The 56,406-nt window shown below is 59.6% G+C and carries 51 protein-coding genes, 2 rRNA genes, 1 other RNA gene and 2 pseudogenes (2 of these 56 cut by a window edge); 26 read left to right on the top strand and 30 right to left on the bottom strand.

From position 1 onward, the window contains the following. Nucleotides 1–253, bottom strand: the 5' portion of a protein-coding gene (gene fur / locus J3P90_RS03655; protein WP_420765589.1) for a ferric iron uptake transcriptional regulator. Its footprint begins 152 nt before the window's first position; only the first 253 of its 405 coding nucleotides appear in the window; its start codon is at nt 251–253; its stop codon lies beyond the left edge, outside the window. A gap of 97 nt (nt 254–350) precedes the next feature. Here fur and bamE point away from each other — a divergent pair, with 97 nt between their 5' ends. Further along, nucleotides 351–878: an outer membrane protein assembly factor BamE gene (gene bamE / locus J3P90_RS03650; RefSeq protein ID WP_039592330.1), complete on the top strand. Its 528-nt coding sequence runs from the start codon at nt 351–353 to the stop codon at nt 876–878. A gap of 62 nt (nt 879–940) precedes the next feature. Here bamE and J3P90_RS03645 read toward each other — a convergent pair whose 3' ends face one another. The 3 genes from J3P90_RS03645 to J3P90_RS03635 are packed head-to-tail and all read right to left on the bottom strand — an operon-like array spanning nt 941 to nt 3,091. Next, a complete protein-coding gene (locus J3P90_RS03645) occupies nt 941–1,240 on the bottom strand; it encodes an RnfH family protein (RefSeq protein WP_434675848.1) in 300 nt (99 codons plus the stop codon). After that, nucleotides 1,237–1,680, bottom strand: coding sequence for a type II toxin-antitoxin system RatA family toxin (locus tag J3P90_RS03640; RefSeq protein WP_420765592.1), 444 nt, complete (start codon nt 1,678–1,680; stop codon nt 1,237–1,239). Before J3P90_RS03640 ends, J3P90_RS03645 begins: the two co-directional genes overlap by 4 nt. Nucleotides 1,681–1,687: 7 nt before the next feature. Beyond that, nucleotides 1,688–3,091: a sodium-dependent transporter gene (locus tag J3P90_RS03635; protein WP_434627872.1), complete on the bottom strand. Its 1,404-nt coding sequence runs from the start codon at nt 3,089–3,091 to the stop codon at nt 1,688–1,690. 118 nt (nt 3,092–3,209) lie between these two features. Between J3P90_RS03635 and smpB the strand changes: the two genes are divergently transcribed. Further along, entirely contained in the window at nt 3,210–3,692 is a 483-nt protein-coding gene (smpB, locus tag J3P90_RS03630) for an SsrA-binding protein SmpB (RefSeq protein WP_434560725.1), read from the top strand. Nucleotides 3,693–3,812: 120 nt separating this feature from the next. Here the strand turns inward: smpB and J3P90_RS03625 are convergent, their stop codons facing one another. Beyond that, nucleotides 3,813–4,580 (bottom strand): FCD domain-containing protein, encoded by a 768-nt coding sequence (locus J3P90_RS03625; protein WP_420765594.1) that lies wholly within the window; start codon nt 4,578–4,580, stop codon nt 3,813–3,815. A 264-nt stretch (nt 4,581–4,844) separates the two neighbouring features. Between J3P90_RS03625 and J3P90_RS03620 the strand changes: the two genes are divergently transcribed. From J3P90_RS03620 to J3P90_RS03585, 8 genes are all read left to right on the top strand, one after another. Next, nucleotides 4,845–6,539, top strand: coding sequence for a lactate permease LctP family transporter (locus J3P90_RS03620; RefSeq protein WP_434607855.1), 1,695 nt, complete (start codon nt 4,845–4,847; stop codon nt 6,537–6,539). A gap of 149 nt (nt 6,540–6,688) precedes the next feature. Beyond that, nucleotides 6,689–7,513 (top strand): (Fe-S)-binding protein, encoded by an 825-nt coding sequence (locus J3P90_RS03615; RefSeq protein WP_434675847.1) that lies wholly within the window; start codon nt 6,689–6,691, stop codon nt 7,511–7,513. Continuing rightward, the gene (locus J3P90_RS03610; protein WP_434675846.1) at nt 7,510–8,967 is read left to right on the top strand and encodes a LutB/LldF family L-lactate oxidation iron-sulfur protein; all 1,458 of its coding nucleotides are present in this window, start codon (nt 7,510–7,512) and stop codon (nt 8,965–8,967) included. Before J3P90_RS03615 ends, J3P90_RS03610 begins: the two co-directional genes overlap by 4 nt. Continuing rightward, a complete protein-coding gene (locus J3P90_RS03605) occupies nt 8,964–9,635 on the top strand; it encodes a LutC/YkgG family protein (protein ID WP_434675845.1) in 672 nt (223 codons plus the stop codon). The genes J3P90_RS03610 and J3P90_RS03605 overlap by 4 nt, the downstream gene beginning before the upstream one ends. Next, nucleotides 9,632–12,442 (top strand): FAD-binding and (Fe-S)-binding domain-containing protein, encoded by a 2,811-nt coding sequence (locus J3P90_RS03600; RefSeq protein WP_434675844.1) that lies wholly within the window; start codon nt 9,632–9,634, stop codon nt 12,440–12,442. Before J3P90_RS03605 ends, J3P90_RS03600 begins: the two co-directional genes overlap by 4 nt. A 128-nt stretch (nt 12,443–12,570) precedes the next feature. Next, complete coding sequence (locus tag J3P90_RS03595) at nt 12,571–12,852, top strand: hypothetical protein (RefSeq protein WP_420765600.1); 282 nt, start codon at nt 12,571–12,573, stop codon at nt 12,850–12,852. A gap of 95 nt (nt 12,853–12,947) precedes the next feature. Then, nucleotides 12,948–13,341, top strand: a transfer-messenger RNA (tmRNA) gene (gene ssrA, locus J3P90_RS03590). 171 nt (nt 13,342–13,512) lie between these two features. Continuing rightward, entirely contained in the window at nt 13,513–13,713 is a 201-nt protein-coding gene (locus tag J3P90_RS03585; RefSeq protein WP_434675843.1) for a hypothetical protein, read from the top strand. A gap of 122 nt (nt 13,714–13,835) precedes the next feature. Here J3P90_RS03585 and J3P90_RS03580 read toward each other — a convergent pair whose 3' ends face one another. The 3 genes from J3P90_RS03580 to J3P90_RS03570 all read right to left on the bottom strand — a co-directional run bounded on the left by J3P90_RS03580 (nt 13,836) and on the right by J3P90_RS03570 (nt 16,633). Beyond that, nucleotides 13,836–14,837 (bottom strand): quinone oxidoreductase family protein, encoded by a 1,002-nt coding sequence (locus tag J3P90_RS03580; protein WP_434675842.1) that lies wholly within the window; start codon nt 14,835–14,837, stop codon nt 13,836–13,838. Between the two features lie 110 nt (nt 14,838–14,947). Then, nucleotides 14,948–15,916 carry an alpha/beta fold hydrolase gene (locus J3P90_RS03575; RefSeq protein WP_434675841.1) on the bottom strand — a complete coding sequence of 323 codons (969 nt, stop codon included), beginning with the start codon at nt 15,914–15,916 and terminating at the stop codon, nt 14,948–14,950. A gap of 72 nt (nt 15,917–15,988) precedes the next feature. Beyond that, nucleotides 15,989–16,633 (bottom strand): glutathione S-transferase, encoded by a 645-nt coding sequence (locus J3P90_RS03570; protein WP_434675840.1) that lies wholly within the window; start codon nt 16,631–16,633, stop codon nt 15,989–15,991. Between the two features lie 118 nt (nt 16,634–16,751). Between J3P90_RS03570 and J3P90_RS03565 the strand changes: the two genes are divergently transcribed. After that, entirely contained in the window at nt 16,752–17,294 is a 543-nt protein-coding gene (locus tag J3P90_RS03565; RefSeq protein WP_434675839.1) for a TetR/AcrR family transcriptional regulator, read from the top strand. A 135-nt stretch (nt 17,295–17,429) separates the two neighbouring features. Here the strand turns inward: J3P90_RS03565 and J3P90_RS03560 are convergent, their stop codons facing one another. Together J3P90_RS03560 and J3P90_RS03555 are read right to left on the bottom strand one after the other, a co-directional pair. After that, nucleotides 17,430–17,978, bottom strand: a complete 549-nt coding sequence (locus tag J3P90_RS03560; protein WP_434675838.1) for a nuclear transport factor 2 family protein — start codon at nt 17,976–17,978, stop codon at nt 17,430–17,432. Between the two features lie 66 nt (nt 17,979–18,044). Beyond that, a complete protein-coding gene (locus J3P90_RS03555; protein WP_434607886.1) occupies nt 18,045–18,479 on the bottom strand; it encodes a MarR family winged helix-turn-helix transcriptional regulator in 435 nt (144 codons plus the stop codon). Between the two features lie 157 nt (nt 18,480–18,636). Here J3P90_RS03555 and J3P90_RS03550 point away from each other — a divergent pair, with 157 nt between their 5' ends. Both J3P90_RS03550 and J3P90_RS03545 read left to right on the top strand, forming a co-directional pair. Beyond that, nucleotides 18,637–19,272 (top strand): glutathione S-transferase family protein, encoded by a 636-nt coding sequence (locus tag J3P90_RS03550; protein ID WP_434675837.1) that lies wholly within the window; start codon nt 18,637–18,639, stop codon nt 19,270–19,272. A 180-nt stretch (nt 19,273–19,452) separates the two neighbouring features. After that, entirely contained in the window at nt 19,453–20,334 is an 882-nt protein-coding gene (locus tag J3P90_RS03545; protein ID WP_434675836.1) for an NmrA family NAD(P)-binding protein, read from the top strand. Nucleotides 20,335–20,465: 131 nt separating this feature from the next. On the opposite strand, the gene J3P90_RS03540 is transcribed toward J3P90_RS03545, so the two are convergent. Continuing rightward, on the bottom strand, nt 20,466–21,314 hold the full coding sequence (locus tag J3P90_RS03540) for a LysR substrate-binding domain-containing protein (RefSeq protein ID WP_434607892.1): 849 nt from the start codon (nt 21,312–21,314) through the stop codon (nt 20,466–20,468). Here J3P90_RS03540 and J3P90_RS03535 point away from each other — a divergent pair. The 8 genes and pseudogenes from J3P90_RS03535 to J3P90_RS03500 form a co-directional block, all read left to right on the top strand. Beyond that, nucleotides 21,297–21,404: pseudogene (locus J3P90_RS03535) on the top strand (phosphonoacetaldehyde hydrolase); the annotation flags it as partial. The gene J3P90_RS03540 and the pseudogene J3P90_RS03535 overlap by 18 nt on opposite strands. A 185-nt stretch (nt 21,405–21,589) precedes the next feature. After that, nucleotides 21,590–22,192 (top strand): TetR/AcrR family transcriptional regulator, encoded by a 603-nt coding sequence (locus J3P90_RS03530; protein WP_434675835.1) that lies wholly within the window; start codon nt 21,590–21,592, stop codon nt 22,190–22,192. A gap of 318 nt (nt 22,193–22,510) precedes the next feature. Next, nucleotides 22,511–23,194 carry a type 1 glutamine amidotransferase domain-containing protein gene (locus tag J3P90_RS03525; protein WP_420765626.1) on the top strand — a complete coding sequence of 228 codons (684 nt, stop codon included), beginning with the start codon at nt 22,511–22,513 and terminating at the stop codon, nt 23,192–23,194. A gap of 93 nt (nt 23,195–23,287) precedes the next feature. Continuing rightward, complete coding sequence (locus J3P90_RS03520) at nt 23,288–24,757, top strand: NAD-dependent succinate-semialdehyde dehydrogenase (RefSeq protein ID WP_434560783.1); 1,470 nt, start codon at nt 23,288–23,290, stop codon at nt 24,755–24,757. A 35-nt stretch (nt 24,758–24,792) separates the two neighbouring features. Further along, entirely contained in the window at nt 24,793–25,950 is a 1,158-nt protein-coding gene (locus tag J3P90_RS03515) for an alkene reductase (protein ID WP_434675834.1), read from the top strand. After that, complete coding sequence (locus J3P90_RS03510) at nt 25,947–26,687, top strand: SDR family oxidoreductase (RefSeq protein WP_434649019.1); 741 nt, start codon at nt 25,947–25,949, stop codon at nt 26,685–26,687. Before J3P90_RS03515 ends, J3P90_RS03510 begins: the two co-directional genes overlap by 4 nt. 338 nt (nt 26,688–27,025) lie before the next feature. Continuing rightward, a pseudogene (locus tag J3P90_RS03505) lies at nt 27,026–28,039 on the top strand (methyl-accepting chemotaxis protein); the annotation flags it as partial. 42 nt (nt 28,040–28,081) lie between these two features. Beyond that, on the top strand, nt 28,082–28,945 hold the full coding sequence (locus J3P90_RS03500; RefSeq protein ID WP_434676535.1) for a methyl-accepting chemotaxis protein: 864 nt from the start codon (nt 28,082–28,084) through the stop codon (nt 28,943–28,945). Nucleotides 28,946–28,998: 53 nt separating this feature from the next. Here the strand turns inward: J3P90_RS03500 and J3P90_RS03495 are convergent, their stop codons facing one another. From J3P90_RS03495 to J3P90_RS03470, 6 genes are all read right to left on the bottom strand, one after another. Continuing rightward, complete coding sequence (locus J3P90_RS03495) at nt 28,999–29,418, bottom strand: type II toxin-antitoxin system VapC family toxin (RefSeq protein WP_434560789.1); 420 nt, start codon at nt 29,416–29,418, stop codon at nt 28,999–29,001. Next, the gene (locus J3P90_RS03490; protein WP_434560791.1) at nt 29,415–29,660 is read right to left on the bottom strand and encodes a FitA-like ribbon-helix-helix domain-containing protein; all 246 of its coding nucleotides are present in this window, start codon (nt 29,658–29,660) and stop codon (nt 29,415–29,417) included. Before J3P90_RS03490 ends, J3P90_RS03495 begins: the two co-directional genes overlap by 4 nt. 71 nt (nt 29,661–29,731) lie before the next feature. Then, entirely contained in the window at nt 29,732–30,100 is a 369-nt protein-coding gene (locus tag J3P90_RS03485; protein ID WP_434560793.1) for a glyoxalase superfamily protein, read from the bottom strand. A 131-nt stretch (nt 30,101–30,231) separates the two neighbouring features. Next, nucleotides 30,232–31,698 (bottom strand): N-acyl-D-amino-acid deacylase family protein, encoded by a 1,467-nt coding sequence (locus tag J3P90_RS03480; RefSeq protein ID WP_434649021.1) that lies wholly within the window; start codon nt 31,696–31,698, stop codon nt 30,232–30,234. A 1-nt stretch (nt 31,699) separates the two neighbouring features. Next, nucleotides 31,700–32,560, bottom strand: a complete 861-nt coding sequence (locus J3P90_RS03475) for a MurR/RpiR family transcriptional regulator (protein WP_434675833.1) — start codon at nt 32,558–32,560, stop codon at nt 31,700–31,702. Nucleotides 32,561–32,581: 21 nt separating this feature from the next. After that, nucleotides 32,582–33,931 (bottom strand): gluconate:H+ symporter, encoded by a 1,350-nt coding sequence (locus J3P90_RS03470; protein ID WP_420765634.1) that lies wholly within the window; start codon nt 33,929–33,931, stop codon nt 32,582–32,584. 273 nt (nt 33,932–34,204) lie between these two features. On the opposite strand from J3P90_RS03470, the gene J3P90_RS03465 reads away from it, so the two are divergent. After that, complete coding sequence (locus J3P90_RS03465) at nt 34,205–35,650, top strand: SulP family inorganic anion transporter (protein WP_434675832.1); 1,446 nt, start codon at nt 34,205–34,207, stop codon at nt 35,648–35,650. Nucleotides 35,651–35,770: 120 nt separating this feature from the next. Here J3P90_RS03465 and J3P90_RS03460 read toward each other — a convergent pair whose 3' ends face one another. Next, entirely contained in the window at nt 35,771–36,697 is a 927-nt protein-coding gene (locus J3P90_RS03460; protein ID WP_434560799.1) for a LysR substrate-binding domain-containing protein, read from the bottom strand. Nucleotides 36,698–36,739: 42 nt separating this feature from the next. Beyond that, nucleotides 36,740–37,330 carry an NAD(P)H-dependent oxidoreductase gene (locus J3P90_RS03455; protein ID WP_434675831.1) on the bottom strand — a complete coding sequence of 197 codons (591 nt, stop codon included), beginning with the start codon at nt 37,328–37,330 and terminating at the stop codon, nt 36,740–36,742. A gap of 198 nt (nt 37,331–37,528) precedes the next feature. Between J3P90_RS03455 and J3P90_RS03450 the strand changes: the two genes are divergently transcribed. Further along, nucleotides 37,529–37,843: a putative quinol monooxygenase gene (locus J3P90_RS03450; protein WP_420765639.1), complete on the top strand. Its 315-nt coding sequence runs from the start codon at nt 37,529–37,531 to the stop codon at nt 37,841–37,843. On the opposite strand, the gene J3P90_RS03445 is transcribed toward J3P90_RS03450, so the two are convergent. Beyond that, the gene (locus J3P90_RS03445; protein WP_434627941.1) at nt 37,833–38,597 is read right to left on the bottom strand and encodes a sulfite exporter TauE/SafE family protein; all 765 of its coding nucleotides are present in this window, start codon (nt 38,595–38,597) and stop codon (nt 37,833–37,835) included. The two genes, J3P90_RS03450 and J3P90_RS03445, sit on opposite strands and share 11 nt — an antisense overlap. A 213-nt stretch (nt 38,598–38,810) precedes the next feature. Here J3P90_RS03445 and J3P90_RS03440 point away from each other — a divergent pair, with 213 nt between their 5' ends. Both J3P90_RS03440 and J3P90_RS03435 read left to right on the top strand, forming a co-directional pair. Then, the gene (locus J3P90_RS03440; protein ID WP_420765641.1) at nt 38,811–39,692 is read left to right on the top strand and encodes a LysR family transcriptional regulator; all 882 of its coding nucleotides are present in this window, start codon (nt 38,811–38,813) and stop codon (nt 39,690–39,692) included. A 98-nt stretch (nt 39,693–39,790) separates the two neighbouring features. Continuing rightward, on the top strand, nt 39,791–40,135 hold the full coding sequence (locus J3P90_RS03435) for a cupin domain-containing protein (RefSeq protein WP_434675830.1): 345 nt from the start codon (nt 39,791–39,793) through the stop codon (nt 40,133–40,135). 118 nt (nt 40,136–40,253) lie between these two features. Here the strand turns inward: J3P90_RS03435 and mmsB are convergent, their stop codons facing one another. Further along, nucleotides 40,254–41,141 carry a 3-hydroxyisobutyrate dehydrogenase gene (gene mmsB, locus J3P90_RS03430; protein ID WP_434607911.1) on the bottom strand — a complete coding sequence of 296 codons (888 nt, stop codon included), beginning with the start codon at nt 41,139–41,141 and terminating at the stop codon, nt 40,254–40,256. 10 nt (nt 41,142–41,151) lie between these two features. Beyond that, a complete protein-coding gene (locus J3P90_RS03425) occupies nt 41,152–42,678 on the bottom strand; it encodes a CoA-acylating methylmalonate-semialdehyde dehydrogenase (RefSeq protein WP_434675829.1) in 1,527 nt (508 codons plus the stop codon). A 141-nt stretch (nt 42,679–42,819) separates the two neighbouring features. On the opposite strand from J3P90_RS03425, the gene J3P90_RS03420 reads away from it, so the two are divergent. Then, nucleotides 42,820–43,767 (top strand): LysR family transcriptional regulator, encoded by a 948-nt coding sequence (locus J3P90_RS03420; protein WP_434564152.1) that lies wholly within the window; start codon nt 42,820–42,822, stop codon nt 43,765–43,767. On the opposite strand, the gene J3P90_RS03415 is transcribed toward J3P90_RS03420, so the two are convergent. From J3P90_RS03415 to J3P90_RS03380, 8 genes are all read right to left on the bottom strand, one after another. Then, entirely contained in the window at nt 43,764–44,267 is a 504-nt protein-coding gene (locus J3P90_RS03415; protein WP_420765644.1) for an OmpA family protein, read from the bottom strand. The genes J3P90_RS03420 and J3P90_RS03415 overlap by 4 nt on opposite strands. 4 nt (nt 44,268–44,271) lie before the next feature. Continuing rightward, entirely contained in the window at nt 44,272–45,540 is a 1,269-nt protein-coding gene (locus tag J3P90_RS03410; protein WP_420765645.1) for a diguanylate cyclase domain-containing protein, read from the bottom strand. Continuing rightward, the gene (locus tag J3P90_RS03405) at nt 45,537–46,112 is read right to left on the bottom strand and encodes a YfiR family protein (RefSeq protein WP_434560807.1); all 576 of its coding nucleotides are present in this window, start codon (nt 46,110–46,112) and stop codon (nt 45,537–45,539) included. Before J3P90_RS03405 ends, J3P90_RS03410 begins: the two co-directional genes overlap by 4 nt. A gap of 146 nt (nt 46,113–46,258) precedes the next feature. Next, nucleotides 46,259–48,346: an exodeoxyribonuclease V subunit alpha gene (gene recD / locus J3P90_RS03400; RefSeq protein ID WP_434607918.1), complete on the bottom strand. Its 2,088-nt coding sequence runs from the start codon at nt 48,344–48,346 to the stop codon at nt 46,259–46,261. After that, on the bottom strand, nt 48,343–52,032 hold the full coding sequence (gene recB / locus J3P90_RS03395; RefSeq protein WP_434675828.1) for an exodeoxyribonuclease V subunit beta: 3,690 nt from the start codon (nt 52,030–52,032) through the stop codon (nt 48,343–48,345). Before recB ends, recD begins: the two co-directional genes overlap by 4 nt. Beyond that, on the bottom strand, nt 52,029–55,481 hold the full coding sequence (gene recC, locus J3P90_RS03390; protein ID WP_434675827.1) for an exodeoxyribonuclease V subunit gamma: 3,453 nt from the start codon (nt 55,479–55,481) through the stop codon (nt 52,029–52,031). The genes recB and recC overlap by 4 nt, the downstream gene beginning before the upstream one ends. A 155-nt stretch (nt 55,482–55,636) precedes the next feature. Continuing rightward, nucleotides 55,637–55,752 (bottom strand): 5S ribosomal RNA (rrf, locus tag J3P90_RS03385). Nucleotides 55,753–55,906: 154 nt separating this feature from the next. Next, nucleotides 55,907–56,406: ribosomal RNA gene (locus tag J3P90_RS03380) — 23S ribosomal RNA — on the bottom strand; it runs 2,392 nt beyond the window's last position.

Below are 56,406 nucleotides of genomic sequence, written 5' to 3'. Positions count from 1 at the left end.
CCCCGTCAGCCAATTCAAAGACAGCATGACCGCCATCGAAGTTATGACGAGCGACCAGCCCGGCAGCTTCGAATTGAGTCAAGACACGGTAGACCGTGGCCAGACCGACATCCTCGCCAGCTTCCATGAGCGCCTTATAGACGTCTTCGGCACTCATGTGGCGCTGCTCGGCAGAGTCGAGCATTTGCAGAATCTTGACCCTTGGCAGGGTCACTTTGAGGCCGGCTTTGCGTAGTTCGCTATTTTCAACCATGGTCAGCTTTCTCGCGATGCTGCTTCGCAGCTTCTCTTAATGCGGGTATGATCGGTGTTTACGTTGTCCCAGCCAAGATAGTGGAAGTCGCCCACCGATGCAAAACACCAAGCTCTTGCTAACCAGTTTCACCTTCGTGGGACTGCTCGCACTCGCCGGTTGTTCATTCCCCGGGGTTTACAAAATCGACATCCAGCAGGGCAATGTCGTCACGCAGGACATGATAGACCAGTTACGCCCGGGAATGACCCGCCGGCAAGTACGGTTTATCATGGGCAACCCTCTGTTGACCGACACGTTTCATGCCGATCGCTGGGATTACCTGTACAGCTTGCAGCCAGGCGGCGGCGAGCGGCAGCAGGAACGCATCAGCGTTATTTTCAATGCCAATGATCAACTCGTCAGCTTGTCGGGAGATTTCATGCCCGGCGTGAGCCGCGACGAGGCCATCATGGGCAAGGATAGCGGCACCACGGTCACCGACCCGACCCAGAACACCGAACAGCCGAAACCGGAAAAACCGGCCAAGCCAGGTTCGCTGCTGGATCAGATCCAGAAGGACGTGGACAACGTCGAGACCGTACCTGTCCCGACGCCAGAACCTCTGGACACCTCGCCGCAATAAATCGCGACAATAAAAAACCCGGCATGCCGGGTTTTTTATTGCCTGCAATACAAGCCAGTTTTTTACTCAGTTCGACGAGCCTGGGCTGCCTTGGCCGCCCGCAGGCGACGAATTTCCTTGGGATCAGCCAACAATGGCCGGTAAATCTCAAGCCGGTCGGCTGGCTGCACCAGCTGCCGGTCCGGATCAGCAACCACCCGACCAAAAATCCCGATCGGACTCGTCGTCAAATCCAGCTCCGGAAAATCCGCAGCGATACCCGACGCCATCAGGGCAGCACGAACGGACGTCCCTTCCTTGACGGCGAATCGTCGCAATACCTGACGATCGACACCGGCATACACCACTTCTATCTCAATCAACGCTTGAGCTCGGCATTCTGCTTGGCACGCTGGCAAAAAGCGTCGACCAGGGTGTTGGCCGCCTGATTGAACAACGGGCCTAACGTCGCCCGCACCAGCGGCCCGGCGTAATCGAACGACAGGTCCAGGCTGATCTTGCAGGCTTTCTCACCCAGCGCCTTGAACACCCAGACGCCATGGAGCTGATTGAAAGGCCCTTCCTCAAGGTTCATCTCGATGGACTGGCCCGGCACCAAGGTGTTACGAGTGACAAAGTGCTGGCTCAACCCGCCCTTGGCGACATTGAGGCTCGCGCGCATATGGGTTTCGGAGCTTTCGAGCACCTCGGCGGACGAGCACCAGGGCAGGAATTGCGGGTAACTCGCCACGTCGTTGACCAAGTCGTACAGCGCCTGGGCCGGATAGGGCAGGAGGGCCGAGCGTTGAATATGTGTCGTCATGTAAGCGTCACTTCCACAGCTGGGTGGCAAACACTACAAGAATGCCAATGGGCGCCACATAGCGCATCAAGAACAGACTCAAGGCGAACAATACAGGACTGCGTAGCGACAGCTCATCGCGCACGGCTTCACGCCCCATGATCCACCCTGCAAACACCACGAAACACAAACCGCCCAAGGGCAACATGATCCGCGACGTGAAAAAATCAATCACACCGAAGAAATCCAACCCTCCGGTTGCTCCCCACTGATAGAGGTGGAACAGGTCGCCTTCGTTCACGAAAAACTTTGCCTGCTTCCATATATTGAAGGAAAAAACCGTACCCAGCCCCACGAACCAGCAAGTGAAAGCCAGCCAGAAAGTCACCCAGGCACGACTGAGGCGAGTCCGCTCAACCAGATAAGCCACCATCGGCTCTAGCAAGGAAATGGCCGAACTCCAGGCGGCAATCGCCACCAGGACAAAAAACACCACGCCCATCACTTGGCCGAACGCCATGCTGCCGAAGGCAAATGGCAGGCTGACGAACATCAGCCCCGGCCCCTCGCTAGGGTTCAGGCCAGCAGCGAACACAATGGGAAACAATGCCACCCCAGCCAACAACGACACGAAGGTGTCCAGCAGCGCAACGCCGACGACTGTCTTGGTGAGAGAGGCGCTCTTGGGCATGTAGGCGCCGTAGATCATGATCGAACCGACCCCCACGCTCAGAGAGAAAAAAGCGTGCCCCATGGCCGGCAACAGTCCATCCATGACTTTTTCTGGCTGGAAATCGAACATGAAATGCACGCCCTCCATGAAGTGCCCCGTGGTCATGCTGTAGCCCAGCAGCACCAGGATCATCACGAACAGCAGCGGCATCATGATTCGCAGGCTGCGCTCAAGGCCCGCGACGACACCACGGGCAATCACGACGGCGGAAAGCACCATGAACAGCGTGTGCCAGAGCGTCAGCCTCCAGGGATCGGCAATCACGCTCCCAAAGTAGGCGCCAACCTGATCGGGCGTTGCGTTCTGGAAGTCGCCGCGCCCCATGTCGATGATGTAGTCCAGCGACCAGCCACCGACCACGCTATAGAACGACAGGATCAGCAGCGCCGTGATCATCCCGGCGAATGCGCCCCAGGACCACTTCGACGAATGCCCCGCCTCCACCGCCAGCACTTTCAGGGCATTGGCCGGACTTTGCCGGGCGCGACGACCGATAAGCGTCTCAGCCAACATCACCGGCGCACCGATCAGCGCGATGCACGCCAGGAACATCAGCACGAAGGCGCCGCCGCCATAGACACCGACCATGTACGGAAACTTCCAGATACTACCCAGCCCGACGGCCGAACCGGTCGCGGCGAATATGAAGACCCAGCGGCTAGCCCAACTGCCGTGGACAGAAACCTTGTCTGTCGACATCGTGATCACGCCCAAGCGTTCAAAAAAGAGGCCGCATTGTCCGGGATTCATGCAACCTGCTCAAGCACACAGGTTCACCGTAGCCGACACGCACGCAACTGCCTATAATGCCGCCCCTATGGCTAAACAGAAGAAACACCCCACAGGGACCATCGCGCAAAACAAAAAGGCGCGACACGATTACTTCATCGAACAACGTTTCGAGGCTGGCATGGTCCTGGCCGGTTGGGAAGTAAAGAGCTTGCGTGCCGGCAAGGCGCAACTGGTCGACAGTTATGTCTTGCTCAAGGACGGCGAAGCATGGCTGCTGGGCAGTCATATCACGCCGCTGACCACCGCCAGCACCCACGTCATCGCCGACCCTGTGCGCTCGCGCAAGCTGCTGCTCAACAAGCGCGAGCTGGAGAAGCTCTTCGCTTCCGTGCAGCAGAAGGGTTATGCCTGCGTCTGTACATCGCTGTACTGGAGCAAGCACTTGATCAAGTGCGAGATCGCGCTGGGCAAGGGCAAGAAGGAATACGACAAGCGTGATACCGAACGCGAGCGCGATGCCGGTCGCGAATTGCAACGTGCGGTGCGCAACAAGGGCAAGGAAGAGTAGCCAGCCCGGAGCGACCGTGGGTGCGTGCTTGATTGCGATAGCGTCGTCACATCGACTGTAGATGTGTCGAATAGGCCGCCATCGCGAGCAAGCTCGCTCCCAAAAGGTTCGCAAGCTCGATCAGATGCCCTTGCGCCGCTCCGCTCGCGCCACCCGCTGCACTTCCTGACGCACCTCTTCCAAGACTTCCTGCACGTACAAGATGTGTCGGCTGGACACTTCCCGCGCCAACTCGGCGTGCCCGTCCATGATGGCTTGATAAAGCTCCCGATGCTGGCTGATCAGCATGTCGCGCGTCTCGCTGCGCTGCTTGTACATGCCGCCGATATTGGTCACCACATTGCGCTTGAGCAGGTCGAACAATCCTCGGATCGTATGCAGTAAGACAGCGTTATGGCTGGCCTCGGCGATCGCCAGGTGAAAACGCGCATCTGCCGCGCCCTCCTCTGCCCGGCTCACGTCCTCGTGGCGCGAATAACAATCCTGCAACGCTTCAAAGGCTGTCGTCAGCCGCTCCCGATCGACCTCCGTGGCCCGAAGTGCTGCGTAATAAGCGCAGGACGCTTCCAGGGTATGCCGGAACTCAAGGAGGTCGCGCTGCGCTTCGGGGTTGCTTTCCAAGAGGTGCAGCAGCGGATCACTGAACGTCGAGCCCAGCGACTCCACAACATAGTTGCCGCCGCCCTGGCGACTGATCAGCAAGCCCTTGGCCGTCAGTTTCTGGATCGCTTCACGCAACGAAGGACGTGACACGCCGAACTGCTCGGCCAGGGTCCGCTCGGCCGGCAACCGCTCGCCGGATTTCAACGTGCCCTCAAGGATCATGCCTTCAAGCCGCTCGACAATATCGTCAGACAAACGGCGCTGACGAATCTGATCAAACCCCATAACTCGACTCTCCACGGACCCGACAGCTCGCCGGGCTCTCTATTCTGGCCCATCCGAGCCCCTTCCACACCTATCAAAAACCACGGATGCCGACGGGGCGGATGCCATCGGCTGGGTGTTATGCGACGAAAGTTTCCGGGCGACAAATTGACACATGACAACCAAGGCTTTTACCCTAGCCGACAGCGCTTGTAAATTGGTATTACCAATTATCCAAAGCCGCTGACCAGTGCCTGACCAAAAACAATTAGGGGCTCACCCAATATGCAAACCTGGCAACAGCTTTACAGTCCGCTCGGCAGCCTAGGCCTGTCCGCACTCGCGGCCGTCATTCCAATCGTATTTTTCTTCCTTGCCCTGGCGGTGTTTCGCCTCAAGGGGCACGTGGCCGGCAGCATCACCCTGGCGCTGGCGATCGCGGTCGCGATTTTTGCATTCCAGATGCCGGCGGACATGGCGTTCGCGGCGGCGGGTTATGGTTTTGCGTATGGGTTGTGGCCTATCGCCTGGATCATCGTTGCCGCGGTATTTCTCTACAAGCTGACCGTCAAGAGCGGCCAGTTCGAAGTGATCCGCAGCTCGGTGCTGTCGATCACCGACGACCAGCGCCTTCAGGTGCTGCTGATCGGCTTCTGCTTTGGCGCCTTCCTGGAAGGTGCCGCCGGCTTCGGCGCGCCCGTCGCGATTACCGCCGCATTGCTGGTGGGCCTGGGCTTCAATCCCCTCTATGCCGCGGGCCTGTGCCTGATCGCCAATACCGCCCCGGTGGCATTCGGCGCGCTGGGCATCCCGATAATCGTGGCAGGCCAAGTCACCGGCATCGATGCGTTCAAGATCGGCGCCATGACCGGCCGACAGCTGCCATTGCTGTCGCTGTTCGTGCCGTTCTGGCTGGTATTCATGATGGATGGCCTGCGCGGCGTGCGAGAAACCTGGCCGGCGGCACTGGTGGCAGGCTTGAGTTTCGCCATCACTCAGTACCTCACCTCGAACTTCATCGGGCCGGAACTGCCAGACATCACCTCGGCCCTGGCCAGCCTGGTCTCGCTGACGTTGTTCCTGAAAATCTGGCAGCCCAAGCGCACCGCAGGCGCCCAGATCGCCGGCGCAACGTCCAGCGCAGCCATCACCGCCAGCGCCGGTGGTTTCGGCCAGCCTCGCAGCACCGTGGCGTCGCCCTACAGCCTGGGAGAAATCATCAAGGCGTGGTCGCCTTTTCTGATCCTCACCGTGCTGGTGACGATCTGGACGCTGAAGCCATTCAAGGCAATGTTCGCCCCTGGCGGCTCGATGTACGGTTGGGTGTTCAACTTCGCGATCCCGCACCTGGACCAGTTGGTGATTAAGTCCGCGCCAATCGTGGTCAACCCGACCGCCATCCCGGCGGTATTCAAGCTCGATCCGATTTCGGCGACCGGCACAGCGATTTTCTTTTCCGCGTTGATCTCGATGCTGGTGTTGAAAATCGATTTCAGAACTGGTCTTACCACTTTTAAAGAGACGCTTTTTGAGTTGCGCTGGCCGATCCTGTCCATCGGCATGGTGCTGGCCTTCGCCTTCGTCACCAATTTCTCGGGGATGTCGTCGACCATGGCCCTGGTATTGGCTGGCACTGGCGCAGCGTTCCCGTTCTTCTCGCCGTTCCTCGGTTGGCTGGGCGTGTTCCTGACCGGCTCCGATACCTCGTCCAACGCGCTGTTCGGTTCGCTGCAAGCGACCACCGCGCACCAGATCGGCGTCAACGACACCTTGCTGGTGGCGGCCAATACCAGCGGCGGCGTGACCGGCAAGATGATTTCGCCACAATCGATCGCCGTGGCGTGCGCAGCGACCGGGCTGGTTGGCAAAGAATCCGATCTGTTCCGTTTCACCCTGAAACACAGCCTATTCTTTGCAACGATCGTTGGCCTGATCACGCTGGCTCAGGCCTACTGGTTCACCGGCATGCTGGTTCACTGAGTACTACACGAAGCACTGAAAAAACCGACGCCGAACCGTAATCGTCGTCCGCTATTCACAACCGGGTCTGCAAGGCTGCTGAAAGATTTCCCCTCTATATTCAGCAGCCTCAGCAGACGGATAACCGGGACCACCCGGAGACACGCCTGATGAGCGAGCTTTTTTATAACGCCGTGCCGAACGCGACCCGTGTCGCCCCGCCATTGCCCGAGCCCCGGCAGTACCCCAGCGAGAAACCTGCTCGGGTCTTCCTCTTCGGGACATGCGTGGTCGACCTGTTCTACCCCGAAGCCGGGATGGATGCGATTCATCTCCTCGAGCGCGAAGGAATCCGGGTGGACTACCCACAGGGCCAGACCTGTTGTGGGCAACCGGCCTACACGTCGGGTTACACGGAACAGGCGCGGACAGTGGCGCGGGCGCAATTGGCGTCATTCGCCGAGGATTACCCGGTGGTCGTGCCGTCGGGCTCATGTGCCGGCATGCTGCGCGAGCATTATGCCGACCTGTTCAAGGACGAGCCGCAAATGCTCAAGCAGGTCCAGGCGCTGGCCGCCAGGACCTATGAATTGGCGGAGTTTCTGCTGTTCGTTTGCAAGGTGCAATTGAACGACAGTGGCACGCCAGTGAAGGTCGCGCTGCATACGTCCTGCTCGGCACGACGGGAAATGAACACCCACCTGCACGGCCGTGCGTTGTTGGCCCAGCTGCGCAATGTGGAGCGAGTCGACCACAGCCATGAGAGTGAATGCTGTGGTTTTGGTGGGACGTTCAGCGTTCGCATGCCGGATATTTCCGGCGCGATGGTGGCCGACAAGACCCGAGCGCTGAAGGAATCCGGCGCGCACCAGGTCGTCAGCGCCGACTGCGGGTGCTTGATGAACATCAACGGCGCCTTGGAAAAACAGCAGGAAGCGTTGCGCGGCCAACACTTGGCAAGCTTCCTCTGGCAGCGAACCGGAGGTGCCGCATGAGCACGCCGACGCTGATTCCGACCGTTGAGGTGCAGGAAGATTTTCGCGCCCGCGCCCACAAGGCTCTGGACGACACGCAACTGCGAAACAACTTTCGCAGCGCGATGGATTCACTGATGACAAAACGGGCAACGTCTTTCAGCGATGCCCACGAAAGAGAACATTTGCGAGTGCTCGGCAACGCTGTCCGGGCCCGCGCGTTATCCAAGCTGCCCGACCTGCTCGAGCAACTTGAAAGCAACCTGACCCGCAACGGTGTGAAAGTGCACTGGGCGGAAACGGTGGACGAAGCCAACGGCATCGTTCTTTCGATCATCCGCGCTCACGAGGCGCGGCAAGTGATCAAGGGCAAATCGATGGTCAGCGAAGAGATGGAGATGAACCATTTCCTCGAGGCTCGGGACATTGAGTGTCTCGAATCCGACATGGGGGAATACATCGTCCAGCTCGACCATGAGAAGCCTTCCCACATCATTATGCCGGCGATCCACAAGAATGCCGGTCAGGTCGCGTCCTTGTTCCACGACAAACTTGGCGTGGAGTACACCAAGGACGTTGACCAACTCATTCAGATCGGTCGCAAGGTCTTGCGGCAGAAATTTTTCGAAGCCGACATCGGCGTTTCGGGCGTCAATTTTGCCGTCGCCGAAACCGGCACGCTGCTGCTGGTGGAAAACGAAGGCAACGGGCGGATGTCCACTACGGTGCCGCCGGTGCACATTGCCGTGACCGGCATCGAAAAAGTCGTGGAAAACCTGCGGGACGTCGTTCCGCTGCTTTCGCTGCTGACCCGCTCGGCCCTGGGTCAGCCGATCACCACCTACGTCAACATGATCTCCGGGCCACGCAAGGCCGATGAGTTGGACGGGCCTCAGGAAGTCCACCTGGTCCTGCTGGATAACGGTCGCAGCCAGGCGTTTGCCGACAGCGAACTGCGCCAGACCCTGAATTGCATCCGCTGCGGCGCCTGTATGAATCATTGCCCGGTCTACACCCGAATTGGCGGGCATGCCTACGGTGAGGTCTACCCGGGGCCTATCGGAAAAATCATCACGCCGCACATGGTCGGATTGGCGAAGGTGCCGGATCACCCAAGCGCCTCCTCGTTGTGCGGCGCCTGTGGCGAAGTGTGTCCGGTGAAGATTCCGATCCCGGCCCTGTTGCGGCGGCTGCGAGAGGAAAACGTCAAGGCACCGGATAGCCCTAACCCGGTGATGCGCGGCCAGGGCAGCAAATACTCGGCCAAGGAACGGTTCATCTGGAATGCCTGGGCCCGGCTCAACAGCTCGCCACGGTTGTACCGGTTGTTCGCGTTCTTCGCCACGCGCCTGCGCGCCCTGACACCGCAGAACGTCGGGCCTTGGACCCAGAACCACAGCGCCCCGAAACCCGCCGCCCGCTCGCTGCATGACCTGGCCCGCGACCACCTGAACCCGCAGGAAGACCGCCGATGAGCGCCAAGGAAAATATCCTCGCCAAACTGCGTAAAAGCCTCACAGGCACAACTCCGGTTGCCGACAACTATGACGTCGAATTGGTGACGCAGACCTACCGCTACGCACCCGAAGAACGCATCCCGCAATTGCGCAAGCTGATGGAGGCGGTACACACCGAGATCCACCTGACCTCCGGTGAGAACTGGCCGGCGCTGCTGGCGCAACTGCTGCGGGACCGCCAACTGCCGAGCCTGCTGATCGCCCCGACGACGCCTCACGGGCAAAAAATCGCACAGTTCTGGGCGAACAATCCGGACCTGCCTGCTCTCAAGTTCTACGATCGGCCTGTGGAAGAATGGAAAGCCGAACTGTTCAACGAAACCCCCGCCAGCCTGACCGGCACCCTGGGTGCCATCGCCGCGACCGGCAGCCTGATTTTGTGGCCGACGCGGGAAGAACCGCGACTGATGAGCCTCGTCCCACCGGTGCATTTCGCCTTGCTCAAGGCCAGCGAGATCCGCGACAACTTCTATGAAGTGCAACAGGAATTCGAGTGGGCCCAGGGCATGCCCACCAACGCCCTGCTGGTATCGGGTCCGTCGAAAACCGCCGACATCGAGCAAGTCCTGGCCTATGGCGCCCATGGCCCGAAGGATCTGGTGGTGCTGATTCTGGAGGACCAATGACACTTCCGGCCCCTTTCCTGCGCGATGTCCTACAGCTGATCCCGCAGCAGCGACGTTTCGACGACCCGCTATCGACCTTGGCGTTCGGCACCGACGCCAGTTTCTATCGGCTGGTTCCGAAACTGGTGGTACGCGTCGAATCCGAAGACGAGGTGATTGCTATGCTGAAACTGGCCCAGCGTGATCGCGTTCCCGTCACGTTCCGCGCGGCCGGCACCAGCCTGTCCGGCCAGGCCATCAGCGACTCGGTGCTGATTGTGTTGGGGGATAACTGGAACGGTCGCGAGATTCGCCAGCAGGGCACGCAGATTCGTTTGCAACCCGGCGTGATCGGCGCCCAGGCCAACGCCTGGCTCGCCCCGTTCGGGCGCAAGATCGGCCCGGACCCAGCGTCGATCAATGCCTGCAAGATTGGTGGTATCGTCGCCAACAACGCCAGCGGCATGTGCTGCGGCACCGCACAGAATACCTATCACACCCTGGCCGGCATCCGCCTGGTCCTGGCCGACGGCACGCGCCTGGACACCGAAGACGCCGCCAGCGTGGCGGCCTTCCGGACGAGCCACGGTGAACTGTTGGAACGACTGGCGACCCTCGGCCGCGAGACCCGCGCCAACACGGAACTAGCCGCCCGAATTCGCCACAAATACCGTCTGAAAAATACCACCGGCCTGTCGCTCAACGCCTTGGTGGATTTCGACGAGCCTGTGGATATCTTGAGCCACCTGCTGGTGGGCTCCGAAGGCACCCTCGGCTTCATCAGCGCGGTGACCTACAACACCGTCATCGATCACCCGAACAAAGCGTCAGCGCTGATCGTATTCCCGGACGTGGAAACCTGCTGCAACGCCGTCACCGTGTTGAAAAGCCAGCCGGTTTCCGCCGTCGAGCTCCTGGACCGCCGCAGCCTGCGCTCGGTACAGGACAAACCCGGCATGCCGGATTTCGTACAGCATTTGTCGAACAATGCCTGCGCCCTGCTGATCGAATCCCGCGCGGCTTCGTCATCATTGCTGCAAGAACAGCTGGCACGGATCATGGCCTCATTGGCCGGCTTCCCGGTGGAAAAGCAGGTCGACTTCACCGAAGACCCACGGGAAAACGCTCGCCTCTGGGCGATCCGCAAGGACACCTTCCCCGCCGTGGGCGCGGTTCGCAAGACCGGGACCACTGTGATCATTGAAGACGTGACCTTCCCGGTCGAACAACTGGCTATCGGCGTGAATCGCCTGATCGCGCTGTTCGACAAACATCACTACGACGAAGCGATCCTTTTCGGACACGCGCTGGAGGGCAATCTGCACTTCGTCTTCACCCAGGGCTTCAACAATACCGAAGAAGTCGCACGGTACCAGGCGTTCATGGATGACGTGGCGCACCTGGTGGCGGTGGAGTTTGGCGGCTCACTGAAAGCCGAGCACGGCACCGGCCGCAACATGGCGCCGTTCGTCGAGCTGGAATGGGGCAGCGACGCCTATCAACTGATGTGGCAACTCAAACGCCTGCTCGACCCCAACGGCATTCTCAACCCGGATGTGGTGCTCAGCGAAGACCCACAGATTCATCTCAAGCACCTCAAACCCTTGCCAGCCGCCGATGAGATTGTGGACAAGTGCATCGAATGCGGCTTCTGCGAGCCGGTGTGTCCGTCCAAGGACCTGACCCTGAGCCCGCGCCAGCGCATCGTGATCTGGCGGGACATACAGGCGAAAAAACGCGATGGCATGGACACTTCGCAGCTCGAAGCGGCCTATCAATACCAGGGCATCGACACCTGCGCCGCCACCGGGCTGTGCGCCCAACGCTGCCCTGTAGGCATCAATACCGGCGAACTGGTTAAAAAGCTCCGCGGACGCGACGCGACGCGTACGAAAACCGCCGACTGGCTTGCGAGTAATTTCACAACCGCATTGCAAGGGGCGCGCTTTACCCTGCATGTTGCCAATGGTGCGCGGATGCTCTTGGGGGCGCCGAGGCTGGCGCGTTTGTCCGCAGGACTGACACGCTTGTCCAAAGGCCAGGTCCCACAGTGGACCCACGCCATGCCGCAGCCGGAAAGGGCCATTCGATTCAGTCCCGCCGTGTCGGACGAACGACCCAGAGTGGTTTATCTGGCGGCCTGCGTGTCGCGAGTCATGGGGCCTGCGGCAGGGGACAAGGAACAAATGTCGCTGCATGACAAGACTCGTGGCCTGTTGGAAAAGGCCGGCTATCAAGTTGTCATCCCGGACAATGTGGACAGCCTTTGCTGCGGCCAGCCCTTTGCGTCCAAAGGTTACGCCGACCAAGCCGAGCAGAAACGCCAGGAACTGATCGGCGCGTTGCTGCAGGCCAGCCGGGGCGGGCTCGACCCGATCTACTGCGACACCAGCCCCTGCACCCTGCGCCTGGTCCAGGACTTGGGCGACGTACGTCTGGATCTCTACGACCCGGTGCGCTTCATTCGCACGCACTTGATGGATCGCCTCGACTTCATGCCACAGGAGGCGCCTATCGCAGTGCATGTCACGTGTAGCACCCAACACCTCGGTGAAAGCCAGGCGTTGATTGACTTGGCGCGCAGGTGCAGCAAAAACGTGGTCATACCTGAAGGCATCCATTGCTGCGGTTTTGCCGGTGACAAAGGTTTCACCACGCCGGAACTGAACGCCCACTCATTACGCACCTTGAAGGATGCGGTACAACATTGCAGCGAGGGAATTTCCACCAGCCGGACCTGTGAGATCGGTCTTACGCAGCATGGCGCAATCGACTACCACGGCCTCGTCTACCTGGTTGATCGAGTGACCCGTGCCAGGGTGACGTGAAGAAAAATAGAACCCTTGAGCGAGACGGTAGTCCACAGAACAAGCCCCGAAGATCGGGGCTTTCCCTCCATTCGGTCATCCGTCCTGACGGCCAGCCAAGTCTGGATCCTCAGTTCAAGGAGATAGATATGAAGCGTTCTGCACTGTTAGGTCTGTTCGTTACCGCCTCAATGTTGGCAACCGGTTCGTTCGCAGCAAGTAAGCCGGACAGCCAGTGTGACACCAATATCCAAACCATCGAGAACGCCAAGACGCAGTATCAGTCTTCACCCGACTTACAGGGCCGTGTGGAAACCAGCGTGGCGAAGGCAAAGGCGCTCAAGGCTGAAGGGAAAGTTGACGATTGTGTCGCCGAAACCGATCGGACCATCCTGGAAATCAGAAAAACCTCTGACGGCACCAACAAGTGATCGATGAGCAGGCCAACCTTCGGGTTGGCCTGCTCGCTCGATTGGCGTACACTACGCAGGCCTGTCGCTCCAGAGATTCACGGAGTGCCAGGTTCGGGGCCGTTTAGGATTCGACGCCGGTTGCGAAACTTTAGGTGCATGCCGAGTTGGTAACAGAACTCGTAAATCCACTGTTGCAACTTCCTATAGTTGCCAATGACGAAACCTACGGGGAATACGCTCTCGCTGCGTAAGCAGCCTTAGCCCTTCCCTTCTGGTACCTTCGGGTCCAGCAATCACCAGGGGATGTCCGTAAACCCAAAGTGATTGTCATATAGAACGGAATCGCCGTGCAGTACGTTGTGGACGAAGCGGCTAAAACTTACACAACTCGCCCAAAGCACCCTGCCCGTCGGGTCGCTGCGGGTTAACTCAATAGACACGGCTAAGCATGTAGTACCGACAGCGGAGTACTGGCGGACGGGGGTTCAAATCCCCCCGGCTCCACCATTTTGTCTTCCCAGGAAGACCCAGAAAAGCCGTAAAGCCTATAGAAATCAAAGCTTTACGGCTTTCTTCTTGCCCGCGTTTTCCCACCTGGTCCCAGGACATCCCACGGTTGACGGGGCATCTATGGGGCATAAAACGCTCATCAGCTCGCTCGGAGAGGATGTGCCCCCAATGCCCCTGAAAGACACCAACTGCCGCAACGCAAAGCCTCAGGACAAGCCCTATCGCCTGTACGACGAACAAGGTTTGATACAGAGCGAGGACGGTTCTGTTGCGCGAGCGTTCTTAGGCCGCGAAACACGTGCAAAGACGGCGCAAAACCATGAAGTAGCAGAGTGGTTGGTTTATGAGGAACGCCGGCCCTCCCGATAAAACATTCCTTGCCAGCGACAGTGATGAATCGATAGTAAATATCAGCTGACGTAACATGGCCGCCCCGGACGTTCTCGCGACACCAGCCCACAGGAAAATTCGGGGGAATCGACGTTCCAATATTAGAGGTTCGGGTCCAGCACAATGACGCCTTGAACTTCCCTTCGCTCCAATAACGCGTGCGCCAGCCCCGTTTCGCTCAAGGGTAACGTCGCGCCAATGACTGGTCTGATCAATCCATCTGTAACGCCATCAGCGAGGAACTGCAAAGCCTCGCGAATCAATGTTGGGCGCTGGAAGAATGCCGGCAGGTACATGCCGGCCAAGGTTTGCGCTTTGGCCATCAACCGACGAGGCGGCAACGCCTTGCCTGGCCCCCGCGTGGAGCCCACCACCACACAACGTCCCAGCATGGCGAGACACTCAAAGTTCTGATCGAATACCTCGCTGCCGATGGTTTCGAGGATCACATCAACTCCACGCCCCTCGGTCAGCTCAAGCACGCGTTCCAGCCACTGAGGAGTGTCGTAGCTAATGGCATAGTCGGCCCCAAGACCGCGCACGAATGCGCGTCGGCTTTCAGTGCTGGCCGTACCGAAAACCGTCTTTGCGCCCATGGCTTTAGCAATCTGCACAGCCAGACTGCCAACCCCCCCGGCGGCGCCCTGAATCAAAACGCTTTCACCAGACTGTAAATGCGCGCATGTGCGTAGAGCTAGAAACGCAGTCACTCCCTGACAAGGTAAACCCGCCATGGCGACGTCGTTTGCTGACTCATCCAGCGTTACCAGCATGTCAGCACGAGCAATAGCCTGTTGTGCGTATGCGCCTTTAGGCATCAAGGCCATGACCTTGCGCCCGACAATGCCAGGGTCAACGCCCTCCCCTCTTTGCGAAACGCGTCCGACGACCTGAAGTCCGGCGACATGCGGCAGCGTGACACCTCCAACGCGTGTTTCGGGCCGGTTATACATGCCCAACCGCTCACGAATATCTGGAAAATTCACCCCGATCGCAGAGGTGTCTATCAACACCTCTCCGGCCCCCGGCGTGGGCGTTGGCAAGTCGACGTAGTCGAGTACTTCGGGCCCGCCGAAGCTACGGAACTGAATCGCTTTCATCATCTGAGGTCCTGGATTCTTAGCACGTCAGATCTGTGAACGCAGGCCTGACTTGGAGGCTGATCGGAGGCGCGGTATGTGCTGCCGAGCAAATCGCCACAGCATTGTTTCGGCTATTTCACCCCATTGAGAAACAGCGTGGCGTGTCTCAAAAACAGATCCGGGTATTGATAGATCGCGCCATGGTTTGAATCCGGGTAGATCACCAGTTGGGCGTTGGGCAAAGTCTGCTGCAAGGTCACGTCATTGGCCGTATAGAAGATAATGTCATGGCTACCGGCGACTATTAACGTCGGTTGCTTGATGCCTTTCAGATAATCATCGGCGTTGTCGGCCGGTACTCCCCAGGCCGCGATGGCGGCTGCTTGTGCGGGTGCAGTCTTGCTATCGACATCGACATCGCGATTGACCTTACGTGAGCGCAGACGGGTAAGGAACTCATGTCCGGCGGCCTGGCTTTCAGCGGTCTGGGTAAAGAAAACGTCCAGCAGCAGTTCATCCGGTACGGCTCGTTTTTTTGCCAGATAGCCCTGGAATTCCGGCGTCAGCGATTCCATACCAACTCCACCGCGAGGTGATGAGCCAACCAGAATCAGGCGACGTACGAGGTTCGGATGATCAAGCGTCACTTGCTGTGCGATCAGACTGCCCATGGAAAAGCCCAGCAAGTCAGCCTTTTTCACGTTCAGTGCCTGGAGCAGGCCGGCGGCATATTTGGCCATGCCTTCGATAGTGTTCGGCACTTCACCGCCGGAACTGGCGACGCCGGCATTGTCGAAGAGGATAATTTCCCGATCACGGGCAAAACCGTCGATGACTTTAGGATCCCAGCTGTCCAGGTTGCCAACGAAATGCTGGAGAAATACCAGTGGCACGCCACTGGGTTTGCCGAAGCGACGATATGCCAGGCGCACGCCGTCGACTTCGATGAACCGCGTAGGAGCGGTTTGATGGGTGTAGCTTTGAGCAGCTTTGTCTGCGGGGGTGGTGCTTGCCTGAACGGTCAGTGTCGAGCACGTAGCCGTCAGCGCGACGATGGCCAGGGTATGGCGCAACGCCCATCGGGTGTTGAGAACGGTCATGTAGAAATACCTGACAAAGACGAGTTGGTTTAGGGTCCGTCCTGACTGATTGCCGGTCGGGACGGAGCAGGATCAGGCCGGATTTTTTACACTTGGACGTTGCTGCACGTTTGTCTGCCATGCCAACAGCGCGCTGCATTGATCGGGAATGGCAATACTCGCGAAACCGGCGAAAATCAGCCCGGCAAATACCGTGATGTCGGCCATGGAAAAATGCTCGCCAGCGATATAGGGCTGGCTACGCAACACCTGATCGAAGTAGTGCATCCCAGCCACCGCTTTGTTGCGTTGACGGTTACCCCATTCGATACGACCTTCCCATTCAGGACTCTTGTATGGCTGAAGTGCGGCACCGAGCCCCGGCGTGGCGTGGTGGAAGTAATAGCCGACCGGATCCGCCAGCTCGGACTCCGCGCGCTTTTGCATCATGTGGATAATGGCCTTTTCCTTCGGCGTCTTGCCGGTGAGAATCGGGTTGCCGTCCAGATTGTCCAGATACTCGGTGATTGCGGTACATTCGGAAATGTTGGTGCCGTCATCCAATTGCAGAACTGGGACGGTCCCCAGAGGGTTGATCGCCAGGAACGCGGGTTGCTTGTGTTCCGCTGCGGGCAGGTCGATCTTGATGAACTCTATTTGCGAGCCCAGGCCTTTTTCGGCCAGAACGATACGAATGCGCAGCGGGTTAGGAAAACCAGGAATATCAAAAATCTTCATACGAGCTCCATACTATCTATCTACCTATCGATAGGTATAAGCTACGGCAAGAGTATTTTCACTGTCAACGTCTATCTATCGATAGAAAGGTAAAGTTGTGACGACGGATACGCGAGAAATGATCATGGCGGCTGCCCGAAAAATGGTGCAGACCCGAGGCTACAACGGCTTGAGCTTTCGTGAACTGGCCAAAGAGGTCGGCATCAAGAGCGCGAGCATTCACTACCACTTCCCTACCAAAGGTGACTTGGGTGCGGCTTTGGCCAAACGTTACACCGAGGATGGTCTTGAGTACCTTGATGGTCTACGCGCCCATTCCGAAGATCTGAATGCGTGGATGAAGGGTTACACCGACGTATTTCGCATGGCACTGGTCAATGACAATCGCATGTGCCTGTGCGGGATCATGGCTGCCGAATACGATGACTTACCACCAGAGGTGAGGACAGAGGTCGACGGCTTTACCGAACTGAATGTGCGCTGGTTGACGGAAGTCTTGTCTGTTTGCCGGCCACAGTTGAGCCTCGAGGAACGACAACATCAGGCACTGGCGATCTATGCGGCGGTGGAAGGAGCTCAGTTGATCGCTCGGGGGCGTGATGACATTAGCGTTTTTGACAAGACAATCGAGACGTATCGCTCGGCAGGTCTATTGCCTTAAGGTTCGCTGTTTTGTCGACACGCCTTGATTGAGGCGCCATCCCTGCAGCGACGCGAGCAATCGCTGCAGGTACCGCAATGAAAATCGATCAGGTGACTAACGACGCCGGCATCATCTCCAGTTCGACGATGATTGTTACGCTTGCTTTAGCTGAGGCATATACGCGGCAAGTTCAGCAGGATCAGTTGTCGGTGGGTTGAGCTCTGTGTTGATGGTTGAACCGCCTATGAATCGTTCGAAGATTTTCCAGCCGTGTTCAGTTCGACGCAAGCGATCCATCATGGGCGAGTACAGCCAGATGCCTGGCAAATCACCGGGACTATCGATGGCCTGCCCATCTCCCAGCATCGCTGCCAACGCTGGCGTGGCGTAGCGCACAAGCAAATTCTGATATCGCACCACTACTCCATCCTCATCGACATCAACGATGTGATTGGTAGCGTGTCGGCTGACCCCTGGGATCAGGTATGGGTAGTCCTTCTCGAAAAACTGTCGGATCTCATCGTGCCCACGAATGGTGCCATGGAAGTGGTAGGCGACGGCGTCCGGTAGAAATGCATCGACCATGGCCTCAACATCCCAAGTCTCAAACCACCAATTGACCCTGTTCACGAAGTCGATCGCGCTGATTCGCTCCGCTGTATCGACGCCACTCTGGGACGAAATTCTCGGAAAAGCTTTCATGAGTACTTCCTCATTTCAGGTAGGAAACTATATGTGCAATTGCACATATGACGAGCAAAAAAAATTTCATTTGCCACCGGTTTGCTCAAGAAGCGAGTTACGAATCTGCACAGCTGCGGCCTCACCGATTTGATCCTCACGCTCAAGCTGCGCAGCTTTCCAATGAGGTTCAGCCTCCTTGAACTTCGCTCGTCCTTGCGCTGACAGCGAGAGTCTGATGGCAGATCGCGGCCCTTCGGCATGGCTAGCGACATAACCTTCGCTCTGCAGCGGCTTCAATGCCCGAACCAACGTCGTTCGTTCCATGACCATCACCTCCGCCAGTTCGGCGATCATGATCCCGGGATGTTCATTGATCAGTGCAAGAACGGAAAATTGCGAGACAGTGAGGCTCGCAGCAGCCAGATGCCGGTCGTAGAGGCGGGTGAGCAGACGCGCATGGCGTCTTGCGGCGAGACAATGACAAAGGTCGGCGTCATGGGGGCTTTTCATGACGCCCATAATATGTGCATATACACACCAGTCAAGTACAAATATTGAGACACCGAGACTTGCGCGGTGCCAACGAAACTCATAAAGGTCGGTAAAACTGTCGCAACGGCCCCAGATCGCCCGTGTTCGCGGCATTCGCAAACCTAATTTACGAGGCTGGAAATTTATGTCCGAAACACGAGAACTCTACGGCGCGTCAACGGGAAACAGCATTCGAGCTGCGATCGCCCTTGCTGAAGCGGGCATAGAATTTACCCCGAGGTGCCTTGATCTGCGCTCGGGCGATCAGCGTGCCCCGGAATATCTGGCGCTTAACCCGTTAGGTAAGGTTCCGACGTTTGCCGATCACAGCGTTTCCCCCACCCTAGTCATCAATCAATCGAACGCAATTATTCAATACGCTGACGAGCAGGCGCCTGGTCGGCTGTCGCCCGAAAGACCGAGCGCTCAACGATATAGGGTTTATGACCGGTTTTATTTCTTCGTTACGGATGTTATCGCTCCTAGCCACAGCGCTTTTTTCCTGCGCCAGACAGGGCAACAAGACGCCTCTGCGCCACTGGATCGAAGAGCGCTGGAGCACCTGCTGATGGCGGAAGCTTTCCTTGAAGGCGAGTACATGGCGGGCGACTTCTTCTCAATGGCCGATATTTCGGCGTTTACGTTTGCAAGATCGGTGCACGGCCAAGTTGACTGGGAAAAACTGCCCCGTATGACACGCTGGCTGGCGTTGATAGAAACCCGGCCCGCAGTGAGGCTGGGTTTGCAGGCGTTTGAATCTGCGCCGTCGTTGCGAAAATAATCGTTCAGCGCCATGTCTTGATTTTCGCCTCCTGCAACAACGCCACCTCCCCCCTAAGGTACCGCTGATTTCCCCGAGCTGAATTATTCGTTGACAATGATTATTGTCATAATCTAATTATATTACAGCAATAATAATTTCCAGCGACATATTCGGTTGGAACCTAAGAGAGAGAAAACGATGACGAGCCCCACTATCCTCATTACCGGCGCCAGCGGTTTTACCGGCCGGAGAACCGTTGAGATATTGCGTGAGAAAAAATACGCGGTACGTGCGCTGGTCCGCACGAACGATGAACGAGCGGACAGATTGCGCCAACTGGGTGCCGATGTTGGGGTCGCAGACCTGCTGGACTTGAACGCAGTTCGAGCAGCGCTTGAAGGCATCAAGCGAGCTTATTTCGTTTACCCAATCGCACCTGGCTTGATCGAAGCGACTGCCCACTTCGCTCTCGCTGCTAGAGAAGCCGGGGTAGAGTCAGTTGTAAACATGTCTCAAATTTCGGCACGTCGCGTGGCCAAGAGTCACGCAGCCCTCAACCACTACACAGCCGAGCGAGTGTTTGACTGGTCGGGCCTGGATATGACCCACTTGCGGCCCACTTACTTTGCACAATGGCTGATCTACCCGCACTGGCGAAAACACATTGTTGAACACAGCGAGATTCGCCTGCCGTTTGGTTCAGGTCGTCACGCGCCGATCGCAGCAGAGGATCAGGCTCGGCTGATCGCTGCCATCCTGGAAAACCCGCAGCCCCACAAGGGCAGGACGTACCCGTTGTACGGTCCGGTGGAACTGAACCAACAGGCCGTAGCTGACGAAGTCGGCAGAGTATTAGGTCGTGACATCAAATACGTGGCGATAACACTGGATCAGTACCGCCAGGAGTTGCAGAGCGACGGCTTACAGCCTTTCCTCATTCAGCATCTGCTGGAAGTTGCCAAGGACTACCAGCAGGGTGTGTTCGCCGGTGAGGATTCCATTATTGGCGAAATCACGGGACAGCCACCGATGACTGTTCAAGCGTTCGTGACCTTACACAAGGATCTGTTCAGCAGATAAAACCCTTGTCGAGTTGCGATAAGCGATGCTGCAGCCAGACACCCGGAAGCCAACCTGCCTCCGGGTGTCACATTTCCCAAGGCAAGTATCCCCAGATGTGCATTCACCAACTATCCGCCTCAGGTGACGAGTCACTGAGCTCCGTCCGGACGTTTGAGCCGGGCCTGGTTTGCACAGGCCAGGAACGTCTCGATGACCTGGCTGCGGCGTTCGGCGAGGCAGTAAAGGTACGTCTCTGTATGCACCGGATCCCCTTCGATACGAATGGCTTTGAGGTTTGCACCTGGGATGTACTCGGCCTCGGATACAACACCCAGGCCGATGCCCCTGGCGACTGCTTCCCGTAGTGCCTCTCGACTACCGATCTCCATGACCATACGCGGCGTCACGTCCCGTTCGGCCAGCGCCCGCTCAAATGCCAGGCGTGTCGTCGAGCCTTGCTCGCGGCGTAACATCGGCTGCCCCTGTAGTTCTTCCAGGCGTACGACATCGCGCTGTGCCAGCGGGTGCTGGTGATGAGCAAACACGATTACCCGGTGCCGGGCATAGAGCGTGGAGTGGAACGACGGATCTTCATGCAGGCCTGCGAGGACTCCGATGTCTGTCACGTAGTTTTCCAAGTCCGCCAACACCGAGGCCGAGTTGCCCACCCGGATCGACAGCTCTACCTGGGGGAACTCGCGACGATAAGCATCGACCATTTCGATGACGTGAAACGGGCCAACCGCCCCCAGTCGCAACTGTCCCCTGACCATTGTCCCGGAGTCACGCAATAAGCCATGCGCTTCGGCTTCAAGGGCCATCAACTGCTGGGCGATAGGCAGCAGTTGGCGGCCAACCGTCGACAGCTCGGCGCGGCGCCCACGGCGGTGGAACAACTCCAGGTTATGCAAGCGCTCCAACGCCTGTATCTGCGTGGTCACCGTCGGTTGGCTAAGCCCAAGTGATCGTGCCCCCGCGCTGAAGCTTCGCGCCCGCACTACTTGATCGACACCATCGCCGAGTTGCCGGCAGTGATCGATGACATCAATGCACGCCTGTCGAGAGGCGAAATGCCTCAAAACACCTGAGTTCCCGGGTACCGGGCAGCTGGCATCGTCAATTGCCCTATCAGGCGCGCCGACCCTGGCGCAGCCCAACAAAAAAGACGCCCAAAAGGCGTCTTTTTTGTGCCTGCCATTTCATAACCCACGAAGCAGCGGCATTCATCTCCTACTAGTAGACCGATCGACTAGAAACGATTAGCATCGCCCCCATGAATACTCTAAAGATCCGCGAAACATCCGACGTCCGCCAAGGCATCCTTGATGCGGGCCAAAGAATCATGGCCGCCAAAGGTTATACCGCGGTGGGTCTGAACGAGATCCTGGCGACTGCCGGTGTGCCGAAGGGCTCGTTCTATCACTACTTTGGCTCCAAGGACGCGTTTGGCGAGGCCCTGCTCGAGAATTATTTCGAGACTTATCTCGACGATATCGACCGGACCCTCGCCCAGCCGGGCCTGACGATGGCGCAGCGTCTGCTGGACTATTTCCGCATCTGGCAGGACACCCAGTCCTTTCATGATTGCCAGGGCAAGTGCCTGGCGGTGAAGCTGGGCGTGGAAGTCGCTGACCTTTCCGAGGCCATGCGTGCAGTGCTTAACCGCGGTACGTCAGGAATCATCGATCGCCTGGCGAGTGGGATCGAGTCCGGCTTGGCCGAGGGCTCATTGACCATCAGCGGTACTCCCCACGAGGTTGCGCAGAGCCTCTATCAACTTTGGGTCGGCGCTAGCGTCATGGTGAAGATCACCAAGAGCGTCCAACCCTTCGAGACGGCGATGTCCACGACTCGCCAGCTTCTCAACCTGTCCTGATACACCGGCATGAGCGATGTAGCGCCCGTCACGGCGTCGCACTGCTCGCGTCATCCCTCGCCGCTTTTTCCCCGACATTTCTGCGATGCTTCCTACGCTCACTTGCAGCCCCTGAACAGCACCCGTAAAAAATTTCAAAAAGTTACTAGACGACCGGTCTAATTTGAAATACCGTAGCAGCACGTTCACCTCTGGGAACAAAGAACTACAGCCTTAGCCAGTCAACCAATGATCGTTCGCCGTCAACCAACTAGACGACCGGTCTAATTTAACGATTTGTCGTGACCTCACGACCCAACTGAAAAAAGGAAGCACAAAATGAAAATTCTCATGGTTCTGACCTCACACGACACCCTTGGCGATACCGGCCGCAAAACCGGTTTTTGGCTCGAAGAGCTGGCAGCGCCTTATTACACCTTCCTGGGCGCCAACGCCGAGATCGTCCTGGCGTCCCCAGCGGGTGGCCAGCCACCGCTCGATCCGAAGAGCAACGAGCCGTCCTTCCAGACAGACCTGACCCGCCGCTTCGAAACCGATGCCGTAGCCACAGCGCTGCTCGCCAACACCGTGCGCCTGGACAGCGTATCGCCTGCCGATTTCGATGCGGTTTTCTACCCAGGCGGCCACGGCCCGCTGTGGGATCTGGCAGAAGACCCGGTCTCGATCCAGTTGATCGAGTCCTTCATCGCCGCCGGCAAGCCCGCTGCCTTGGTGTGCCATGCCCCGGGCGTCCTGCGCCATGTAAAGAAGGCTGACGGCACACCCTTGGTCGAAGGCAAGCAAGTTGCCGGTTTCACCAATTCCGAAGAAGAGGCAGTCGGCCTGACCCACGTCGTGCCGTTCCTGGTCGAGGACATGCTCAAGGCCAACGGCGGCCTGTACTCGAAAGGCCCGGACTGGGCCTCCTACGTGGTTCGCGACGGCCTGCTGATCACCGGCCAGAACCCCGGCTCGTCCAGCGAAGCCGCGAAGGTCCTGACAGAGCTGCTGAACAACGCCTAATCAAGCCTTGGGCGGGAGACGCCGCAGGTCTCCCGCATTCTACGACATCCCCCGACGCCATCGGCAAAAGCCCTCACATTCCTGGAGACACCCATGACTGCGTTCAACTTGCAGCAGATCAAAGACGCTGGCTGGCTGAAAGAAGCCAACTATATCGACGGCCTGTGGGTGGCAGCGGATGACGCCAGCCACTTCGCGGTAAACGACCCAGCCACCGAGAGCCAGATCGGCCAGATCCCTTGGAGCGGCGCTGTTGAAACACGTCGCGCCATCGACGCCGCACAGGCAGCGTTCGCATCCTGGTCACTGACCACCGCGGCAGAGCGCGCCATTCTGCTCAATCGCATGGCGCAGTTGGTACGCGACAACCTCGACATCCTCGCCAGCATGCTGACGCTCGAACAAGGCAAGCCGCTGGCCGAAGCGCGCAACGAAATGAAACTGGGCGCCGACTACATTCAGTGGTTTGCCGAAGAGGCGCGGCGCATCAATGGCGAGATCATTCCCTCGCCTTGGAAAGACCGGCAGATCCTGGTCACCCGCGAGCCCGTCGGCGTGGTGGGAGCGATCTCGCCGTGGAACTTCCCCTTCTCCATGCTCTCGCGCAAAGTCGCTCCGGCGCTGGCGGCCGGCTGCACCATCGTCATCAAACCATCCGAATTCACGCCGTTCTCCGGCCTGCTCTATGGTGTGTTGGCGCAGCAAGCGGGCATCCCCGCCGGTGTGGTCAATGTCGTCACAGGCGACGGTGCCGCGGTGGGCGGCGAACTGTCCGCCAACCCGTTGGTGCGCAAGATCACCTTCACCGGTTCCACCCGCGTCGGCAAGCTGCTGTACAAGCAATCCGCCGACAGCATGAAGAAATTGTCGATGGAGTTGGGCGGCAACGCACCGACCATCATTTTCGACGACGCCGACCTCGACCTGGCCGTCGAAAATGCCATCGCCGGAAAATTTCGCAACAGTGGCCAGACGTGCGTATGCACCAACCGCTTCTATGTCCAGGACGGTATCTATGACGAGTTCGCTAAGCGCCTGACGGCACGGGTCCGGCAGCTGAAAATCGGCAACGGCTTCGATGAGGGCGTCGAGCAAGGCCCGCTGATCAACCAGGCCGCCGTCAGCAAGGTCGATGCGCACGTGCGAGACGCCCAAGCCAAAGGCGGTCGCGTATTGCTGGGTGGCAAACGCCATGCGCTCGGCGCGACGTTTTATGAGCCCACCGTGATCGCTGACGCCACAGCCGACATGCTCATCGCCCAGGAAGAGACCTTCGGCCCCGTGGCAGCGCTGTTCCGCTTCAGCACCGAACAAGAAGGCATCGACGCCGCCAACGCCTCCGAGTTCGGCCTGGCCGCGTACTTCTTCACCCGCGACCTGGCGCGCACCTTCCGCGTCTCCCGCGCCTTGCAGAGCGGCATGATCGGCATCAACGCCGGGGTCATCACCACCGTCGAAGCGCCCTTCGGCGGGGTCAAGGATAGCGGTATCGGCCGCGAGGGCTCGACTCATGGCCTGGATGAATACCTCAACCTCAAATACCTCAGCCTCGGTGGTTTGTAAGCCCACCCGACATTGACGCGACAAGGAATCGAATCATGGAACATCGCTCGTTGTCCGAGCCCACCTCGTTGGGCTCCATCACGCTGAAGAACCGCATCGTCATGCCGCCACTCACCCGCCAACGCAGCGGACAGCCCGGCGACATTCCCACGGCCCTGATGGCGCGCTACTACCAACAACGGGCCAGCGCCGGCCTGATCATCAGCGAAGGCACCCAGATCGAGCCTCGGGGCAAAGGTTATGCCTGGACGCCAGGCATCTACAGCCAGGCGCAGATCGATGGCTGGCGCACCGTGACCGACGCCGTGCATGCCAAGGGCGGGGTGATTTTCGCCCAGCTTTGGCACGTTGGCCGGGTGTCCCACAACGCACTGCAGCCCGACAACGCCGCCCCCATCGCGCCGTCGCCGATCCAGGCGCAAAAGGCCAAGGCCTTCATCGAAACCGGCCCTGGCACCGGTACTCTGGTGGAGCCGTCCATGCCTCGGGAATTGAGCGTCGCTGAGATCAAGACGCTGGTCGAACTCTATGCCCAGGCCGCACGCAATGCCCTGAGCGCCGGCTTCGATGGCATTGAAATCCACTCGGCCAATGGCTATCTGGTCAATCAGTTCATCTCGACCCATGCCAACCAGCGCACCGATGAATACGGCGGCTCGCTGCACAACCGCCTGCGCTTCTTGCGCGAAGTGGTGCAAGCCGTCAGCGCCGTGGTCGGGCCCGAACGCGTCGGGGTGCGCTTCACGCCGCTGTTCACCAGCACCGACGAAGACCGGGTGTACATCGGCTTTGTCGAAGAAGATCCGCACCAGACCTACATCGAGGCCATCAAGGTGCTTGAGCAAGCAGGCGTAGGCTACCTCTCGATCGCCGAAGCCGACTGGCCGAATGCGCCGGACCTGCCCGACGCGTTTCGTCGCGAGGTCAGACGCACGTTCAGCGGTCGCATCATCTATGCCGGTTTGTACACTGCGGATCGCGCGGCACGCCTGGTCGAAGCGGGCCTGGCCGACCTGGTTGCGTTCGGTCGTCCCTTCATTGCCAACCCCGACTTGCCTGAGCGCATCGCCAACGGCTGGCCGCTGAACACTCTGGACGCCGCTGGGCTGTATGGCGGCAACGAGCAAGGGTTCACCGACTACCCGCGGTACAGCCCCTCCACATCTGACGTAAAAGAAGAGGTATTGGCATGAACGAAGGAATCGCAGGCAAAGTCGTCCTGATTACCGGCGGCAGTACCGGCATCGGCGCCGAAGTCGCTCGCCTGCTGGCCGCACGCGGCGCCAAGGTGGCAGTGGCCGCACGGCGGACTGACAAACTGGAGGCCGTGGTGGCCGGGATCGCTCGCCAGGGTGGCGCGGCCAAAGCCTACACCCTCGACGTCACCGACAAACGCCAGGTCGAGGCCGTGGTCGCCGCGGTCGTGACCGACTTCGGCAAGCTCGACGTGCTGATCAACAACGCCGGACTGATGCCGATTCGCCCCATGGCAGAGGTCAACACCGATGAATGGGACGCCATGATCGACGTCAATCTCAAGGGCACGCTTTACGGTATTGCAGCGGCGCTGCCACGTTTCCTCGCGCAGGAAAGCGGACACATCATCAACCTGAGCTCCGTGGCTGGAGTGAAAGTCTTTGCACCCGGTGGAACGGTGTACTCGGGAACGAAGTTCGCCGTCAGCGCCATTTCCGAAGGCTTGCGCCAGGAAGTAGGCGACAAGGTTCGCGTGACGTCCATCGCACCCGGCGCGGTGGACAGCGACCTCAAGCACAGCACCTTCGGCACAGCCAAAGACACCGTGCTGGACTTCTACAAGAAAGCAATCCCGGCTGCCTCGGTGGCTCGTGCCATCGCTTTCGCGATCGAGCAGCCGAACGATGTGGACATCAACGAAATCGTGCTCCGTCCGACTCAACAGGAGTTTTGACAAAAGGGAAAGACAAAAGGGGACTTGACGGTAGAGGACTTCAGGTGCGGATCGTCCACCGGTACTCGGGACATACGTAGCCGCATCGAATGAATTTTTCTTCACCCCGGGTCTTCATGTGATCCGTTACAGTCCCCTCGCTCATTCAAGAAACTAAGGTTTTAGCCCGCTCTCCCGCGGGCTTTTTTTTGCCTGTCATTCCTCATCCCGACAAAAAAACTTTCAGATTCAGGACCAGCCGCCGATACAGCTCCGTTAAACGTTTTTGCTGGCTCTTAACAACAACAATCTTCCAGCCAACCGACGATCAAGCAGCGCAACGTTCCTGGAGGAATTTGATGAATAGCTGGTTTGGCAACATTAGCGTCAACATGAAACTGGGCCTGGGCTTCGGCCTGGTGCTGGTACTGACTTGTCTCCTGGCCCTGACCAGTTGGACCAGCCTGGGCGGCTTGATTGACCGCAGCAACTGGATGAGCGACATCACCCAGCTCAACGCTGGCCTGACCAAGCTGCGCGTCACGCGCCTGCAATACATGCTGACCAACGGCGACGAGACCGCCGCGCAAAATGTACAGACCACCCTTGATGGTTTCCTGGCGCAGCAGAACGCGCTGCTCAACAGTTTCAAAAGCCCTGCAAACGTCAAACTGCTCAAAGAGCAGAATGCGACCATCAACGCCTATCAAGTGTCGCTGAACAAAATGCGCAGCGCCTACCGTACCGGCAACACCGCCCGTGAGGTCATGGGCGCAAACGCCGAGACGGCCTACAAGCTGATCGAAGCAATCGATTCGGACGTCAAGCAGATGGCCCTCAGCGATGAACGCTTTGAGCAGTTCCAGGCCATTACCCAGACCAAGCAGGCGTTCATGCTGGCTCGTTATGAAGTGCGCGGTTATACCGCCAACCCCAACGCCGATACCGAACGCAAGGCCTTCGCCCAACTGGATGCCGCCATCGCGTCGCTCAAGCCGCTCGATGAATACTTCGCCAGTACCCGCCAAGGTGAGCTGCGCCAGCTTGAGTCGACCCTGGTCCAATACCGCAGCGCCGTACAGGCTTTCAAATTGGCCACGGCCGATGTTGTACAGGCACGCAAGGAAATGACTGACCAAGGCGCGGCCATCGTCTCCCTGAGCGAGCAGCTGTACCAGATCCAACTTGATCGTCGCGACGCCGAAAGCGCCCAAGCCCGCACGCTGCAACTGGTCAGCACCTTGCTGGCCTTGTTGGTGGGCGTCATTGCCGCCGTGGTCATCACTCGCCAGATCACTCGCCCGCTGCGTGAAACGCTCGCCGTGGTAGAGCGCATCGCCGGCGGCGACCTGTCGCAGAACGTTATCGTTACCCGTCGCGATGAACTCGGCGTCTTGCAACAAGGCATCGCCCGCATGGGCGTGACCTTGCGCGACCTCATCAGCGGCATCCGCGATGGCGTGACGCAGATCGCCAGCGCCGCCGAAGAGCTGTCGGCCGTCACCGAGCAGACCAGCGCCGGGGTCAACAGCCAGAAAGTCGAGACCGACCAGGTCGCGACCGCCATGCATGAGATGACCGCCACGGTCCAGGAAGTCGCCCGCAACGCCGAAGAAGCGTCCCAAGCCGCGGCCGCCGCCGACGGCGAAGCCCGTGATGGCGACCAGGTGGTCAACGAAGCCATCGCTCAGATCGAACGCCTGGCCAGTGAAGTGGTGCGCTCTACCGATGCGATGACCGTTCTGCAGCAGGAAAGCGACAAGATCGGCGCGGTGATGGACGTCATCAAGGCCGTCGCCGAGCAGACCAACTTGCTGGCGCTCAACGCCGCCATCGAAGCGGCCCGCGCCGGTGAAGCCGGTCGTGGCTTCGCAGTCGTCGCCGACGAAGTCCGTGGCCTGGCCCAACGCACGCAGAAATCCACCGAGGAAATCGAAGGCCTGGTGGCCGGCCTGCAGAACGGCACCCAGCAAGTGGCCGCGGTGATGAACAACAGCCGCAACCTCACCGACAGCAGCGTGGCACTGACCCGCAAGGCCGGCGTGTCACTGGAGAACATCACCCGCACGGTGTCGAACATCCAGTCGATGAACCAGCAGATCGCGGCCGCCGCCGAGCAACAGAGCGCCGTGGCCGAAGAGATCAGCCGCAGCATCCTCAACGTGCGCGATGTCTCCGAACAAACCGCCGCCGCCAGCGAAGAGACCGCAGCGTCCAGTGTTGAACTGGCGCGGTTGGGCGGTCAGTTGCAGCAGATGGTCAGTCATTTCAGGGTTTGATTACGCAAACGCCCGCTTCCAATGGAAACGGGCGTCTTGCCTACCGATGCAGCTCAAGCATTCCAGGGGTTGATCACCTCAATCCCCGGAAACTCGAAGTCTCTTATGTTGCGTGTGGCAATCGGCGCGCCGTGAGACCGGCAAATAGCCGCAATTTGCGCATCGGCCATACCCGCCGCCTTACCCTTGGCCTCACACGACGCAACAAGCGTTGCGTACTCAACAGCCGCATGGGCATCAAAAGATAAAATCCTGCCTGCAAAATCCTCTTCAAAAATTGCCATCGCATGGGATTCGAGCTTCTGCTTTCGCTTGCCGAAGGGCAGCCTGGCTATACCATGAAGAATTTCCGCTACCGTGATAGCGCAGATGACCAGATCCATCGCTGGCTGTGAATCGACCCAAGTCAGAACTTTTGTATCCGGCTCAACGCGCATGAATTCGGAAATCACATTGGTATCGAGGATTATCATTCAGAGAAATCCAACGCCTTTGCTTTTTCGTCACGGGACGGTAGGTCAAGCTCAACGCCCCCCAGGGCCCGGAACCTGTTTCGAATACGACTTCCCAATCCTCCCGCAGAATTAACCGTGGCCAGTGCGCGCCCCAGGATAAGACGAGCCTCTTCCTCCATTGAATGACCATTGTGAGCCGCAGCGATACGCAGTTGCTCTTTTATTTGATCATCTAGATTTCGAATCGTGATACTAGCCATAACGCCACCGCAATCAATGAAATCATTGACTGCAAGATTAGTCGACGAGTCGTCGAATTGTCCAGCCGCCGTTACACACTGATCGCGTTCGTAAAGACCAACCGATTCCCAAACGGATCCATCACGGTCATGTCCTGGCTACCCCACGGCATGGCCTGGATCTGTGGATGGGCGTAGCGATATTGCTTGGCGATCAATTGCTGCTGGAAGACTTCCAGTTCATCAGTCTCGATTCGCAACGCCGAGCCCGGCGTGCAATCGCCATGGTGCTCGGACAGGTGCAGCACGCAGTCACCACGGGAGACTTGCAGGTACAACGGAAAGTCGTCACCGAAGCGGTGTTGCCAGTCGACGGTAAAGCCCAGGAAGTCGACATAGAACGCCAACGCCTTGGTTTCATCGAAGATCCGCAGGATCGGAGTGGTTTTACCGAAGCTCATGGGTTGCTCCCTGGCTGAAAAGACCCAGTTTAGATGGGTTGACCCCAATGCTTCGGCCTGTGATTGGGCTTCTTTAGTGTCGTAGTGCCATTATTGTGACGTCAACTAATGCAACTGCTTGTCTTTGAATGCTATCGGGAGCAGTGAAATCCGTGGCGCAGGTCGCCTTCACGCGCCAGGAAACGTCCTTCTCTTTTGCCATTCGCTTGCCCTTTGCAATAACTCAGGATGCCGTTGACCCACACGCCGTCAATGCCTTCCGCCGCCCGTTGCGGTTCGTTGAAGTCCGCGACGTCGCGGATGGTCTGTGGATTGAACAACACCAGGTCCGCCCAATGTCCTTCACGTATTTCGCCCCGCTCCTTCAGGCCGAAGCGCGCGGCTGAAAGCCCTGTCATCTTGTGGACGGCGGTATGCAGCGGAAAAAGCCCGATGTCTCGACTGAAATGTCCCAAGACTCGAGGGAAAGCGCCCCACAGCCGTGGGTGCGGAAAGGGGTCTTCGGGCAGGCCATCAGAGCCGACCATGGACAAAGGGTGCGCGAGGATTCGTCTTACATCGCTTTCATCCATGCCGTAATACACCGCACCTGCCGGCTGTAGGCGACTCGCCGCTTCCAGGAGCGACACGTCCCATTCGGCGGCGATGTCTGCCAGGTCTCGACCGCCCATGGGCGGATGCGGTGTCGACCAGGTGATGGTGATGCGGTGGGCATCGGTCACCTGTTTGAGGTCCAGTGTCGAAGAGCTCGCCGCATAGGGATAGCAGTCACAACCAACTGGGTGGGTTTTCGCCGCGTTTTCCAACGCCGCGAGCACCTGTGGACTACGTCCCCAGTTACCGGCGCCGGCACATTTGAGGTGGGAAATAATGACCGGGCTCTGGGCATGACGACCTATCTGAAACGCCTCGTCCATGGCTTCCAGCACCGGCTCGAATTCGCTGCGCAGATGGGTGGTGTAGACCGCGCCGAATGCCGCCAACTCTTCGGTCAATTGCATGACCTCGTCAGTGGATGCGCAGAACGCGTTGGCATAGGCCAGGCCGGTGGACAGGCCCAGCGCACCGTCCTCCAGGCTTTCACGCAGTTGCTGACGCATGGCGGCGATTTCTCCTGCGCTGGCGGTGCGCAACAAGTCGTCCAGATGATTGCTGCGCAGCGCCGTGTGCCCGACCAAGGCGGCTACGTTGACCGCTGGTGTCGCCGCCTCCACCGCCGAACGATAATCAGCGAAGCGTGGGTAGGCAAACGCCTGGGCGGTGCCGAGCAGGTTCATCGGGTCCGGCGGATCGCCCTGAAGGCGAACCGGCGACGCGCTGATGCCGCAGTTGCCGACGATCACCGTGGTCACGCCCTGGCTGAGCTTGGGCAGCATTTGCGGTTGGCGGATGACCACCGTGTCGTCGTGGGTGTGCACGTCGATGAATCCTGGCGCCAGCACGCGGCCAGCGGCGTCGATTTCGTCAACCGCCCGGGTGTCGCCCAGATCGCCGATGCGCTCGATGCGACCCGCGCGAATCGCCACGTCGGCGTTATAGCCAGGCTTGTCGTGACCATCGATCACCAAGGCGTTGCGGATGAGTGTGTCGTACAGCATTTCAGTCTCCCAGCGGCAGGCGATCGTCGCCGCCACGGTAATCGTCCAGGGCAAGCTTGACCCGCCGCAGGCGCTCTTGATTGTCTTGCGGATGAGCCAGCGCCAGTTCAGTGGCGAGCACATCGATGGCCAGCAGCATGCCGTAGCGCGCCGCCGTGGGTTTGTAGATGAACGAGGTTTCGGCGCCTTGCAGCGGCAGCACCACGTCGGCCAGGCGGGCCAGTGGCGAGTCGGCACGGGTGATGGCCAAGATCGGAGCACCGTAGCCGCGGGCCAGTTCAACCGCGCTCAACAACTCTGGCGTGATACCAGTCAGTGAACAGGCAATCACCAAGTGTTGATCGCTCAGCGAAGTGGCCGTGATGCGCATCATCACCGGGTCGCGGCAGGCGGCGATCGAGTAGCCGAAACGCACCAGGCGCACCTGTAATTCTTCGCCACACAGCGCCGACCAGCCACCGAGGCCGAACGCATGGACCATTCGTGCCTTGCCGATCATCCGTACCGCATCGCCGAACTGCGGCTCTTCGAACGCTGCCAAGTGCTGACGCAACGTCGATTCGATGTCCCCAACGATCTGTCCATAAAACGCCGATTGCTCGGGCGCGCCGGCGGGGTCGAGGAAGCGGCTGCCGACGCCACTGGCCTGGGCCAGTTGCAGGCGTAGGTCTCGCAGATCGCGGCAACCGACGGTACGGGCAAAGCGCGACAGCGTGGCGCTGCTGACTTCCGCGCGCTGGGCCAACTCTTCCAGGCTGGCGGAGGCGGCAAATCCTACGTCGTCGAGCATCAGCCGGGCGATTCTTCCTTCGCCGGCGCTGAAAGAATCCTGACGGGAGCGGATCTGGTAGAGGATGTCCATGACGGTTCCTTGCAATGGCGGTCAGAGCACGCGGGCAAGCCCAAGGGTCAAGGCGAACGCGACCAGGGATATCAATGTCTCGAGCACGGTCCAGGTCTTGAACGTTTGCGTGACGGTCATATTGAAGTATTCCTTGATCAGCCAGAAGCCGCCGTCATTGACGTGGGAAAAGATAACCGACCCAGCTCCGGTCGCCAGCACCAGTAACTCGGGATGGGGATAACCCAGGCCAATCGCCACGGGCGCGACAATACCCGACGCCGTCGTCATCGCCACCGTGGCCGACCCCGTTGCAACACGCATCAATGCGGCGAACAGCCACCCCATCACCAAGGGCGACAATTGAAACTCCTGGGCCAGGCCGACGATTTGCTGAGTGACCCCGGCATCCACCAAAATCCTGTTCAAACCACCGCCCGCCCCCACCAGCAAGGTGATGCTGGCCGTCGGCGCCAGGCATTCGTTGGTGAACCTGAGGATCGACTCGCGGCTGAAGCCTTGGGCGAGGCCGAGGGTCCAGAAGCTGAGGATGGTCGCCAGCAGCAGGGCGATCACCGAGTTGCCGATAAACAACAAGAACTGATTGAAACCGCTCCCCGGCGTGGAGATCAGGTTGGCCCAGCCGCCAATCAGCATCAGGATCACCGGCAACAGAATCGTCCCCAGCGTTATGCCGAAGCCAGGCAGATTGGCCCGTGGCTCCCGATCGAGAAATTGGCGCTCCAGCGGGTTTTCAGCGGGCAGTTGGATGCGCGGTACGATGAACTTGGCGTACAGAGGTCCGGCGATGATCGCAGTGGGAATGCCGACCAGGATCGCGTACAGCAAGGTCTGCCCCACCGACGCCTGGAACGCCTGCACCGCCAGCATCGCCGCCGGGTGCGGCGGTACCAGCGCATGGACCACCGAAAGCCCGGCGACCATGGGCAGCCCCACCATCAAAATCGACACGCCCACGCGTCGGGCGATGGTAAAGGCGATAGGCACCAACAGCACAAAACCGACTTCGAAAAACAGCGGCAAACCGACCAGGAATGCGATGCAGACCATTGCCCAATGGGCATTGCGCTCGCCGAATCGTTCGATCAACGTCTGCGCCATCCGCTCCGCGCCGCCGGACTCGGCCATCATCTTGCCGAGCATCGTGCCAAGGGCCACCACCAGCGCGATGTGCCCCAGCGTCTTGCCGACACCCGCCTCGTACGCCCCCACCACACCCGAGGGCGGCATCCCGGCCAGCAACGCCAGGCCGATGGAAACCAGGGTAATCACGATGAACGGATTGAGCCGGTAGCGCGCAATCAGGACGATCAATGCAATGATGGCAATGGCCGCGTAGACCAATAGCCAATAACCGAAAGCAGGTGCCATGCGTTACTCCTCGAATGGGGTCACGTCGATGTGTTGTGAAAGTCATAAATCATTTCGACGGGAAATCTTCAAACCCACTGAAAGTAATTTTCGCGCACAGACAAAAAATGTCGCTGATGGACATCGCGACAGGGCGACGATGAAAATTCAGCGCAAGATTTTCATCGCCCACAGACGACTGGCCGCCCTGCACTCAATTCCGTACCATCCGCACCTGTCTTCACACCGCTTCCCCGGCAGCCGACCGTCCACCGGCGCCCAGTCAGGTAAACCATGAAACCAGCACGCCTTCGCGCCGACGCCCTCGCCGGCCTCACGACTTCTTTCGCCTTGCTCCCCGAATGCATCGCCTTCGCCCTGGTGGCCCACCTCAACCCACTGATGGGGCTGTACGGCGCGTTCATCATTTGCACGCTGACCGCGTTGTTCGGTGGTCGGCCCGGGATGGTGTCGGGCGCGGCGGGGTCCATGGCGGTGGTGATCGTCGCGCTGGTGGTACAGCACGGCGTGCAATACCTGTTGGCGACCGTGCTGCTGGGCGGGTTGATCATGACGGCGTTTGGGCTGCTGCGACTGGGCAAGCTGGTGCGCATGGTGCCGCATCCGGTGATGCTGGGGTTCGTCAATGGCCTGGCAATTGTCATCGCTTTGGCGCAACTGGAGCATTTCAAGCGCGACGGCGCCTGGCTCAGTGGCCCCACGCTCTACCTGATGGTCGGCCTGGTGGCGCTGACGATGGCCATCGTCTACCTGCTGCCGCGCCTGACCCGCAGCGTGCCGCCCGCCCTGGTGGCGATCCTCGGCGTTGGCCTGGCGGTCTATCTGCTTGGCTTGCCTACCCGGACGCTGGGCGACATGGCGCACATTGCAGGCGGCTTGCCGGTTTTCGCCCTGCCGGACATTCCCTGGAATCTCGAAACCCTGCTGATCGTCGCGCCTTACGCCGTCATCATGGCGATGGTCGGTTTGTTGGAAACCCTGCTGACCCTGAACCTGACCGACGAGATCACCGAGAGCCGCGGTTATCCTGACCGTGAATGCGTGGCGCTGGGCGCGGCCAACATGGCCTCCGGGTTGTTCGGCGGCATGGGCGGTTGCGCCATGATCGGCCAGACGATGATCAACCTCAGCTCGGGCGGGCGCGGGCGGATATCGGGCGTCGTGGCCGGGGTGATGGTGTTGCTGTTCGTGTTGTTCTTGTCGCCGCTGATCGAGCGCATTCCGCTGGCGGCGCTGGTGGGCGTGATGTTCGTGGTGTCGCAGCAGACATTCGCCTGGGCCTCGTTGCGAGTGGTCAACAAGGTACCGGCGAACGATGTGCTGGTGATCATCGCGGTGACCGTCATCACGGTATTCACCGACCTGGCCGTCGCCGTGCTCTGCGGGATTATCATCGCGGCGCTCAACTTCGCCTGGCAACAAGCCCGGGAGCTGTATGCCGACGCGCAACTGGAAGCGGACGGCAGCAAGCTCTATCGCGTGCACGGCACCTTGTTCTTCGCCTCGACGACGCCGTTTCTCAACCAGTTCGACCCGGCCAACGACCCTGATCTCGTTACCCTTGACTGTCGTCACCTGAGCTTCGTCGACTACTCGGCCATCGCCGCGCTGATGACCCTGCGCGAGCGCTACAGCAAGGCCGGCAAGCACCTGCGGGTGTTTCATCTGTCCGAGCGTTGCAAGCGAATGCTCAAGCGCGCGGATGTGCACCACGATTGACAGGACCCCGGCACAAAACTTGTGGGAGCGAGCTTGCTCGCGACAGCGTTGGGCCAGCCATATCAATGCTGACTGACCCGGGGCCATCGCGAGCAAGCTCGCTCCCACAGGTTCCACGCTTTAATTAACGATCTGGTCGGCTCTCTTGGGACTCGAAGCGTACCCGGCGAGCTTGCCCTGGATGAAGTCCAGGAAGCACTGGATGCGCAGGGCCAGTTGGGAGTTGCGGTAGTACACCGCATTGATCGGCTGGCGATAACCGCTGTTGGCATCGGCGAGCAACACCTTGAGCCGACCGGCGCGGATGTCGTCCCGGGTCATGAAGTCCGAGAGGCAGGCAATGCCCTGCCCTTGCAGCGCCAGGTGACGCACCGTTTCGCCGCTGGACGCACTGATGGCCGGCTGGATCGGCCAGCGATCGCCGTGGATGTGACGCAGTGGCCACTGGTTGAGCCCGTCGTTCTGGGCAAACCCCAAAAGCGAATGTTCCGCCAGTTCGGCAACGCTTGAGGGCGTCCCCCGCCGCTTCAAGTAAGCCGGACTGGCAAGAATGTGCAACGGGCTGCAACCCAGTGAGCGGGCATGGAGGGTCGAGTCCGTGAGCGTACCGATACGAATGGCGACGTCCGTGCTTTGTTCGAGCAAATCGATGATCAAGTCGTTGCTGTTGAGCTCCAGCTGGATATCCGGATACAGCGTGCGGAACTCTTCGATGTGGGGGACGATGGCGTGGAGCATGAACGGCGATGCCGCGTTGATCCGCAAGCGCCCGGCGGGGGTCTTATGGCGAGACGACAACCGCTCTTCCAGCTCATCCATCTGGTCGAGAATGCCCTTGGCCTGCTCGAAGAAGTACTTGCCCTCCTCAGTCAGGTCCATGCGCCGCGTGGTGCGGTTGATCAACGTGGTGTCGAGCTTGGCTTCCAGGCGCGACAAGGTGCGACTGACCGCCGAGGGCGTCTGCCCGACTTGCTCGGCGGCGGCGGAGATCGACCCGCATTCGATCACGCAGACGAAGATCTGCAACTCGTCGGATCTGGCTTTCACAGGTGTCCTCTCGCTTTCAGGCAAGTCCCGATAGTAGCCCGATTACCGCGAAAGGCCGAACACCTCGATCAGATGCCGCTCATACCGCGCCACATCTTCTTCGATGTTCGGGCGCTTCATCACGTCCACGCACAGGAAGGTCGGCAGAGCGGTCATGCCCAGGAATTGATTGGCCTTGTGGAACGGGAAATACACCGCGTCCACGCCCTTGGCTTCGAAGAAGTCCGTCGGGTCGTCGAAGGCTTGCTGCGGGGCGTTCCAGGTGAGCGACAACATGTATTGCTTGCCCTGTACCAAACCACCGCTGCCGTATTTTTGCGACGCATCGGAACGAGTCCGGCCGTCACTGGCATAGAGGCTACCGTGGCCTTCGGTAAAGACTTCGTCGATGTATTTCTTCACGATCCACGGAGCGCCCATCCACCAGCCGGGCATCTGATAAATGATTACGTCGGCCCAGAGAAACTTGGCGACTTCTTCCTTGATGTCGTAGCCACCGTCGATGAAGGTGGTTTTCACATCAAGGCCGCCTCGGTCCAGGGCGCTGAGCGCGGTGTCGTGAAGGGTGGCGTTGTAGCGACCGTCGGAATGGGCGAATTGCTTACCGCCGTTGAGCAACAGGACTTTTTTCATTGCAAGCCTCATCGATTCCAGGCGTGGCCGCTGGGCCGTCGCTCACTGGAAGATTAAAAAGATGGCGGCAGAGTACCGATGAGACTCGCGTGGAATAAGCACCCGAACGGCAAAACTGTTTTGATCCATACGCACGAATCGCCGCCCGATTGTTGTCTTAAACTCTTACAGTCCTTTAATCCTGGAGCCCGAGCCCTGATGAGTGAATTGCACGGTTTCATCCTGCATGCCAAGACCCGACCGGAAAAAGCCGAAGCCTTCGAAGCCTTGTTCCGCGCTTACGTCGAACCGAGTCGGGCCGAGCCCGGCTGCATCGAGTACCACATGTTGCGGGACCAGCAGGACCCGACGTTGTTCATCTTCTATGAAATCTGGGCATCCCAGGCCGATCTGGATGTGCACTCGAACCTGCCGCATATGAAGCAATTTTTCGAACAACGTATGGATTACCTGGAACGAGACTTCGAGATTCGTCGCGTCGACATGCTCAGCCCCTCTTCGGCTAACCGCTGATCAAAAGATGGCCGCCGAGCACGCCGAGGCCGATGAAAAACACCCGCTTGAACAGCACGGCGCTGAGCCGCTGGCGCAACCATTGCCCCAACCACATCCCCAGCAACGCCGGTATTAGCGCCAGCAGCGACGCGCTCAACTCGCCGCCGCCCAAGGCGCCTCGCCACAACAGCCCGGCCGCCAAGGCCAATGTTGAAACGGTAAATGACAAGCCCAGGGCCTGGACCAGCTCATCTCGGTTCAAGCCCAACGCCTGGAGATAAGGCACCGCTGGAATCACGAACACGCCAGTGGCCGAAGTGATCACACCGGTGAGCAAGCCGCAAAGCGGAGCAAGCCAGCCTTCTTGCCCGACACCGACCCGCAACGTTGGTAGAAACAAGCCGCTCAACGCGTAAACCATCAGCGCGGCGCCCAGTCCCTTTATTGCCCATGCCCCGCCCACCATGCCGATCCACAACGTACCGAATCCGGTGCCGATGAAAATCGCCAGCAGCAGCGGCCACAGCCGCCGTATGAGCGCGCGCAAATGCCCGCCAAACGTCAACTGCCAGACATTGGTCAGTGTCGCCGGAATAATCAACAGCGCTGCAGCCTGCATCGGGGCCATAGCCAGCCCGAGCAAGCCCATGGCGATGGTCGGCAGGCCGAGACCGATCACCCCCTTGACGGTACCGGCCAGCAGGAAGGTGCCAATGACCAGCAACGAAAGGGCCAGACCGAGGTCCTGGTAGAAAGCGAAGAGTGTGTCCATAGGGCTATCGTGCGCCCCGGGCCTTGGTTTTGAAATGTGCCATATACTGAGGGTGCCTCTCTTCCTGCAAGAGGCTGGTAACTTTGGCGATGCTACTGGCGCCATCGCGAGCAAGCTCGCTCCCACAATGGATTGCATTCAAAACTGTGGGAGCGAGCTTGCTCGCGATGACGATAAACCCGGCGCCGCAACACTGAGACAGGAACCCCGGCCATGCACCTCGACTTCACCGACCTGCGCCTCTACCTGAACGTCCTCGACGCTGGCAACATCACCGCCGGCGCGGCCCGCAGCCATTTGTCCCTGGCTGCGGCCAGTGCGCGAATCCGTGCCATGGAGGCGTCCCTGGGCATCGACCTGCTTGAACGCGGGCGACGCGGCGTCACCCCGACGCCGGCCGGCAAGGCGCTGGCCGAACATGCGCGGATCCTGCTGCAACATGCCGAACGCCTCCAGCAGGATCTGGCCGAATACGCCCGAGGCGCGAAAGGCCGGGTGCGGCTGCTCTGCAACACCAGCGCCATGACCGAGTACCTGCCCGAATTGCTCGCCGGTTTTCTCAAGGCCCATCCCAATCTCGACATCGACCTGCAGGAGTTGCCCAGTTCCCGGATCACCCATGCGCTGCGCCAGGGCACAGCGGACCTGGGTATCGTTTCCGACGCGGTGAACACCGATGACCTTCAGGCCTGGCCATTTCGCGACGACCCGCTGGTATTGATCCTACCGACCGGACATTCGCTGGCTGACGGCCGAGCCGTGCGTTTCAGCGAGACCCTCAATCACGACTATATCGGCCTGAACGCCTCCAGCGCCTTGGCGATCCACTTGGAAGAACAGGCCCTGCACATCGGCTCACGCATGCAGATCCGCATTCGCGCCGACAGTTTCGATGGGGTGATTCGCATGGTGGCCCACGGCGCTGGCATCGCTATCGTGCCAAAGGCTGCCATCGACCGGCGACCGTCCGAGCCCGCGTATCGGTGCGTCCCGTTGCAAGAGACCTGGACCCGACGAGCGCTGCTGCTCTGCGCCCGTAACTTCGAAGGTTTGCCGCCCTATGCCAAAGCCCTGGCTCAGCATTTGGCCGAATAATGCGCGCTTCTGGACAGCCCGGTGTCGAGCACAGGCATCTGCCCAGTCCTGCTCCGCGCTAGGGTGCAGCTTCTTTTTTGCCCCTTTTCGGAGCTCACATGACCGCCCCCATCACCGTCCTGCGCGACACCCATCCGCTGCCCGTACTCGATGCCTGCAAATGGGAAAAACTCGAAGGCGATCCGCACACCGTCAACCTCAATGCTTACACCAGCGAAGACGGCAGCAAGATCGTGGGCACCTGGATTTGCACGCCCGGCAAATGGCGTGTGGACTATGTGAAGTGGGAGTACTGCCATTTCCAGGAAGGCTATTGCGTGATCACCCCGGACGGCATGGCGCCGATCCATCTGCGCGCCGGTGACATTTTTGTCGTCGAGCCGGGCATGAAAGGCACTTGGGAAGTGGTCGAGACCGTGCGCAAGTATTTCGTGTTTGCCTGACGTAAAAAAGCCGAGAGACCACCCGACGCGGTCGCTCGGCAAATAACTTCCAGAATGCATCACCCTGTGGCGAGGTGATTTATCCCCTCGCCACAAAAACTTCAGAGCGCCTCAAGTTTTACTGCGGCTTGCGATAGCTGTTAACAATCGCCGAGAAATCCTGGCCGCCCTCGCCCCGCTGGCTCATCGCCTGATATAGCTGCTGCGCCACCGCGCCTAATATCACCGGCTGACGGGCTTGGCGCGCGGCTTCGGTGGCCAGGCCCAAGTCCTTGAGCATCAAGTCCGCGCCGAAACCGCCGGTATAACCGCGCGCCGCTGGTGCCGTTTCGATCACGCCCGGCCATGGGTTGTAGGTATCCGAACTCCAGCACCGCCCGGTCGAGCTGTTGATAATGCCGGCCAGCACCTGGGTGTCGATCCCCAAGGCATCGCCCAGCGCCATGGCCTCGCTGACACCCACCATGGAAATCCCCAGCAGCAGGTTGTTGCAGATCTTGGCGATCTGCCCGGTGCCGACTTCGCCGCAGTGCACGATGTTGCGGCCCATTTGCGCCAGCACCGGTTGCAGGGTGGCGAACAGCTCGTCCGTAGCCCCAACCATGAAGGTCAACGTGCCCGCCGCCGCGCCGCCAGTACCGCCCGAGACGGGCGCATCAGCCATCGCCACTCCTTGCTTCGCAGCGGCGGCCGCCACGTCACGAGCGGTCTGCGGATCGATGGTGCTGCAATCAACGGCCGGCGTATCAGCGGCGATGCCGGCGAGGACGCCGTCCTCACCCAGCCAGACACTGCGTACATGGGCGGCGGCCGGCAGCATGGTAATCACCAGCGCCGCACCCTGGGCCGCATCGCGGGGCGAGGCGCTGATCGTGCCGCCCAACGCCGCCAGTTCGGCCAGCACCGTCTGGTTCAGGTCGAACAGGTTCAGCGAATGGCCGGCCTTGAGCAGGTTGCGCGCCATAGGAGCGCCCATATTACCCAGGCCGATAAATGCGATGTTCATGTCCGGCTCCTTAACGCAGATTGATGGTGGTGTTCACACCGTCATTGACGCTGTCGTCATCGAACCAACGCGCGGTAACGGTCTTGGTCTGAGTGTAGAACTGCACCACCTGTTTGCCGTAAGGGCCAAGGTCGCCAAGCTTCGAACCACGGGAACCGGTGAAGCTGAAGAACGGTACCGGCACCGGGATCGGAATGTTGATGCCCACTTGGCCGACGTCGATTTCGCTCTGGAACTTACGCGCCGCCGCTCCGCTCTGGGTGAACAGGCCGGTGCCGTTGCCGAATGGGTTGGCGTTGACCAGGGCAATGGCCTGATCCAGGGTGTCGACTTCCAGCACCACCAGCACCGGGCCGAAGATTTCTTCGGTGTAGATGCGCATGTCGGTGGTCACGCCGGAAAACAGGGTCGGGCCGACAAAGTTACCTTCCTCGAAACCCGGTACGCTGATTTCCCGTCCGTCGAGCTCCAGCTTCGCGCCTTCCTTCACGCCGCTTTCGATCAATTCAAGGATCCGCGCCTTGGCTCGCTTGGAAATCACCGGGCCGACATCAGTGCCCGGCTCGCTGCCTGCATTGACCTTGAGCTTCTGCGTCAGCGCCTTCAGCTCCGGCAACCATTGCTTGGCCGCGCCCACCATCACCACGACGGAGGTGGCCATGCAACGCTGGCCCGCCGCGCCGAAACCGGCGCCGACCAGAGCGTTGAGGGTTTGCTCGCGATTGGCATCGGGCAACACCACCGCATGGTTCTTCGCGCCCATCATCGATTGCACGCGCTTGCCATGGCGGCCCGCCAAGTCATAGACGTGGGTGCCTACCGCTGTGGAGCCGACGAAGGAAACGGCCTTGATGTCCTTGTGGGTACAAAGCGCATCCACCACGTCCTTGCCGCCGTGCACCACATTGAGAACGCCTGCCGGTACGCCGGCCTCGATGGCCAGTTCCACCAGCAGCATGGTCGACAACGGATCCTGTTCGGACGGCTTGAGCACGAATGTATTGCCGCAGGCGATGGCCATCGGAAACATCCACAACGGGATCATCGCCGGAAAGTTGAACGGCGTGATTCCCGCGCATACCCCGATCGGCTGGCGCAGTGTGTAGGTGTCCACGCCCCCGGCGACGTTCTCGGCGAACTCGCCCATCTGCAGGGTGCCGATGGAACAAGCGTGCTCGACCACTTCAAGGCCACGGAAAATATCGCCTTCGGCATCCGCGATGGTCTTGCCTTGTTCGGCGCTCAGCACCGCGGCGATGCGCTTGGAATGCTCGCGAATCAGGGCCTGGAGCTTGAGCATGATGCGCATCCGCGCACCGATGGGCGTCAGTTTCCAGGTCTGGAAGGCACGCTGGGCAGCGGCGATGGCTGCATCGACTTCCGAGGCCGTGGCAAACGGGACCTTCGCCAGCACCTGTTGGGTAGCCGGGTTGACGATGTCGTGCCATTCGTTGGATCGGGATTCAACCCACTCGCCATCGATCAACAGTTTGACGGTATGCAGGGCAGTGTCGCTGGGCGTGAGGGAAACGTTCATGCTGGCCTCCGGGATTGTTCTTATATAGAGAGCGCTGGTTCAGCTAAGACCAAGACGCACGAGCACGCTTGGTGATGAGACGGTTTATGGAGTATAGATGTGCAAACTTCTAATAAGAACGCACATAAAAACCGGTCCATCATGCAAAAAAACATCACCTCCCTCGGTTCGCTGAACTGGGACGACCTCAAGTTTTTCCTCGAAGTGGCCCGTACCCGCAAGGCCAGCACAGCCGCCAAGCGCCTGGCGGTCGATTACACCACCGTGTCGCGACGCATCAGCTCGCTGGAAGCTTCATTGGGTACGCTGCTGTTCGAAAAATCCCGGACCAACGGTTTTGTCCTGACGGCCGAAGGCCAGCGGTTGCTGGGCTACGCCGAATCGATCGAAAGCACGCTGCACATGGCTTGCGAACAGGTGTCTGGCTCCGGCGTCGCGCTGTCCGGCCATGTGCGCATGGGTTGCACCGAAGGCTTCGGCAGCTTTTTCATCACGCCGCAATTGAGCCACTTCGTCGATGCGTACCCGGCGATTTCAGTGGACATCCTGCCGCTGCCGCACTTCATCAGCCTCTCCAAGCGCGAAGCCGACATTGTCATCGCCCTCGAGCGCCCTGAACATGGCCCGTATGTCTGCTGCAAGCTGTGTGATTACCGGCTGCAGCTCTACGCAACCCAGCACTACCTGGACAACCATCCGCCCATCCACCATCCGGCGGATCTGGGCAAGCATTCGTTCATCAGTTATGTCGACGACCTGGCATTCAGCTCCGAGCTGCTGTACCTGGCCAATGTCTTGCCCGGCGCGCACGCACATCTGCGCAGCACCAGCGTGATCGCGCAGTTCGTCGCTGCGCAGCAAGGTCGGTCGCTGGCAATCCTGCCGTGCTTCCTCGCGGCCCAGGACTCACGCCTGTTGCCGGTGCTGCCAGACGAAATCACCGTTACGCGGCAGTTCTGGATGTACTGCCGGGAGGACTTGAGGAAGCTCAAGCGGATTACGTTGTTGTGGGACTACATCAGGGATGTGACTGAGCAGAACCGGCCATTGCTGATGGGCAACAGCCGGGAGATGGTTTTTGCCGACTAATCGGCGATGACCACGATGGCAACGCGGCGGTTTTCGGTGCGGCCGCTGGCGGTGTCATTGGACGCGACGGGCTGGCTGCTGCCGAGGCCGCGCGACTGGACGTTCTCTTCGCGCATGCCCACGCCGATCAATACTTTACCGACGCTGTCGGCCCGACGTATCGACAGTTGTTCGTTATAGGCTTGGGAGCCTGATGCGTCGGTGTGACCATCGATGCGAACTCGCTCGATACCCGCGCCCAGCAGCGCCTTGCCAATGCGCTCGACAATTTCGGTGCTGGCTGGATTGAGAGTTTCCACATCGCTGCCAAACAGCACTTTGCCTGAGAGGCCGAAGGCCCAGCCCTCCTCCGTCAACTTGAAACCCTGCTCCTTGAGGACGGCGATTTGCGCTGGGGTCAGGCCCTTTTGCGGGGCGGTCTGACACCCAGCGAGGGTAAATACGGTGATCAATAAAAATGCTGCGAACCGCAGCAGAGAAAAACGAGCATTCGAAAGCATGCATTCAGCTCCTGGTTTGAAGTTCCGCGACCGGGTGCTCCGCACCCGCCGTGTGTTGACCGCCTCGGGCGAGGCGTTTGGCCTGGTACATCGCCGCATCGGCGGCGCTGAGCAGCGCACCGGGCGTTGCCCCATGCTCGGGGTAAACGGCAATGCCGATACTGAGGGAGGTCAACACCGAGGCGTTACCTGGCAACTGGATCGGCATTTCCATGCTGGCGATGATTTTTTCGGCGATTCGCTCGGCATCCTCGATCTTGTGCAACGGCGTCAGCAGCACCGCGAATTCGTCGCCGCCCAGGCGTGCCACAAGGTCATCTTCTCGTAACTGAGCCCGCACCCGGGTCGCGACGGCAGTCAACACCGCGTCGCCGGCGGCGTGGCCGAAGTTGTCATTGATGCCTTTGAAGCGATCGCTGTCCAGATACAGGACGGCCACTTGCTCGTCGAGCTTGCTGGCATTGCGCAAGGCGCGGATCAATCGACCTTCGAAAAATGCCCGGTTCGGCAACCCGGTCAGGCTGTCGTGGCTGGCCTGGTGAGCCAAGGTCTCGTTTTCACTTTGCAGGTGGGTCTGCCAGGACTCGAGCTCAGCGAGCAATCCATTGAAGTCATTTCCCAGGTTATCCAGCTCGGCGATGTCGGCCGGGGGAACCCTTCGGTCCAAGGCTCGCTCGCAGCGCGCGGCGTGGGCGACCTCAGCCAAGCTGCGCAACGGTCCAGTGATCGCCCGCAACTGACGTCGCGCCAGATACAGCGCGACCCAGGCACTGACCGCCGTACACACAATGATTCCCGCCAGGCCGCTGAGCAGAAAACGCAACAGACTGCCGCCATGCCCCGCCAGCAGGATCCTGCCGATATTTTGCCCTTGGTGGACGATGGGAAGGCTGATGGGTTTTTCCAGGAACGCCTTGGCGATGTGCATTTCCAGCTCTGAAAGAAGTCCGGTCTCCGGCCGCTGCCAGCGCGCTAACAAGCGGCCCTGCTCGTTGAATACCTGCGCATCGGCCACCTCTTCGGTGGTGGCGATCAAGGCCAGCGCTTCGGTGGCGGCGGCCTCGTCATCGAACACCACTGCCGCTTCCACGGTGTAGTTGATCGAACGGGCGATGAGGTGCAGGTTGTGATCGGCGTAGACACGCAAGGCAAGCACGCCCAGCAATGTAAGGGAAACACTGGCCATGGCGATCGCCACCAGCGCGACGATCAAATGACCGCGACCGATGACCGACCCCAACGTGGGACGAATTCGTGGTTTTGACGAACTCATGGGGCGGCAGGCCTGCGGCGTGATAGTTGGAGGACACTGGGATGGATGCGCACGCCACTACGGGCGACCGAGTCGAGATTGACCTCGAACGACACTTGCTCATCACCGACCCGCAGGCAAAACAGACTGCCCACGGTGCATTCATCCCCGCCCTCGCTGATGCTCAACACAGGTTGGCCAATCAGCGAAGCAAACAGACGGGAGCGTTCAGCAGTGCTCAGATTGCCGATATAGACGGCGTTGCAGTCAGCGGTGATGCTCGGATAATCAGCCAGCACACGCTGCACGGTCACGGGGCGACCGGTCGCCTGGGTGGTGCCTTTGACGAGGTCATCGGTATATTGGGTGGGGCCGACGATACACAGTTGCAGTTGCGTTGGCTCGACCGGCCACCGCGCATAACTGAGAATGCCTAATACAACCTGGGTGACCGCCTCGGCTCGCTGGTCGGCTCGAGTAACAGCCGGCGGGTCCTGGGCAATGACCGCAGGCGACAGCAGCCACAAAAGAAAGGCAAGCAAATAATGCCTGCAATCCTTGCTGCGCACCGCCTCCCGTCCCACCGCCGTCATGAATGATCTCTTGTTGTAGATAAGAGCCGGAACGATAGCACAGTGTCAAAAAGCCAGCGAGACAGTGTCCTACAAAGAGTTCCGACAAAAAACAGGCATTAGCGCAAGCAACGCACTGGCACACCAAAACCGATCATTGCGTCACCTTACTCCCATTCCAACATCAAGCCGCTCAAGCGCTTGACCTTGCGTTGCACCGCCTCTTCGAAAATTCCCGCGCGTGGCTCTATCAGACTGAACCATTGTTTGGCCCGGGTGATAGCGGTGTACACCAATTCCTTGGTCAGTACAGGATTCAGTGCATCCGGAAGGATCAACGCCGTGTGAGTGAACTCCGAGCCTTGGGATTTATGCACGGTCATGGCGTATACGGTTTCCACATCGTTCAATCGGCTGGGCAGCACAAAACGCACGCCACCTCGGCCGTCGTTACGAGGAAATGCAACCCGCAGCACCTGTTTTCCGGCGTCCGGTCCGTCACGCTCAGGCAACCTGAGGGCAATGCCGATATCGCCATTCATCAATCCCAACCCGTAATCATTGCGCGTCATCAATACCGGACGCCCCTCATACCAAAGCTGGTCATTGTCGATCAGCCGCGCCTTGAGCAGCGCGGCAGTGATCCGTTGGTTCAACCCTTCGACACCCCACGGGCCTCTGCGCACCGCGCAAAGCAACTGGAATTCGTCAAACGCCGACAAGACCTCCCGAGCCCAATCATTCCAGCAATCGTCTTCCAGCGGGCGGGAGGCCGCCGGACGCCGTTGCCGCAAGACGCTCAGATAATGCCGATATCCCTGCGGCCCGGAGGCTTGGCCATCCAGCAGCAAACGTTCCAGCGCAGTATCGTGTTCGCCTTTCAACGCCAACGTGGACAGATCGGGGTATTGGCCCTTGCGCAATAGGTTCCGCGCCTGCTCCGGCTGTTGTCCATTGACCAGGCGGGCCAACTGGCCAATCCCACTGCCCTCGCCGAAACGCCGGGAATGCCTGAGCATGACCACTTGCTGGGCGAGGGGGTGAGTACCTTCGAGGTCCTGCTTCAGGTCACTTGTCATCAGGTTTTCGCCGCTGACGGATTCGAGCCACGCCAGAGTCTGTGGGCTATACCAACCCTCTTCGGCATCGCGGCACAAATCGCCAAGCACCGCGCCGGCTTCGACCGAAGCCAACTGGTCCTTGTCCCCCAGCAATACCAAACGCGCATGGGACGGCAACGCATCCAACAGATTGGCCATCATCTCCAGATCAATCATCGAAGCCTCATCGATGACCAGCACATCCAGTGGCAGGCGATTGCCTGCATGATGACGAAAATGACGGGTACCGGGACGACTGCCCAGCAGGCGATGGACCGTGGTGACTTCGCAGGGAATGCGTTCACGCACGGCATCGGTGACGTCCAGCGTGCGAACCTGTTGGCTGATGGACTCGGTCAGGCGTGCCGCCGCCTTGCCGGTGGGCGCGGCCAGACGAATGCGCAGCGGCTTACCTGCTTCGACAGCGGGTGCCTGCAACAAGGCGAGCAGACGCACGACCGTGGTGGTCTTGCCGGTGCCGGGGCCGCCCGTGACGATACTGAACGCGCTTCGGGTCGCGAGCGCGCAGGCCAGTTTCTGCCAGTCGACCGGCCCCGTCGCGCTGGCCGGACCAAACAGCCCGGCCAGGCGCTCATCCAAGTCATCAGGCACCGCTCCGTGGTCGGCCAGCCGTTGACGCAACGCATCGTCGATTCGTCGCTCGTAGCCCCAGTAGCGACGCAGATAAAGACGTTTACCGGCGAGTACCAGCGGCCGTTGTCGTGCCTGCTCACGCTCGTCGCCTGCCAGGGCGACCAGCGGGCTGGAAGCCAGTACTTTGCACCAGTCGGCACCATCGAGTGTCTGCAAAACCTGCGACGGCAATAGCATCACGCCGGGCTGCAGGTCTCCCTCCGGTGGCAAGGACAACGCAAAATCCGGCTCCTTGAGTGTTTCGAACAGATCCAGGCAGACATGCCCGTGCCCCAATTGATGGCTGGCAAGGGCCGCGGCAAGCAACACCAGCGGGTCGTCTTCTGGGCACAGTTCATGGAGGAACGCCACGAATGCCCTGTCCAAGGCTCGCAGCCAACCGCGCTCCACCCAGCGAGTCAGCAGCAGCAACAGGTCGTCCACGTCGCTCAAGGGCGCCAAATCCACCAGGCTCTCGTCGTCGGAATTCTTGGGAAGCAGGTCCGCAAAAGAACGACTCATAACAGTTCTCCCTGCACCCAAGCCGGCTCCGCCTTGGGCTCGGGCATTCCTTGGAACAGGCGATCCAGTTGCTCTATCAAGGCGCGCGCAGGCTTGGTGAAGTAGACACCCTGGCTGGCAGCGCGTGTGCCACGAAGGAATATATACAGCGCGCCGCCAACATGCTTGTCGTAGTCATAGTGGGGCAAGCGCGCCTTGAGCTGGCGGTGCAAGGCCAACAGGTACAGCACGTATTGCAAGTCGTAGCGGTTATCCAGGATCGATTGCTCCATGGCCTGCATGGTGTAGGCGGCGTCGTCCAATCCCAGCCAGTTGGACTTGTAATCGGCCACATAATATCGACCGTCGTGCTCGAAGGTCAGGTCTATGAAACCCTTGAACATGCCATTGAGCAATACCGGTTCCGCAGCGACACGAGCCACGCCGTCATGGGTGAATCGGCAAACCAGATCATCGAGCTTGAGCACATCGACCTTGTGGCTGGCGAACCAGAATTCCATTTCCACTTGGAACCGGGTCAAGTCTTCCAGCACCACCGGCGCTTGGCCGCCGCCAATACACAGAGGCGTTTTGATCAGGTGCAACAACCAGTCGCCAAGGGTTTTGATCCAGCCATTCCAACCCCGGCGGTTGCAGCGTCGGGCAATGGCATCCTCAATGATGGCTGGCGCCGTCGGGAATCCTTCGCCGGCAGCCCACTCCAGGAGCCCATGCAGGAAGGTACCGGGGTTGGGGCCACGGGGAAAACGGTGGATGTCACCACCCGCAGCCGCAACTTCCCGCGGGGCGTCTGGGTCGAGTCGCTCATCATCGAACAGTTTCTGGGCTTGGGGATTTTCCGGTGCGGTGTCACCGCCCACGTTGAGGCTGTCGCCGAAACGCAACGCACTGTAGGAAGCAATCCACCAGTTCTCGCTGGCTTTGCGCAACGGAATCAAGGGTTCAAGCAATACCGCGTCGTTGCGTGCGGGTCGGTAGTGCTCGTCGCTGGGCTGGGGCATATCCAGGCAGCTCACCGCCTGGCTGCCTTGCCGCAGGTCTTCCAACCAACGTCTGAGCTCTACCGACTCGTTCAACGGAGCACCACCACCCAACAGATAGCCCAGGGCAGACAAATGTAGAATCGAGCGGTTATTACTGCCGCGCTTGAGATCGGCGACACCCAGCCAGCAGGCGTGCTGGGCACGGGTAAGTGCCACGTACAAAAGACGCAGATCCTCTGCCAGACGCTCGTCATCGGCCTTGGCGATCAATTCCGGGGTCGGGGCGAGACTGATCTGCGCCTGGCCGCGCTCATCGTGGTAATGCAGCGGAAGTCGACTGCCATCCACCGGCTTCGTCGAGCATATGAACGGGAGGAACACCAGGGGGTATTCAAGTCCCTTGGACTTATGGATCGTCACTACCTTGACCAACTGCTCGTCGCTTTCGAGGCGAAGGATCTGCTCTTCTCCCGCCTGCCCGGTCATGGCCAGATGCTCGGCCAGGTAACGAATCATGGCTTGCTCGCCATCCAGCTCGACGGCGGCCTGCTGCAACAACTCACAAAGGTGCAGCAGGTTGGTCAGCACCCGCTCGCCGTCATCACGTGCCATCAGGGACTGAGGCAATTTGAAGTCGTGCAACAAGCGCCTCAGCATCGGCAGCACACCTTGCGCGCGCCAGACCATCCGATAGCCCCGGAATTGCATCACACGGCTTTCCCACGCCAACTCATCCTGGTTCAGGCGCTCAAGCTCTGTGAGCGGCAGGTTCAACGTAGTGCTGGCCAGGGCTGTGCGCAGCAGTCGCTCCACATCCGGCTCGGCACATGCCTTGAGCCAGGTCAGCAAATCCCTTGCTTCCTGGGAAGCAAATACCGAGTCCTTGTCTGATAGATAGACACTGCGCACGCCTCGTGCGGACAACTCGCCGCGCACGGCCTGCGCTTCCTTGCCATCGCGCACGAGAATGGCGATGTCGGCCGGCAGAAGACCACGAAGCATTTCCCCATCATGGAAAAAGCCATCGCGCCCCGACTGTCCGCCGTTGAGCAGCGCAGTGATTTCGCTGGCGCAGGCTGCAGCCATCTGCTGCCGATACACCGCTCCGGAAACTGGCTGGTCAGAGACCAGGTGCCAAACATTAAGGGCAGCGACAGTCTGCCCCGAAACCCGCAAGCTCTCTTTGCGCCCTTGGGACTCGACGGGCAGGAACGGCACGGGATTCCCACCCGATGGCTCGCGGAACAGGAAAGCCCCTCGCCCCTGCTGACGCGCCTCGGCATGTTGGAAAACCTGATTCACCGCGCCGACCATGGCATGGCTGGAGCGGAAGTTTGTCCCCAGCGTATGCAACCGGCCAGCGGTGGCTTCCCTGGCGCGCAGGTAGGTATAGATATCGGCGCCGCGAAACGCATAAATGGCCTGCTTCGGATCACCGATCAGGAACAGCCCGCTTTGCGGATTGTTGTCTTCAATGCGATAGATGCTTTCGAAGATTCGGTACTGGATCGGATCGGTGTCCTGGAATTCATCGATCAGCGCCACTGGGAACTGCTCGCGAATCAGGCTAGCCAGCCGCTCCCCGCCTTCAGCCTGCAACGCCGCGTCCAGGCGCAGCAGCATGTCGTCGAAACCCATTTCAGCCCGGCGCCGTTTCTCCGCTTCGAAGCGTGTCCCGACCCATTGCGCGGCATGCTGCAACACCGCCGCGTCCGGGGTGGGCAGGGCGTCCAGGCTGGCCTTGAGGCCCGACATCGCATCCAGCCCGGGATGACTGGGCACATCGCCTTTCCAGGCCTCGGCCATGCCCTCGGGCGTCAGCCGTGTGAAGCCGGTGCCAATGTCCAGCAGCTCGAGACTTTCGTCCTCGACCCAGGCCGTGATCTTCTGGAACCAGGGTTCGAAATAGCGAGCCTGCATCTTGCGTCCGTCGACGCTTTTATTGGCAACGCCCTGCTGGCAGATTTCCAACAACTCCACGGCCCATTGTCGCCAAGGAGCCTTGAGGTCGAGCAATGCCGCGCTGCGTTCCTGAAGGGATGCGACGATCAGCTCGGCCGGCTCGATCCCCTGCGCCTCACCTCGAGAACTGGAAAACAAACCCCTTACCCGGGGCAGCAGGGCGGCAGGCCCGCCCCAGTGAGCCCGCACCCAGTGCAGCGCTTCACCTTGCATCGAATAGCAGAACAGGCGCCAGTAGTCGCGCAGCACCTCTGCGAGCAACTCGCTGTGATCGGTTTCCAGGGTTTGCGTAAACAGGCTGCCACTGTCGAAGGCATGCTCGCGAAGCATTCGCTGACACCAGCTATGGATAGTCGAAACGGCCGCTTCGTCCATCCATTGCGCGGCTATATCGAGCCGGTTCGCGCAGGCTCCCCATTGCCCTTCCCCGAACTCATCACGCAACGAGGCAATCAACGAGTCCGGGGCGGGAATCTCATCGCGAAAAAAACGCGCCGCTTCCGCCAGGCGCGTACGGATACGCTCCCGCAGTTCCTTGGTCGCGGCATCGGTGAAGGTCACTACCAGAATCTGCGGAGGAAGCAGCTCGCGGTCAAACCGCGTCTGCGGGTCGCCATGCCCTAACACCAGGCGCAAATACAACGCCGAAATGGTAAAGGTTTTCCCGGTACCGGCACTGGCCTCGATCAATTGACTGCCACGTAGCGGGAAGGCCAGGGCCAAGGGAGTTTTCCGGCTCATGGATGTACGTCCTCGCTCACCAGTGAGCGCCAAGGCGCTTCGAGTAGCGGCCGATAAACCGCATCACACCAGTCGGGAAATGTTTCGTCAGCGACCAGCGCATTGAAGTCGGGGTATTGCCGTGCCAGGGCAGGGCTTTCCCGGCGCTCCCCCTCAAACGTCAGCCCGTCACCTTCGTAGGCTTTGCGAGCCGCCGCCAGGGCTTTCTCCGGGTCGCTTTGGTCGAGCCAGGCGAACGCGGTCTTCACCGCGATTGGCAAGGGTTGGCGCATACCAGCCCGCCAGGCTTGCAGCAGGTCGCCAAGGACCTGGCGCGCTACGGTTTCGTCAAAAGGGGCGAGCAGCAAGCTGTCATCACTGGCGACCAACGCCGTAGTCATCGAAAGCCCACTGGCGCAGGCTACAAGATGGTTGACCCAGACCCGTATCAGTCGATGCCATTTGCGGGTCTTGGTAGATCCGATGCTGTTGGGGATAGCGGTAATGGCGAGGACCGAGCCATCGCCTCGCTGATGCAGGCCGCTAAGCCATCCTTCTACGCTGACATCGTGTATACGAAGGCTGACGGGGACGGCGCTGGTCAGTGGAGTGGGCCATGAAGACAGGAGCTGCTGGTAGCGCTGCAGCAGGTCAGGCAACGGCTCGATCAACTCGCGCTGCAGGCTTTCACCGAAACCCGCCATGGGCAGCAGGCCACTGTTCTGTAACCGCTTGGCGTGCGCCGCCAACGCCAGGTCCGATTGGTCGAGGCGAACAAGGGCGGCCTCGAGCAGGCTGTCGCTCAAGCTGTAGCGCTGCAGGGCATCAAGAACGAAAGGTTCGTCATCGGCCAGGGGGGCTTCGAAAGTCTCGAAGAACACCTTGAGTCGCTGGCTGAAGAAATGACGAACAGGATTGCGCAGAAAATCCTGCAACTGAGCGATCCCCAATGGCTCTTCCTGGGCATAGGGCTCCAACATTGCAGGCAGCGCGCTGTGTTCTTGGGCCTCGTGAAGCGAACGCCATTCACCGGCATAGCTGAACAGCCCGTCACCCTGATAAAAGTACCGGGCGCTGAACGGCTGCAAAGGATGCTCCTGAGTCAACGCCTCGAGTAGACCCTCATCACCATTTGCCAACCGCCACCCACTGGCAAGATGATCACGCAACTGGCCGATCAAGACCGATGCCGGCCGATCGCTGTTGTCACGAATACTGCGACCGACCCAACTGATGTAGAGCTTTTCCCGGGCAGAAAGCAGCGCTTCCAACAGTAGGTACCGATCGTCCTCGCGCCGGGAACGATCGCCTGGGCGGTAATCGCTGCCCATGAGGTCGAAATCCAGCGGTGGCTGAGCTCGTGGATAGTCGCCGTCATTCATTCCCAGCAAACAAACCAGCTTGAAGGGTATCGCTCGCATCGGCATCAACGTACAAAAATTGACCGCTCCGGCGAGGAAACGTTGGGACAACTTCCCCTGATCCAGTCCGGTCAGCCAGGCTTCCCTGACAACCGTCAAAGGAAGCTCATCCTCCAGCCCGACCGAATCGCAGGTTTCCAGCCAGGTTTCACGCAGGTCCTCGAGTTGGGCCAGCAGATAATCGTCGTGCTCGTTGCTTGCCAGGAAGAACAATTGCATCAAGTCATGCAGACGCGCCCCCCATTCCTTGGGAGAGGTTGGCTGGCTCAGCTCCCGGTAAGCGACTTCCAGCGCATCCAGCAAAGCCACCAGCGGACCGATCAAAGCCGCATCGAGGCCACCGATTTCGTCATAGGGCTCGATGCCCTCGTAAGCCTCTGAATCGCCAACCGCATACCCCAGCAACATGCGACGCAGGCCGAAACGCCAGCTGTTCTGCTCAAGCTCTGCGGGCAAACCCAAACTGGCGCGATGTCGGGCATTCATCCCCCAGCGAATGCCTGCTCCCTCAATCCAGCGGTGCAGTGTCGGCAAGTCGGCCTCATTGATGCCAAACCGCTCGCGCAACGCTGGCACGTCCAGCAGATCGAGAATCTCGCTGACCGGAAACCGACTATCCGGGAGCCTGAGCAAATGCTCGACGGCGATGAGCAAAGGGTCACGGCCACGCTGGCCCTGATCTGTCAGGGTGAAGGGGATGAAACGAGGGTCACCCCGATCAAGCTGGCCAAACACGGCGCGGATATGCGGCGTATAACTGTCGATATCAGGGACCATGACGATGATATCCCGGGGACGCAGGGACGAATCCTTGCTGAAGTGCGCAAGCAATTGATCATGAAGGATCTCAACTTCACGCTGGGCACTGTGGGCCACATGGAAACGGATCGACTCGTCTTGTTGCGTATCGACTGAAGGCCAGTGTTGCCGGGTTTCATCCAAGGGGCGCAATTCCAGGATATCGTCCTGCAACTGACTAAGAAGGGTCGTGGGATTACCGTCGCTGAACAGATCGATACGCCCTTCGCGAAATACCGAGCGATAGGTGTTTGGATCATCATAGCTGTCGAGAAGGTTGATGTAGTCGCGCCCTTGCTTTCCCCAGGCAGCCAACAGCGGATGTGCATGCTGATGCAAAGTCTGCGAATCCAGGACATTTGGCATGCCGCTTTTTCGTGCCTGCCGTTTGTATTGGTGACGAAGCAGGTCCTTGTCGGCGACGATGTCCGCCCAATGGTAACGACAGGGGTTGTGAACACACAGTAAAACCTGGCTGAACCGTGAAAGACCGGCCAGGGCCTCAAGCGCTTGGGCTGGCAGTGAAGAAATACCGAACACGATTACGCGAGCCGGTAGGCCTTCGGGAGCGGCTTCAAGGTGATTGATGCGCTCAAGATAGCGCTGGTGAACGCCGGCACGGCTTTGAGCCATGCCCTCTTCACCCACATCCAACAGCAGCGCTCGCCACAGCTCCGCTTGCCAGCAATTTGCCGGCGCGAGCGGCTTTGTTTCACCACGCACGCTCCTTGTCTGGTGCCGTCCCTGCGCCCAATCTTCAAGCCAGTCGGCTCGGTACACCTGATACTGGTCGAAAAGATCAGCCAGACGCTCGGACAATTGGTAGCGCTTACGTAAATCAGTGTCGTCAGACAGGAAACGTCGCAACGGTTCGAAATGAGGCTGTTCAATTAGCTGCGGCAGGAGACGCATCAGCCTCCATGTGAGCGGCGCCTTATCCAGTAAGGATTTAGCCGGAATTTCATCACGGCCAAGCACCATTCGATAGAGCTGCCACATGAAACTGCCGGGCAGCTGCACCTCGATGGCAGCCGCAATTCCGCAGCCGCCACTGTCATCGTCTTCAGGATCTTCAGCCAGTGCCAGCTTCAGCCATTGGGCGATGCCGTTGCTTTGAACGAGGGCGATTTCATTTTCAAGAGGGCCTAGCGGATAGCGTCGCATCAGGCTGATAACCAGGCTGCGCAACTCATCAAGGCGATTCCCATGAACCACCATGAAAGCAGGGCTGAGGGACGTCGCGTCCGGCATAAAGGCATCCTTGAAAAGTGCAAAAGCTAGGGCAGAACCTTAGCACTGTCGGTGGGCTGTGGCAGCCGGGAGCTGTCCGCGCTTATCGTAAGAACTTTCCTGCGGGCAAAACAAAACCCCTACCTGCATCAGCAGATAGGGGTTTCGGAATTTAATCTTGACGATGACCTACTCTCACATGGGGAAACCCCACACTACCATCGGCGATGCATCGTTTCACTTCTGAGTTCGGGATGGGATCAGGTGGTTCCAATGCTCTATGGTCGTCAAGAAATTCGGTAGCCAGCGCGTGCCTTGCGGTCACGTTCCAGCGAATGGGTATGTGATAGCGTGTTGCTTGTGAGTATCTCGAACTTTCGGTTCGTTTCGTCTTCACAACACCGCAATCTGGCCTCTTTCGAGTCTACAAATTGCTTGGGTGTTATATGGTCAAGCCTCACGGGCAATTAGTACAGGTTAGCTCAACGCCTCACAGCGCTTACACACCCTGCCTATCAACGTCGTAGTCTTCGACGGCCCTTCAGGGAGCTCAAGGCTCCAGTGAGATCTCATCTTGAGGCAAGTTTCCCGCTTAGATGCTTTCAGCGGTTATCTTTTCCGAACATAGCTACCCGGCAATGCCACTGGCGTGACAACCGGAACACCAGAGGTTCGTCCACTCCGGTCCTCTCGTACTAGGAGCAGCCCCTCTCAAATCTCAAACGTCCACGGCAGATAGGGACCGAACTGTCTCACGACGTTCTAAACCCAGCTCGCGTACCACTTTAAATGGCGAACAGCCATACCCTTGGGACCGGCTTCAGCCCCAGGATGTGATGAGCCGACATCGAGGTGCCAAACACCGCCGTCGATATGAACTCTTGGGCGGTATCAGCCTGTTATCCCCGGAGTACCTTTTATCCGTTGAGCGATGGCCCTTCCATAC

Origin of the sequence: Pseudomonas sp. D3-10, from assembly GCF_051132175.1 — a bacterium.
GTDB lineage: Bacteria > Pseudomonadota > Gammaproteobacteria > Pseudomonadales > Pseudomonadaceae > Aquipseudomonas.
Note: the sequence above shows the minus strand (reverse complement) of the source record. Positions and strands in the feature narration are given on the sequence as shown.

Excerpts from the sequence above, each read along its gene's own strand:
- bamE (WP_039592330.1), top strand. The coding sequence starts at position 351 with ATGCAAAACACCAAGCTCTTGCTAACCAGTTTCACCTTCGTGGGACTG.
- J3P90_RS03640 (WP_420765592.1), bottom strand. The coding sequence starts at position 1,680 with ATGACGACACATATTCAACGCTCGGCCCTCCTGCCCTATCCGGCCCAG.
- J3P90_RS03635 (WP_434627872.1), bottom strand. The coding sequence starts at position 3,091 with ATGTCGACAGACAAGGTTTCTGTCCACGGCAGTTGGGCTAGCCGCTGG.
- smpB (WP_434560725.1), top strand. The coding sequence starts at position 3,210 with ATGGCTAAACAGAAGAAACACCCCACAGGGACCATCGCGCAAAACAAA.
- J3P90_RS03625 (WP_420765594.1), bottom strand. The coding sequence starts at position 4,580 with ATGGGGTTTGATCAGATTCGTCAGCGCCGTTTGTCTGACGATATTGTC.
- J3P90_RS03620 (WP_434607855.1), top strand. The coding sequence starts at position 4,845 with ATGCAAACCTGGCAACAGCTTTACAGTCCGCTCGGCAGCCTAGGCCTG.
- J3P90_RS03615 (WP_434675847.1), top strand. The coding sequence starts at position 6,689 with ATGAGCGAGCTTTTTTATAACGCCGTGCCGAACGCGACCCGTGTCGCC.
- J3P90_RS03610 (WP_434675846.1), top strand. The coding sequence starts at position 7,510 with ATGAGCACGCCGACGCTGATTCCGACCGTTGAGGTGCAGGAAGATTTT.
- J3P90_RS03605 (WP_434675845.1), top strand. The coding sequence starts at position 8,964 with ATGAGCGCCAAGGAAAATATCCTCGCCAAACTGCGTAAAAGCCTCACA.
- J3P90_RS03600 (WP_434675844.1), top strand. The coding sequence starts at position 9,632 with ATGACACTTCCGGCCCCTTTCCTGCGCGATGTCCTACAGCTGATCCCG.
- J3P90_RS03595 (WP_420765600.1), top strand. The coding sequence starts at position 12,571 with ATGAAGCGTTCTGCACTGTTAGGTCTGTTCGTTACCGCCTCAATGTTG.
- J3P90_RS03585 (WP_434675843.1), top strand. The coding sequence starts at position 13,513 with ATGCCCCTGAAAGACACCAACTGCCGCAACGCAAAGCCTCAGGACAAG.
- J3P90_RS03580 (WP_434675842.1), bottom strand. The coding sequence starts at position 14,837 with ATGATGAAAGCGATTCAGTTCCGTAGCTTCGGCGGGCCCGAAGTACTC.
- J3P90_RS03575 (WP_434675841.1), bottom strand. The coding sequence starts at position 15,916 with ATGACCGTTCTCAACACCCGATGGGCGTTGCGCCATACCCTGGCCATC.
- J3P90_RS03570 (WP_434675840.1), bottom strand. The coding sequence starts at position 16,633 with ATGAAGATTTTTGATATTCCTGGTTTTCCTAACCCGCTGCGCATTCGT.
- J3P90_RS03565 (WP_434675839.1), top strand. The coding sequence starts at position 16,752 with ATGATCATGGCGGCTGCCCGAAAAATGGTGCAGACCCGAGGCTACAAC.
- J3P90_RS03560 (WP_434675838.1), bottom strand. The coding sequence starts at position 17,978 with ATGAAAGCTTTTCCGAGAATTTCGTCCCAGAGTGGCGTCGATACAGCG.
- J3P90_RS03555 (WP_434607886.1), bottom strand. The coding sequence starts at position 18,479 with ATGGGCGTCATGAAAAGCCCCCATGACGCCGACCTTTGTCATTGTCTC.
- J3P90_RS03550 (WP_434675837.1), top strand. The coding sequence starts at position 18,637 with ATGTCCGAAACACGAGAACTCTACGGCGCGTCAACGGGAAACAGCATT.
- J3P90_RS03545 (WP_434675836.1), top strand. The coding sequence starts at position 19,453 with ATGACGAGCCCCACTATCCTCATTACCGGCGCCAGCGGTTTTACCGGC.
- J3P90_RS03530 (WP_434675835.1), top strand. The coding sequence starts at position 21,590 with ATGAATACTCTAAAGATCCGCGAAACATCCGACGTCCGCCAAGGCATC.
- J3P90_RS03525 (WP_420765626.1), top strand. The coding sequence starts at position 22,511 with ATGAAAATTCTCATGGTTCTGACCTCACACGACACCCTTGGCGATACC.
- J3P90_RS03520 (WP_434560783.1), top strand. The coding sequence starts at position 23,288 with ATGACTGCGTTCAACTTGCAGCAGATCAAAGACGCTGGCTGGCTGAAA.
- J3P90_RS03515 (WP_434675834.1), top strand. The coding sequence starts at position 24,793 with ATGGAACATCGCTCGTTGTCCGAGCCCACCTCGTTGGGCTCCATCACG.
- J3P90_RS03510 (WP_434649019.1), top strand. The coding sequence starts at position 25,947 with ATGAACGAAGGAATCGCAGGCAAAGTCGTCCTGATTACCGGCGGCAGT.
- J3P90_RS03500 (WP_434676535.1), top strand. The coding sequence starts at position 28,082 with ATGGGCGTGACCTTGCGCGACCTCATCAGCGGCATCCGCGATGGCGTG.
- J3P90_RS03495 (WP_434560789.1), bottom strand. The coding sequence starts at position 29,418 with ATGATAATCCTCGATACCAATGTGATTTCCGAATTCATGCGCGTTGAG.
- J3P90_RS03490 (WP_434560791.1), bottom strand. The coding sequence starts at position 29,660 with ATGGCTAGTATCACGATTCGAAATCTAGATGATCAAATAAAAGAGCAA.
- J3P90_RS03485 (WP_434560793.1), bottom strand. The coding sequence starts at position 30,100 with ATGAGCTTCGGTAAAACCACTCCGATCCTGCGGATCTTCGATGAAACC.
- J3P90_RS03480 (WP_434649021.1), bottom strand. The coding sequence starts at position 31,698 with ATGCTGTACGACACACTCATCCGCAACGCCTTGGTGATCGATGGTCAC.
- J3P90_RS03475 (WP_434675833.1), bottom strand. The coding sequence starts at position 32,560 with ATGGACATCCTCTACCAGATCCGCTCCCGTCAGGATTCTTTCAGCGCC.
- J3P90_RS03470 (WP_420765634.1), bottom strand. The coding sequence starts at position 33,931 with ATGGCACCTGCTTTCGGTTATTGGCTATTGGTCTACGCGGCCATTGCC.
- J3P90_RS03465 (WP_434675832.1), top strand. The coding sequence starts at position 34,205 with ATGAAACCAGCACGCCTTCGCGCCGACGCCCTCGCCGGCCTCACGACT.
- J3P90_RS03455 (WP_434675831.1), bottom strand. The coding sequence starts at position 37,330 with ATGAAAAAAGTCCTGTTGCTCAACGGCGGTAAGCAATTCGCCCATTCC.
- J3P90_RS03450 (WP_420765639.1), top strand. The coding sequence starts at position 37,529 with ATGAGTGAATTGCACGGTTTCATCCTGCATGCCAAGACCCGACCGGAA.
- J3P90_RS03445 (WP_434627941.1), bottom strand. The coding sequence starts at position 38,597 with ATGGACACACTCTTCGCTTTCTACCAGGACCTCGGTCTGGCCCTTTCG.
- J3P90_RS03440 (WP_420765641.1), top strand. The coding sequence starts at position 38,811 with ATGCACCTCGACTTCACCGACCTGCGCCTCTACCTGAACGTCCTCGAC.
- J3P90_RS03435 (WP_434675830.1), top strand. The coding sequence starts at position 39,791 with ATGACCGCCCCCATCACCGTCCTGCGCGACACCCATCCGCTGCCCGTA.
- mmsB (WP_434607911.1), bottom strand. The coding sequence starts at position 41,141 with ATGAACATCGCATTTATCGGCCTGGGTAATATGGGCGCTCCTATGGCG.
- J3P90_RS03425 (WP_434675829.1), bottom strand. The coding sequence starts at position 42,678 with ATGAACGTTTCCCTCACGCCCAGCGACACTGCCCTGCATACCGTCAAA.
- J3P90_RS03420 (WP_434564152.1), top strand. The coding sequence starts at position 42,820 with ATGCAAAAAAACATCACCTCCCTCGGTTCGCTGAACTGGGACGACCTC.
- J3P90_RS03415 (WP_420765644.1), bottom strand. The coding sequence starts at position 44,267 with ATGCTTTCGAATGCTCGTTTTTCTCTGCTGCGGTTCGCAGCATTTTTA.
- J3P90_RS03410 (WP_420765645.1), bottom strand. The coding sequence starts at position 45,540 with ATGAGTTCGTCAAAACCACGAATTCGTCCCACGTTGGGGTCGGTCATC.
- J3P90_RS03405 (WP_434560807.1), bottom strand. The coding sequence starts at position 46,112 with ATGACGGCGGTGGGACGGGAGGCGGTGCGCAGCAAGGATTGCAGGCAT.
- recD (WP_434607918.1), bottom strand. The coding sequence starts at position 48,346 with ATGAGTCGTTCTTTTGCGGACCTGCTTCCCAAGAATTCCGACGACGAG.
- recB (WP_434675828.1), bottom strand. The coding sequence starts at position 52,032 with ATGAGCCGGAAAACTCCCTTGGCCCTGGCCTTCCCGCTACGTGGCAGT.
- recC (WP_434675827.1), bottom strand. The coding sequence starts at position 55,481 with ATGCCGGACGCGACGTCCCTCAGCCCTGCTTTCATGGTGGTTCATGGG.